Genomic DNA, 54339 nt, shown 5'->3' on the forward strand with positions numbered 1-54339 from the left:
TTTCTCCACCACGCTGCTCAACGGGCGCGAACAGGTGACGGTGGGCGACAATCGCGGCGTCGAATATGACCAATATCCGTCCGAATTCTTCCAGAACGTCAATGTGTACAAGAGCGCGGACGCGGCGCTGATCGCGGCGGGCATTTCCGGCTCGGTCGACCTGCGCATGCTGCGACCGCTGGACAAGAAGGACCGCGTGATGGCGGTGTCGCTGCGCGGGCAGATGAACGGGATGGACAAGCTCAATCCCGACGGCAAGCGCTACGGCTACCGCGCTTCGGCCACCTATATCGACCAGTTCGCGGACGACACGCTGGGCCTGTCGCTGGGCTTTTCCGCCTCGCAAACGCCCTCCCAGAACGAGCGGTTCAATTCCTGGGGCTATCCTTCCGCTCCTGACGGCACGCTCATCATCGGCGGCGCCAAGCCCTATGTGCAATCGAACCTGCTGAAGCGCTATGGCGCGGTGGGCACGCTGGAATGGCAGCCCAGCGATGATTTCCATTCGACCTTCGACGTGCTGGCGTCGCATTTCGAGGAAGAACAGCGGCTGCGCGGCATCGAATTCCCGCTGGTCTGGGGCACCGATGTCGGCGTCAGCGACGTGACGGTCGAAAACGGCTTCGTCACCGCTGCGACCTTCAGCAATGTCTATGGCGTGCAGCGCAACGACTATAACAAGCGCAAGGCCGACATGATCTCGCTGGGGTGGAACAATGACATCCGCCTGAACGATGCGCTGAAACTCAATGTCGATGCGAGCTGGTCGCGGGCCAAGCGCACCGACTTCCTGCTGGAGACCTATTCGGGCACCGGCTATCTGCGTTCCGGCGTGCCGGACACCGTGCGGGTGGAACGCCAGTCGAACGGATTGTTCCACATCGCCCCGACGCTCGACTATACCGATACCGGCATCATCAGCCTGACCGATCCCAATGGCTGGGGCTATAACGGCACGACCGCGGTGGTGCAGGCGGGTTTCCTCAACCGGCCGAAATTCATCGACGACATGAAGTCGTTCCGCGCGAACCTGGTCGGGGACATTTCAGGCAGTCTCTTCTCCCAATGGGAAATCGGCGGCAATTATAGCCGGCGCAAGAAGACCAGCGCCTATACATCCTATTTCCTCTGTCCGCCGGGCGGCACGGACTGCACCATCGCCGGCGGGACGCCGGGATCGGTGGCGGTGCCGAACGAAGCGCTGCTGGGATCGAACGTCTCGCTCGATTATCTGGGCGTGCCGGCGATGCTGACGCTGAACCCGCTCTATCTGTACGACAATGTGCTGGATGCGGTGTACGATAACCGCCCCGGCTCGCTGGTCCGCGACAATGTGGTGAAGGAAGACGTGTTCACCGGCTATGCGAAGCTCAGCATGGACGGGGAACTGGGCGGCAAGCCGCTGAAGGGCGCGATCGGCGTGCAGGTGATCCATTCGCGGCAGGCATCGACCGGCACGATTTCCAACTTCGCCAACGGCGTGGTGACGATACTGCCGGTGTCGGGCAAGGACAGCTACACCAACGTCCTGCCAAGCGCGCAGATTTCGGTGGAACTGGAGCCGAGCTTCTTCGTGAAGCTGGGCGCGGCGCAGACCATGGTGCGTCCGCGTCTTGACCAGGAGCGGATCAACCAGGAGTTCAAATATAATTTGAGCTATGTCGGGATAGGGTCGTCCGATCCGCAGTTCAGTCCGTTCAAGTCAGAGGGCGGCAACATCTTCCTGCGGCCTTATCAGTCGACCAATATCGACCTGTCGCTGGAGAAATATTTCCGGGGCGGCGGTTATGTATCGGTCTCCGGCTTCTTCAAGAACCTGACCGACTTCGTCGATCCCAACAACAATATCGCTTACGACTTTTCCGCCGTTCTGCCGACATTGCCGGCCGATCAGCGCGACGCCATTCTGGCCGACGGAAGCTATATCGGGCTGGTGAAGTCGCCCGCCAATACCGGCAAGGGCACGATCATGGGCGTCGAGGCGACCGCGTCGCTGCCGTTCAAGCTGTTCAGCCCGGCGCTCGACGGCTTCGGCATCTTCGCCAGCGGGTCCTATACGCATAGCGAGGTCGAATATGGCAGCAATCCGACCGAAAGCGTCACCCTGCCCGGCCTGTCGAAATGGGTCGCCAGCGGCACCGCCTATTTCGAGAAGGCCGGTTTCCAGGCGCGGGTGAGCTATCGTTACCGCTCCTCCTTCCTGGGCGAAGTGGCGGGGCTTTCGGCGGCGCCGACCTTCCGCACGGCGAAGGCGGAAGGGATATTGGATGCACAGATTGGATATGAGTTCCAGTCCGGGCCGCTTCAGGGGCTTTCGATCCTGTTGCAGGGCAAGAACCTGACCGATCAGCCCTTCGTCACCTATCAGAATGACGATCCGCGGCAGGTGATCGACTATCAGCGCTATGGCCGGGATTATTATCTGGGTCTGACCTACAAATTTTAACGTCCCCCCGACTGCCTGACTGCACGCAGGCAGTTCTCCCCCGGACCGCCGCCCCTTTCAGGGGTGGCGGTCCTCCCTTTTTATATTCCCCTCCCGTAGGCGGGAGGGGTTAGGGGTGGGTGCGAGCGGAGCGAGCTTCTTCACTATCGGCTAGGGAGGAACGCCGCTGCGCGGCTTGCCCACCCCCGGCCCCTCCCGCTTGCGGGAGGGGAGAAGTCAGGCGGTCATTCTTGTGACCAGTCTTGGCGCGAGCAGCGTGGGCTCCACCGGCTTGCGGTCGATCTGGCCGATCAGCGCGTCCACCAGCACCTCGCCCGCGCGCAGATAGTCCTGCGCGACGGTGGTCAGCGGCGGGCGCGTCAGGCTGGCGGCGGGGATGTCGTCGAAGCCGATCAGCGCCACATCCTGCGGCACGCGCATGCCCGCTTCGTCCAGCGCCCGCATCGCGCCGATGGCGATCAGGTCCGATCCCGCGAAGATCGCGTCGAATGGCAGGCCGCGCGCGATCAGGCGGCTGGCCGCCTCATGCCCCGACTGTTCGGTCGAAAGGGCGTCGACATGCAGGCCGATGTCGACCGGCAATCCGGCCTCCCGCATGGCCTCGGTCAACCCGGCATAGCGGTCGCGGAATTCCGGATAGCGGCTCGACGCATCGCCCAGGAAGGCGATGGTCCGGCGCCCCCGCTCGATCAGATGCTGTCCCGCTTCGCGCCCGCCCCGCCGGTTGTCGCAGCCGATGGTCATGCCCAGCGCATTGGGGTCGACCGATCCCCAGCGCACGAAATGGGTGCCCTGCGCCACCAGTTGCTCCAGCCGGGCGCGATAGCTTTCATAATCGCCATAGCCCAGCAGGATGATGCCGTCGGCCTTGCGGCTGTCCTCATAATCGACATGCCAGTCGGTCGAAAGCTGCTGGAAGGAGGTCAGCAGGTCGTAGCCCCGCTTGGCGCAGGTTTGCAGGATCGGCCCCAGCATCGAGAGGAAGAAGGGATTGATATAGCTTTCGTCGGGCAGCAGATCTTCGAAGAAGAGCAGCGCCAGCGTGTTGCTCTTGCCCCGGCGGAGGGAGGAAGCGTTCTTGTCGACCGTATAGTTGAGCTGGCGGGCGATGGCCTCGATCCGCTTGCGGGTGGCTTCGCTGACGGTGCGGTCGCCGCGCAGGGCCCGGGACACGGTCGGCTGGGAAACCCCCGCAAGCGTCGCGATGTCGAAGGACGTCGGTTTTTCGTTCACGGCCATCGCGCGATCCTACGCCCTGCCCCGGATATTGGAAAGATAAGCTTTTGAATACGTATGTCGGCTGCTTGGCCCGGCGGGTGCGAACCGATTAAGACCCCCTATGAAAGCCGCTGCAATCAAGCCAGAAGGCAAAGGGAGGAACGCCATGCGTGGAAGGAAGGCGATGCTGTTTGCCGCGCTGGCTGCCCTGGCCATCCCTGCCCTGTCGCCGGCAGCCCAGCCGTCCGATTTCCGGGCGCGGTTGCCGGAGGATGAAGTCATCTATTTCCTGCTGCCCGACCGGTTCGACAATGGCGACCCGGCCAACGACAAGGGCGGGTTGAAGGGCGACCGGCTCGTCACCGGCCATGATCCCGCCTCCAAGGGTTTCTATCATGGCGGCGACCTGAAAGGGCTGATCCGGCGGCTCGACTATATTCAGGGGCTGGGCGCGACCGCCATCTGGGTCGGGCCGATCTTCCGCAACAAGCCGGTGCAGGGGCCGAAGGGGCAGGAAAGCGCAGGCTATCACGGTTACTGGATCACCGACTTCACCCATGTCGATCCGCATTTCGGCACCGACGCCGATTTCGCGGCGCTGGTGGAGGCCGCGCATCGCCGGGGGATGAAGGTCTATATGGACATCATCGCCAATCATACGGCGGACGTGATCCGTTACCGGGAATGCCCAAGCACAAATGCGGACACACCATGCCCCTATCGTTCGCGGGCCGACTATCCCTATCAGCGGCAGGGCGGCGTCGGGGGCAAGCCGATCAACGCGGGCTTCACGGGCGATCAGGATCATGGCGAAGCGAATTTCGCCAGGCTGACCGACCCGTCCTATGCCTATACGCCTTATGTGCCCAAGGGCGAGGAACGGGTCAAAAACCCGGCTTGGCTCAACGATCCGATTTACTATCATAATCGCGGGGAAACGACCTATTCGGGCGAGAGCGCGACCATGGGGGACTTTGCGGGGCTGGACGACCTGATGACGGAGAATCCGCGGGTGATCGCGGGCATGATCGATATTTTCGGCGGCTGGATCGACCGTTTCGGCGTGGATGGCTTCCGGGTGGACACCGCGCGCCATGTCGATCCGCATTTCTGGCAGCAGTTCGTTCCCGCGATGCAGGCCCGCGCCAAGGCGAAAGGCATCCCCAATTTCCATATTTTCGGGGAAGTCTATGTCGAGACGGTCGATGCCGGGCCGCTCGCCTGGCATACGAAGGAGGGCGGCTTTCCGGCGGTGCTGGACTTCGCCTTCCGGCAGGCGGCGCTGGAGACGGTCGCGGGCAGCGGCGCGACGGCGATCTGGGAGCGGATGCTGGCCGGGGACGTGCTCTATCGCGATGGCGAGGCGACAGCGCGAACCTTGCCGACCTTCGTCAGCAATCATGATGCCGGGCGCTTCGCCACCTTCGTGCGCAAGGCTTTCCCGCAGGCGAGCGATGAGGAAGTGCTGCGCCGGGTGATGCTGGCCAACGCCATGCTGCTGACGATGCGCGGCGTGCCGACCGTCTATTATGGCGACGAGCAGGGCTTTGTCGGGGACGGCGGCGATCAGGATGCGCGGGAGGATATGTTCGGCAGCCGGGTCGCGAGCTATAACGACAACCGCCTGCTGGGGACCGACGCCACCACGGCCACGCCGCGCTTCGACACCGGCCATCCGCTTTATCGGGAGATCGCCGCGCTGGCCCGTCTGCGCACCGCCCATCCGGCGTTGCGGCGCGGCCGGGAGGTCATCCGGGCGCGGGGCGACGAGCCGGGCCTCTTCGCCCTCTCCCGCTTCGATCCGGAGAGCGGCGCGGAAACATTGATCGCCTTCAACACGTCCACCGCGCCGATCAGGGCGCAGGTCGAGGTCGATGCGCGGTCCGACCAGTTCACCACATTGGCCGGAGCCGAATGCGCCGCAAGCGCCTCCGCCCCCGGCAGCACCGCCGTCTCCCTCCCCCCTCTCAGCTACAGCGTCTGCGCTGTCCGGAGTGCCGTACCCCAATGACCGACACGACCCTCCCCTGGTGGCGCGGCGCCGCCATCTACCAGATTTATCCGCGCAGCTTTGCCGACTCCAATGGCGACGGCATCGGCGACCTCAAAGGCATCACCGCCCATCTGCCCTATGTGGCGTCGCTGGGGGTGGATGCGATCTGGCTGTCGCCCTTCTTCAAGAGCCCGATGCGCGATTTCGGCTATGACGTGTCGGATTATTGCGACGTCGATCCGATCTTCGGCACGCTGGAGGATTTCGACGCGCTGGCGGCGCGGGCGCATGAGCTGGGGCTGCGCATCATCGTCGATCAGGTCTGGGCGCATACGTCGGAGGAGCATCGCTGGTTCGTCGAAAGCCGCTCCAGCCGCGACAATCCCAAGGCGGACTGGTATGTCTGGGCCGATCCCAAGCCGGACGGTTCCCCACCCAACAACTGGCAGTCGGTGTTCGGCGGCCCGGCCTGGACCTGGGATGCGCGGCGCGGCCAATATTATATGCACCAGTTTCTGGCGCAGCAGCCGCAACTGCACCTGCATCATCCGCAGGTGCAGGAGAGCGTCTTCGACATCATCCGTTTCTGGCTGGACCGGGGGGTGGACGGGTTCCGCATCGATGCCATCAACCATTCGATGCACGATCCGGAGTTGCGCGACAATCCGCCCGCGCCGGAGGATGGCAAGGTGCGGACCCGGCCGTTCGACTTCCAGATCAAGAAGTACAGCCAGAGCCATCCGGACATTCCGCTGTTCCTGGAAAAAGTCCGGCAAGTATTCGATGAATATCGGGATCGCTTCACCGTGGCCGAAGTCGGCGGAGCGGACAGCGACATAGAGATGAAGGCCTTCACGCAGGGCGATGGCAGGCTGAATACGGCTTATGGATTCGACTTTCTCTATGCGCCGGAACTGACCGCCGAATTCCTCAAGACGGCGCTCGTCAAATGGCCCTGCGAAACCCATACGGGCTGGCCGAGCTGGGCGTTCGAAAATCATGATGCGCCGCGTGCGGTGTCGCGATGGGCCAAGGGGGTGGACCCGGACGCCTATTGCCGGATGAAGATGCTGCTGCTCGCCTGCCTGCGCGGCAATATCTTCCTCTATTATGGCGAGGAACTGGGACTGCCGCAGGTCGACATCGCGTTCGAGGATCTGCGGGACCCCGAGGCCATCGCCAACTGGCCGCTGACGCTTTCCCGCGACGGCGCGCGAACGCCGATGCCGTGGCGGGCGGATGCCCCCTATCTGGGATTTTCGGAGGCCAAGCCCTGGCTGCCGGTCGGGGAAGCGCATCGCGCGCTCGCCGTGGATGTGCAGGAGGCGGATGCGGATTCGCTGCTGCACTGGACGCGGCGGGTGCTGGCGCTGCGCAACAGGTCGCCCGCGCTGCGCGTGGGGGCGATCGATTTCCTGGAGACGCCGGAGGAATTGCTGGCGTTCGAGCGGGAGCATGAGGGCGAGCGGTTGCTGTGCGTGTTCAACCTTGGGGATGAGCCTGTGACATGGACGCCGGCGGGTCATTGGCAGCCGTTGCTGTCGACCGGCGGAGTCGAAGGATGGCATTTCCCCGCAGCTTCCGGCCTTGTCGCGCGCGTTTAAAGGCATCGTACAATGTTCCTGCGTAGGCAGGAATCCAGTCCCACCACCTGAACTGGGCTCCTGCCTCCGCGGCAGCACGTCGCGCTTTGATCTCGTCAGGGCAGACTCAAAAGGAATTATCATGAAGAAACTGACCGCGCTCACCCTGCCGCTTTTCGCGCTTTCGCTGGCCCCGGTGGCTGCCCGCGCCGATGTGGTGGCGAAGGCAGCTTCCCCCGATGGCCGCATCACGCTGACCGTCAGCCTCGATAATGAAGGCCGCCCCAGCTACGCCGTGCAGCGCGACGGCAAGGCGCTGATCGCGGACAGCCGCCTGGGCTTCATGTTCACCGACGCGCCGAAGATCGAGCGCAACCTGACGCTGGCCGACAGCCAGACCGGCAAGAGCGACACGACATGGACCCAGCCCTGGGGCGAATGGTCCAGCATCCGCGACCATCACAATGAGATCCGCCTCGCCTTTCGCGAGAAAAGCGACCTTCAGCGCGAGATGGACGTGACCTTCCGCCTGTTCGACGATGGCGTGGCCTTCCGCTACACGCTGCCCGATCAGGCAAACCTGCATCACGCCAATATCGCGGAGGAACTGACCCAGTTCGCCTTTGCGGAGGGCGGGACCGCCTGGTGGAAGCCCGCCTTCGAATGGAACCGGGAGGAATATCTCTACAACAGGACGCCGCTCGATGCGGTCGGCACCGCGCAGACGGTGATGACGGTGAAGCTTGCCAGCGGCACGCATGTCGCGCTGCATGAGGCGGCTTTGGTGGACTATGCGGGGATGAACCTGGCGCGGGCGCAGGGCAATATATTCCGCGCCGCGCTGACGCCGGGTTCCGGGGCGCCCAAGGTTTCGCGGGACGCCGGTTTCTCGACGCCGTGGCGCACCATCGCCATCGCGGACGATGCGGCGGGGCTGTACATGAACCATATGATCCTGAACCTCAATGAGCCGAACAGGCTGGGCGACGTGTCGGGCTGGATCAGGCCGGGCAAGTTCGTCGGCGTGTGGTGGAACATGATCAAGGGAGACTGGACGTGGGCGCGCGGGCCGAAGCATGGCGCGACCACCGCCAATGTCCGCCGCACTATCGACTTCGCCGCCGCCAACGGCATCCCCGCCGTGCTGGTCGAGGGATGGAATGTCGGCTGGGACGGCAACTGGTTCGGCAATGGCAACGGCATGAACTTCTCCCAGCCCACCGAGGATTTCGATGCCGATGGGCTGGCCGCCTATGCCAGGTCGAAGGGCGTGACGCTGATCGGCCATCATGAGACGGGCGGCTCCGCCAGCCATTATGACGGGCAGCTCGACAGCGCGTTCAAATGGGCCGCCGACCATGGCGAGCGGGTGGTGAAGACCGGCTATGTCACCGACGCCGGGCAAATCGAGCGGGTCGATCCCGATGGCTCCCAGCATCGCGAATGGCATGAGGGGCAGTGGATGGTGAACCACTATCTCCGCGTGGTGCAGGCGGCCGCGAAATATAAGGTCAGCATCGATAGTCACGAGCCGGTGAAGGATACGGGTTTGCGGCGCACTTATCCCAATTGGGTGGCGCGCGAAGGCGGGCGCGGCATGGAATATAATGCCTGGGTCGGCGGCAAGAATCCGCCTGAGCATGAAGCCAATCTCGTCTTCACCCAGATGCTGGGTGGGCCGATGGACTTCACGCCGGGCGTGCTCAGCCTCTCCGGGTCGGAGGGGAGTGCGATCCAGTCGACCATCGCCAAGCAGTTGGCGCTTTATGTCGTGCTGTACTCGCCCTTCGTGATGGCCGCGGATACGCCCGAAAATTACGCGAAATATCCGGGGCCGTTCCAGTTCATCAAGGATGTGCCGACCGACTGGTCCGACACCCGCGTGCTGAATGGCGAGGTGGGCGACTATGTGACCATCGCGCGCAAGGCCAAGGGCAGCAATGACTGGTATCTGGGCGCGGTCGGGGATGAAGAGGCGCGCTCCAGTCAGGTGAAGCTCGACTTTCTGGAGGCCGGGCGGTCCTATGTGGCGGAGATTTATCGGGATGGGCCGGGGGCGGACTATCGCACCGAGGCGCGTCATGCGATCGTGATCGTGAAGAAGGCGGTGAAGAAGGGGGATGTGTTGAGCATCAATCTCGCGCCGGGCGGGGGGGAAGCGATCCGCTTCGTGGCGGGTGGGGGCAAGGGCAGGCGCTCAATACGATAAGATACCCCACGCCGTTCGCCCTGAGCCTGAACGGGGATAGGAATAAGTATGAAGCAAAGGTTGGGGACGCATGGATCAGGCGCAAGATAATCTGGAACCGCAGTCCCGCCCTCGCCAGGGCTTTTGGGGCCTGTGGAACATCAGCTTCGGCTTTTTCGGCATCCAGATCGGCTTTGCGCTGCAGAACGCCAATATGAGCCGCATCTTCCAGTCGTTGGGCGAGAGTCTGGACGATCTGGCGCTGCTGTGGATCGCAGCGCCGCTGACGGGGCTGCTCGTCCAGCCGATCATCGGCCATTATAGCGACCGGACATGGTGCCGTTTTGGGCGGCGGCGGCCTTATTTCTTTGCGGGCGCGCTGTTCGCGGCGCTGGCGTTGGTCGGCATGCCCAATGCGCCCGGCCTGCTCGCTGCGGCGATGATGCTGTGGGTGCTGGACGCCTCGCTCAATGTTTCGATGGAGCCCTTCCGGGCCTTTGTCGGGGACATGCTGGCGAAGGAACAGCATATGGCGGGCTACGCGCTCCAGACCGCCTTTATCGGTGCGGGCGCGGTGATCGGCTCGTCCACGCCTTGGCTGCTGGACAAGCTGGGGGTCGCCAATGTCGCCAGCGGGTCCGGCATTCCCGACACGGTGCGGATCAGCTTCTATATCGGCGGCGCGGCCCTGTTCCTGGCGGTGTTGTGGACCGTGCTCACCACCCGCGAATATTCGCCCGAGCAAATGACGCGCTTCGAACCGTCGGAGGGCAAGCCCGTCGCTGAGAGGGACGCTGTCCCGGCCATCCCGCCCGGCGGCACGCTCTGGATCGTCGCCGGGCTGGCCGTCGTCGCGATCGTCCGCATCCGGTCGCTGGAGAAGGAACTGTACCTGCTCGGCGCGCTGCTGGCCGGCTATGGCGCGGCGCGGATGCTGGCGCGCCGGCTGCACCGGGGCGGTCGCACCGACAATCTCCTCACCCATGTGGTCGGCAATTTCGCGACCATGCCCGTCATGATGAAGCGCCTTGCGCTCGTCCAGTTCTTCACCTGGTCCGCGCTGTTCATCATGTGGATCTACACCACGCCGGTCGTCGCCCAATATGTCTTCGGGTCCGCCGATCCCACCAGCGCCGCCTATAATGCGGGCGGCAACTGGGTCGGCATCCTCTTCGCCACCTATAATGGCGTCGCCGCCCTGGCCGCACCCTTCCTGCTGCAACCGCTCGCCCGCCGGATCGGCCAGGCGCAGACCCATGCCCTGGCGCTGATGCTGGGCGCGTTGGGCTTCCTTTCCTTCCTGTTCCTGCGCGACGCCCGCATGCTGCTGCTGTCGGAAGTCGCCATCGGCATCGCCTGGGCATCCACGCTCGCCATGCCCTATGCGATGCTCGCCTCCAGCGTGCCGCAGGCGAAGCTCGGCATCTATATGGGGCTGTTCAACGCCTTCGTGGTCATCCCGCAACTGCTGGTGGCCACCGTCATGGGCACGATCATGCGGCATTTTTTCCCGACGGAGCCGATCTGGACCATGGCCTTTGCAGCGGGCGTCATGCTGCTCGCCTCAATGGCCGCCCTGCGCTGCCGCCAGGCGCGAAGCTGAGGAAAACCGGTGATCGCAAAAGCGCTTCATGGAAAAGTCGACAGGCTCAGCAAAGGCAGTCGACACCCGATTCCTCTTCGTCGGAAATCATGGCGTCCGCCACCTTCTTATATCTGCCTATTATTCGCCTGCATTCTTCCTGCGACTTGAAATATCCGAAATCATCGTCACCCGGGACCCTGTCCTGCTTCGGTTTTTTCACCATTAACCATGGCGTAAACGCAGACGATGTTTCACAATCAGATGCCTGCCTGAGATCGGTCCATTTCTTTCTGACAATCCCGCCCCCGAATATGGGGCCGGGAACATCCATCTTTGTCATTTCCAATCCTGTATATTGGGAATGATGGCGACGATTTCACATATTCAACAGGTCAGGGTAATCCTGAATCGGGCAAGAACCGGATGATTTCGGAGAATTTCTTGACGCCGAACTTCTTCATGATGCTGGCGCGGTGCATTTCCACCGTTCTGATGCTGATCTGCAGCGCGTCCGCCACATCCCTGTTGCTGCCGCTGGAACTCAGCGCGCGCACGACATCCAGCTCCCTTTTGGTGAGGCTGCCGAAATAGGCTGCGGCGGCTTCCCGCCGGCGCTGTATCTCGATGTTCCGTTCCAGCATGGGCCAGGCATTGGCGAGCACCTTGAGCAGCAGGCCGTCGGCAAAGGGCTTTTCCAGAAAGTCGATGGCGCCCCGCTTTATGACGTCGACCGCCGTCGGAATATCGCGCGACGCCGTCATGACGATCAGGGGGATGTCCACCCGCCGCGCGGACAGTTCCTGCTGAACCGCCGGCCCGGCCATGTCGGCCAGATGCAGTTCCATCACCGCAATGCCGGGCGCTAGAAAATCAAGCGCCTCGATAAAGTCGGAACCGCAGGAAAAGGGGACGGGCCCGAACCCTTCCCGGCGCAGGATTCGCACCAGTTCCTGGCGCATCCTGCTGTCGTGGTCCACGATATAGACTGGACATCCTGGGTTCATAGCCAATTGCCTAGACCATCATTCCCGCGCCAACGCGCGAAGCCGCCAATGGTTTCGGCTCCGATCCTTTCTTTTTTATCGCGTCAGTTCGCAGCCGTCCGGCGGGGTTCGAAGAAGACCCCGATCATCCCGCCGCTCGACCACTGCACCCGCCCCATCCGTACATCCAGGCCGCGGGTTTTCACAAGCAGCCGCGTACCTTCGCCCAGACCGCCCACTTCGATCATCATCCCTTCGGCCGACAGGTTGCGGATCGTCCCGATCAACACGGGCGTGGAAGTCACCAGCGTTGCGGAGAAATCGACCGCCAGTCGGCGGCTGCGCGGCTCGTAGGTTTGGGGCGCGGGGTTCGCATCAGGCTCCTCGCCCGGAATCCAGGGCAATGTCTCTTCAAGCAGAAGACCGCATTTGGGCCCGTTGATCCAGCGGACCTCCGCCGTGCGGAAGCTGGCGTCGTCGAAGCTCACATGCACCTGCTGGTGCAAGCCCAGCGACAGGGCGCACCGTCCGCTCAGTCCCGCATGGGACACATTTTCGACAGACAGGTTCGCTTCCTCGACGACCGGATAGAGCAATGCCGTCTTGAAGACGGTCTGCCGGGGGTGCCGGCGTTTCTCCATCATCGCGCTCCGGTCGTCGGACGGCTTTTCTAGCGGCTCGGTCATACGGGTTCCCACAGATTCGCGGAATCCCATAAATGATTGGACTTGCACGCCGATTAGCGGGGAAATAGGTATTTTTACGATATCGCCCGGAGCGGTTGCATTAACCTTCATCTCCTAGACAGCCGGGGGCCGTTTTCTCCGCTGAGGCCGGCCTGGAACCGGCGGGGCGCATTTTCAGTCCCATCATGCGCCTCGCCTTTACTTTCCTCAGACAAATGGCATCATCGTCGCATGCTTGCTCGATGGTCCTATATTAGCACCAGCCAGTTGGATGCAACCCAAGCCGAAAAACACATGGAAGAGATCGTCCAGGTCTCCATTCCGCGCAACCGCTCGCTGGAAGTGACGGGCGCGCTGCTGTTCACGGGCAACCGCTTCGCCCAATATCTGGAAGGCGCGCCGGCCGCCATCGAAAACCTCAAGGCGAGCATCCTGCGCGACCGGCGCCACAGGGAGGTTCAGACGATCGCATCGGGCGAAGCGCCGCATCGCCATTTCGTCACCTGGTCCCTCGCCTATGCCGGCCCTTCCCATTTCGTTTCCGACATCATCGAACGCGCCTTGAACGATGCGCTGGAAAAGGGCGACGAAGGGTTCGAAGCGCTGGTTCAGATGATGTCGGAATTTTCGATCCGCGGCCGGGGTTGAGCTTTCGTCCCGCCATGGCGCGGCGACCCCGATATGTCATCCGCCCGGAAAGCAGGCGATTATTAACTCAGATCAATATCCGCCGGGGAACAGGAAGACCTGCCGCTGGTTGCTCTGCCATGCCACTCGCCCTATCCTCGCCGATCGTCCGGGCGTCGGCCGGTCCACTGCCATTGTCACGCAGTATGCATGGCCTTGTCCCTTCCCCGCCCCACCGATATGGGCAAGGGCAGACCATCGGTGTGAATGACAGACGCCCCGGTCGGGCGGAACGTCCAGCGCACGACCGGTTCGGAAAGAAAGGGAGAGCCCGATGTCAGAGCCTGTGGTCCGTGCCCGCCAGAACCATGCCGATCGCCCCCAATATGTCCGTGCGGGAATAGGGCTTGATCACCCGCCTGCAGCTTTCATAGGCCGACGGCAGGCTTTGTTCGTCATAGCCCGTGACGATGATCACCGGCACGGAACGCGCGACCAGTTCGTCGATCAGGGGATAGCTCATCTCCCCCTGAAGATTGACGTCGAGCATGACGATGTCAGGCAAGTGCTCCGCAATGGCCTTGAGCGCGCCGAACAGGCTGCCATGCGGGCCCATCACCGAAAACCCCTCTTCGGCCAGCAAGGCGCCAAGGTCGCTCGCGAGAAAATAATCATCCTCCACCACCAGCACGCGAACCGCGCCGGGGGTCACCCCTTCCATCATTCATCTCTCCTCTCCCGCCAGCCGTCGCACGGGAATGGGCGGCAGAAAATAACATAGGTGGAAACGCGCCATGTCATCGCTCGATATCCCGCAGGTTGCGATGAAGGATAGCATCACTGCCCAGAAACTGGCGGCGCACTGGCCGCTCGGCCGGCGCGACCGGGACGTGATCAACGGCCTGGCCGGTCGGGCGCTTCAACCGCTTCGCACCGGCACGGACCTGTTCACCCAGGGCGACCGGCTGACCTCCATCTTCTTCCTGCTGGAGGGATGGGCGGCCCGGTACAAGATGCTGGAGGACGGCCGCCGCCAGATCGTCAGCCTGCTGCTGCCGGGCGATCTGTGCGATCCCTTCTGCTTCCTGCTCCATCGCGCCGACCATGGCGTCACCGCGCTCACGCCGGTCAGGGTTGCCGAAGTCGGACGCAGCCAGTTCGAGGAGATCGCGCTGGCCCATCCCGAAATCACCAAGGCGATGTGGATCAACGCCCTGATCACCGCGTCCATCCAGCGGGAGTGGTGCGTCAATCTGGGCCGCCGCACCGCGCTGGAACGGTTCAGCCATCTCTTCTGCGAACTCTATCACCGGCTGCTGAAAGTGGGCCTGGTCAGCGGCAACGGCTTCCACTTTCCCGTCACGCAGCTCGAACTGGCGGACGCAACGGGATTGACGATGGTGCACACCAACAGAATATTGCAGGAAATGCGTCGCCAAAGGCTGATAGAATTGCACCGGCGCCATCTTTTCGTGCCGGATCTCGCAGCGCTGGAGCGCGTCTGCGCCTTCGATCCTTCCTATCTGCATCCGGCGGCGCAAGAGGCATCGTGACGACACCATCCCCGACCGACGGCTGGCGCGACTTCCTCGCCCTCTTCGATGCCTCTCCCCTGCCCCAGATCCAGGTCGGGCCCAACGACAATATATTGCGCGCCAATGCGGCATTGACGGAATTGCTGGGCATTCGGCCGGACCGGCTGATCGGCGGGCGGCTGGTCGTGCCGGCATCGGGCGAGTCGGCGGCACGGCTGAGCTGGGACGACGGCAAATGCGAGGCGCGGCTGTTCGCCGCCGTACTGGTGACGACGCCCGACTATCGCGTCTGCGTCGTGCAGTTCGGCAATGTCGACGCCCTGGAGGCGGCGGCGCGGCAATATCTGCTGCGCGACGTGCAGCATCGGCTGCGCAACCTGATCGCCTCCGTCCGCTCCATCTTCCGGCGGACAGCCGCGACCAGCGATTCCGTCGACCATCTCACCAGCCATTTCCTGGGACGGCTGGACGCCATCGCCCGGATCGAATCCAATCTCGCCCTGGCGGAACGCCATGGACTTGAACTGCACGACCTGATCATGGACGAGCTGGCGGCGTTCGCCGTCCGTGCGGGGGAACAGGCCTTTCTGGAGGGGCCGGATGTCCGGCTGCGCACCTCGGCCGCGACGACATTGGCCCTCGCCTTTCATGAACTGGGCAATAATTCCATCAAATATGGCGCGCTCGGGTCGGACGGCGGCCGGGTCTGGGTCCGATGGTGGAGCGACCGCGAACCGGCCGGCCCGGTGCTGCGCATCCTTTGGGAGGAAAAGGGCGGCGACAGCCCGACAGCCGCCCGCCGGTCCGGCTTCGGCACGGAGATGCTGACCAAGACGATCCCGTTCGAACTGGACGGTTCGGGCACCATCGACTGGACGCCCGGCGCGTTCAAGGTGCACATCAGCCTGCCCATGACCAAGAGGCTGCTGCACCCCAGCGACTAGAGCCAATCGACATTCAGCCCTGACGGCCTGCAAATGACGCTTTTCCGTGCTTCCGGTGCTCACCTACTTTGAGTAGGCCGCGCTCCGGGTCACGGAAAACCGCCATTTTACCTTCGGTGGCCTCCGGCTCGGCTCGTCATCTTCTGAATGTCGATTGGCTCTGGAGCATCCACGCGCCGCATGGCGCCGCTTCAGCGCTTTTCGTTCGGCGTCAGGCCCTCATGGTCGTCGGCCCTGTTCTCGCCCGTCTGCTGGTCTTCCTTCAGCACGTCATGATGCCAGAAATTGCGCCCGATGAAGACGACGGCGATCACCAGCAGGACGATTCCCACCACCCAGATCGCCGCCAGCCCGAGACGCCGATCGCTGGGACGTTCCGGTTCGTGCATGTCGGCGGTTCCTCTGGTTTCATGGTCTTGAGGGGAAGCATATGGCCATGCCTCCCAGCACACAGAACGGCGGCGGACGTTCCCCCGTTCCTGGCCGGCCCATAACCTGGATCATGGCCGGCGCGCTTCTTCGCCCTTCCGCCGGCTAACCCTGTTCTTCCTCCAACTCGACATGCCGGTCCATCCGGCCGAGCCAGGCCTGGGGGCGGAAATCGGACAGTTCGGTCAGGCGGCGCCAGTTGGGGATGGTGATCCGCCGCCGGTCGCGTTCGATCACCCCCGCCTTTTCCAGCGCCTTCAGCGTCCGGTTGACATGCACGGTGGTCATGCCGGTGGCGTCGGCCAGCTCCACCTGGGACAGGGGCAGGATCAGCCGGCACCCGTCCGATCCCCCTTCCGGATAGCTGCGCATCACCAGCTCGCAAAGCAGATAGGCTATCCTTCCCCTGGCGTCCCGCCGGCCCATATTGCTGATCCAGGCGCGGAAGACCGATGTTTCGGCCGTCATCTCCGCCCACAGCGCATCGGCGATGTTCGCCCGCTCGCGCATCAGCGCCAGCACGTCCTCCAGCGGAATGGCGGCGACGCGCAGATCGGTCAGCGCCTGGACGAAATCCTCCGATGGAAAGAGCTGCACCGGCGGCAGCGTCAATATGTCGCCCCGGCCATGTATTCCCACGATATGGCGGCCGCCATTGGACGATATGCGGTGGCGATGGGCAAAGCCCGACAGCAGGATCAGGCAGGATTGCGGCCGGTCGCCCTCCCGGATGATATAGTCCCCCGGTTCGCAATGACGCAGGCTGTGCGGCAGGGATAGCAGAGCGGCGCCGTCTTCCTTCGAGAGAGCCGTGCGCCCGCCAAGGCGCGCCAGCAGCGGCAACAGGATCGGTGATGGCATTTTCATGAGCGGGATGGGATGCCGTCTTCGTCTCCGCCACGGCCGCGATGCTCGCCGCTGGCCGTCCGGCTGTCCATGGCGGAATGCCGGCCTGCCGCATGCAGGACCGGGCCGTCGCGACGCGGCGCTCTCCCCCCGGCGGGAAGAACGACGGAGCAGTGCGGCATGGGACTCATTATAAGGGTGGAGGAATTCATCCCGGATCGTGTCATGACTCGTCGTCTTGGTGGCGCTGCTCATTCTCCTTCGGTCGACCGGCCGGCGCCGGCGTTCGAACGAAGAAGGATTCACCTTGCTCCAGCCGCCCGCCGACGCTCGCTAACATATGCTAATGCAGGTGCAATTTTTGCCGTTGGGCCTCATTTTCCGGGGCTGGACGGTTGCAGAAGTTGCGCGACATCAAGAAGTTCGCGCCCGTCCGATCAGGCCGCCATGTCCTGGCCGGTCAGGGCGGCCACTTCGCGCAGGGCCTGAAGCTCCGGTATGCGCAGCCATTTGGATTGCAGTTCGACCAGACCGCGCGCCCGCATGGATTGCAGCGTGCGATTCACATGGACCGGGGTCAGCCCGGTCATGTCCGCGATCTCCATCTGCGTCAGCGGCATGGCGCATTGCTGGCCATAGGCAAGGCCCGCCTGCCGCATGCGTTCGAACAATTCCAGCAGCAGATGCGCCACCCGTTCGAGCGCCGTCTTGCGGCCCAGGGTGACAAGCCAGTTGGCCTGCCGTTCGATCATGCCGGACAGCGCCTGCCAGAAGCCGTTATGCCCGTCGAAACCGGCGTGCGAGGGTATGCGACAGGGCAGCCGGAGCGCCCTGACGTTGGTGATCGCCACCACGGGCTGGGACGCCACCCCGCCCAGCGCCCATTGCGGATCGCAATAATCGCCCGGCAGATAAAGCGCCGTAATCTGGCGGCGGCCATCCGACAGCAGCCGGTATCGGCACGCCCACCCTTCCTGAACATAAAGCATGGCGTCGGGTTTTTCATTTTCCCGGGCCAGAAACTGATGCATTCGGAAATGAACCTGGTTTTCGCCTTCGGCAACCTGGCTTAACATGGACTACTCCCTGTTAAGCCCCCCTGGACCAATATCGATTGAACCTGCCCCCACCATAGCGTTTCTGGTTCATGCTGGATTCACCTATGTTTCCTCGCAGCAAATAATTGGGATGGAGCGAGAAAAAGAGCCGATGAACGCGGCACGCCCTCCGGCGGCCTCCGGAAAATTGCCGTTTGTCTAGGGTGTGTGGGGATTCAGTTCAGGGTGGAGCGAAAATGGTGGCTTTCGAGAACCAGCGCGCAGCGTACTCAAAGTACGTGAGCACTGGAAGCGCAGAAAGCCGCCATTTGCAGCCCGCCATGGGCTGAATCTCTACACAGCCTAATGCAGGTTATCGCGCGGGCGTGGGGCCGTGGAACCTCCTAACCCCGAAAACCGCTGGCTTTGCAGGAGGAACGACCATGTCCAAAATGCTCTTGCTGATGCCGCTGATCGCCGTGGCGATGCCCGCCGCCGCGGCGGAATCGCCCACTGCCTATCTGGGGAAAGCGGGCGCGGGCGACCTGTACGAACAGACATCCAGCAAGATCGTGCTGGAAACGACCAGGGATGCCAGGGTCAAGAGCTTCGCCACCATGATGGTGAGGGATCACGGCAAGAGCACCGCCATGCTGAAAAGCGCGGCTGCGGCATCGGGCGTCAAGGCGCCGCCGCCCAGTCTGACGCCCGATCAGCAGGCGAAGGTCAGGGCGCTGAAGCAGGCGAAGGGCGCCGCCCGCGACACCCTCTACTGGCAGCAGCAGAAGGCGGCTCACAGCCAGGCGCTGCAACTGCATCAGGATTATGCCGCCCACGGTTCCGACCGGTCGCTCAAGGACGCGGCGGCGAAGATCGTGCCTGTGGTGAAACATCATCTCGACCTTCTGAACGCAGACCGATGACGGACGTCCATAGCCTCGCCGCCCCTGCCGCTCCCCCGGACCTGAAGCATGTCTCGCTGGATCGGGAAAGCGATGCGCGCTACTGGCAGCAGCGTTTCAGCACATCGCGTGCCCGGCTGGAGCAGGCGGTCGAGCAGGTCGGCCATAATGTCAGCGCCATAGCGGAGTTCCTCCGCCACAGCGGCTGACGGCGGGCGTGGCGGCCAGACCCTTGTTGCACCCGGATAAAAGATCGACCAGGGCCGCGCCTTTCCGGGAACTAGCCCGTCGGCGCGCCTGTTCTCTCCTCAACGAAAGGAGAGTTTTCGATGCACAAGGAAGAGGAAGACGGCCGCATCGTCACCCATGTCTCACGGCAGGAGGCGCGAAGCGGCGCTTCCACCCATGTCACCCGCTATGTTCTGGGCATCAGCCTGTTACTGGTCGTGATCGCCTTCGCCATCCTTCTGGCGGGCGGCTTCTTCAGCACTGCCGAAACGGGCGCCGACGGATCGCACATGGCCAGCCCGGCCGAAGCGAACGGAGGCTGAGTCCCGGCATGATGGGCCAGACCGACCTTGCGGCACAGACGGTGTTGATCGTCGAGGACGACTATTATCTCGCCTTCGATACGGCGGAAGCGCTGCGAGGCGCGGGAGCCGGGATCATGGGGCCTTTCCCGACCGAGGAGAAGGCGATGGCGGCGATCCGCCAGGAACGCCCCACCGCCGCCGTGCTGGACATCAACCTGGGAAACGGTCCCTCCTTCGACCTTGCGCGGTTGCTGAAGGAACGGGGCGTGCCGTTCCTGTTCCTGACCGGCTATGACGAGGAGATCATACCGCCCGATCTCGGCGATACATTGCGGCTGCAAAAGCCGGTCGCGCCCCGGGAGATCGTCGCATCGCTCGCCAAGCGCCGCCAGGGCAGCGCCTGACGCCCGGATTCATTCGGCCGCGATGCCCGCGCCTCCCACGAAGGAGGCGCCGCTCAACGCGGGACTGCATGCAAAGCCCGGCATGCGATCGTAAAGCTCCTTCTCGAAAAAGGCGCAGGTGATCGCCAGCCCCTCGCTCAAGGGAACGTGCGGTTCCCAGCCGAGCAACTGGCGCGCCCTGCGGATGTCCGGCCTGCGCCGGCGCGGATCGTCGACCGGCAGCGGCTGGAACACGACCTGGGACCGCGTGCCGGTGGCGGCCACGACCTGATCCAGCAGTTGCAGGATGGTATATTCCTCAGGATTCCCCAGGTTGACCGGCGCCATGTCGGACAAGGGCGCCTCCATCAACCGGATCAGCCCGTCCACCATGTCCGACACGAAGCAGAAGCTGCGCGTCTGCGATCCGTCGCCATAGATGGTGATGGCATCGCCCGACAAAGCCTGGCAGACGAGGTTGGAGATCACCCGGCCATCGTCGGGATGCATGTTCGGGCCATAGGTGTTGAAGATCCGCGCCACCCGCACATCGGCGCGGCCCAGCCGGGCGAAGTCGAAGGCCATGGCCTCCGCCGCGCGCTTCCCCTCGTCATAGCAGGCGCGGGGGCCGGTGCAGTTCACCCAGCCACGATAGTCCTCGCGCTGGGGATGCGCCTCCGGATCGCCATAGACCTCGCTGGTGGAGGTGAGCAGGAAGCGCGCGCCGACCTGCTCCGCCAGCCGCAGCAGGCGATCGGTTCCGACCACGCTGGTCAGCATCGTATGTTCGGGATCGGCCTGATATTGCGGGGGAGAAGCGGCGCAGGCGAGATTGTAGATGCGGCTGATGTCGCGCCGGCGCGTGACCGCATCGGGCAGGGGATCGACGATGTCGCCGCGCACGAAGGTGAAGGCGCGATGCCCCTCCAGCATCCGCAGGTTGACCTCCCGCGAGGTCTGGAGGTTGTCGAGGCAGATCACCTCATGCCCCCGGTCCAGCAGCGCCCGGCACAGATGCGACCCGATGAAGCCGGCTCCTCCGGCCACCAGGGCTGTTTCACGCTTTCCGTTCATCGACCCTCCGTCCTTTTCTGTCCTGTCGTTCTTCATTCGGCCGCCGCCATGTCCCGCGTGCGCATCCGGGCGGCCTCTTGCAGCCAGTTTTCCAGCTCGGCGGCGCGGCTGCCCGATATATGCCGGTCCAGGATGCGGCGGCGTGCGGCCTCGCCCACATCGGCGCGATCCTCATGGAGGGCGACGATCACCTGCTCCGGATTCCAGGCGAAGATGATTTCGCGATTGGGCTCCAGCAGTTCATTGAGCCCCGGCCAGACATCGGAGATGATCGGCGTGCCGCAGGCCGCCGCCTCGAACAGCCGGACGGAGGGGGACCAGCCCGCCTCGATCATGTCGGCGCGCGTGACGTTCAGCGTGTAGCGCGAGGCGGAATAGAAAGCGGCGTGGTCGCGCGGGGCGAGATGCTCGATCCGCTCGACATTTGCGGGCCAGTCCATGTCGTCCGGATATTGCGGCCCGGCGACGACGAAACGCCTGTCGGGCAGCAGCCGCGCCGGTTCGATCAGCAGCTTCTCCAAGGTGGGCTGGCGATCCGGGCTGTAGGTGCCGAGATAGGAGAGATCCCATTTCTTCGGCACGTCCATCGGCCGATAGGCCGACGCATCCACCGAACAATAGAGCGCCCGCGCCATGGGGGAACGATAATGCCGCTCCAGCAGGTCGAGCGTCGGGCCGCCGGTGAAGGAGCAATAGCAGCCATAGCCCGCGATCAGTTCCGCCGACAGATAGTCGCACCGCCCTTCGCGCAGCGCCGCCAGCGTGACGGGCGTATCGATGTCGTAGAAGGCGGTGACCCCGCGCGCCGTGCGCTGCACATAATGGCCGACCGCGATGCCGTCGGGCACATAGGAGCCGACCATGACCGCGTCCGCCGTCTCGATCTCCTGCCGCCAATCTTCCAGCGCTTCCACGCTGTCGTAGAATTCCAGCCGGCAGAAGGCGGGATCGATGAGGTCGCGCTGGCTGGCATACCAGGGCACGTCCCGCTCCAGGAAGAGTATCTCATGCCCGCGCCCGGCAAAGGCCGAGAGCAGGGCGCGGAAGGTCGTGGCATGACCATTGCCCCAGGATGAAGACAGGCTGAGGCCGAGGACGACGAGTTTCATGCTCCCTCCATCTGATGCTGCCTGGCGGCGCGCCGCCCGGACCGGTCACGCAGGATTTCGTCGACCTGGCGCCCGCGCAGTTCATAGCTGTGTTCGGCCCGGACACGGGCGAGCGCCGCCTGTCCGATCGCCCGCGCCCGCTCCGGCGTCAGCGCCGCCAGATGATCCGCCACATCCTGCCCGTCGCGGGCGACCAGCACCTCCTCGTCCGGGGTCAGGAACATCTCTATCCCCTCCCACGCATCGGTGATCAGGCAGGCCCCTGCCCCCGCCGCCTCGAACACGCGGGTCGCGGGGGAAAAGCCGATATGCGCCATGCTGTCGCGGGCGACGTTCAGCACGGCCAGCGGGCTGCAATTGAAGGCGTTGTGCTCGGCGGTGTAGACATGACCGCGATGGCGGACATTGCCGGGCATCGCCTTGCTGTCCCAGCCATTGCCGCCGATCAGGAACTGGCGGCCGGGCGACAGGGCGGCGGGTTTCAGGAAGAATTCCTCCACCCGCGCCTCCCGGTCGGGCAGGCGGTTGCCAAGGAAGGCGAGATCGGCGGTGAAGCGCGGATCGGGCGGCACGGGATGGTGGCTCTGCGGATCGAGCGCATTGTAGACGGGAACGCACTCCACCGCGCCGAAGCCGCGATAGGCGTTCACCACCGGATCGCCGCCGCCATAGGTCAGCACCATGTCCAGTCCGGGCAAGGCGCGGCGCACGGCATGGTCCGGATCGGCGCGCATCTCGTCCAGCGTCGCGGCGGCGTCCACATCCCAGAAGATGCGCAGCGCATGGGGCCCGGCGCGGCGCATGACGCCGTCCAGCAGCTCGTCGTCGAATACGCCCACGCCGCTGGCCTTCACGACGACATCGGCATCGGCGGCCTCGTCCATCACGCCCTTCAGCGCGTCTGGCGTGGCGGGATAGACCACCACGCGCGCCCAGTCGGGCGGGTCGATGTCACGGTGCTGCTGCCGGTCGAAGGCATCCGGTTCATAGAATGCGATGCGATGGCCATGCCGGGCCAGCTGCTCCAATATCCCGCGATAATAGGTGGCCGCGCCGTTCCAGTAGGAGGAAAGCAGGCTGGAGCCGTAAAAGGCGATCTTCATGCTACGCTCCTGATCGGCTGCGCGTCGAGCGACGCCGTGATGTCCATCAGCTGCTGCGCGCGATGGGCGCAGCTATGGCGGCTGCGGATCGTCTCCAATCCGTTGCGGACGAGGCTGGCGCGAAGGTCCGCATCCTCGCTGATGGCGCGCATATGGCCCTTCATCTCGTCGCCGGTCCGGGCGAAGAGGAAATCCTCGCCGGGCCGGAACAACCCTTCGCTGTCGTCCCAAGGGGCGGACAGCAGCGGAATGCCGCAGGCCAGCGCCTCGAACACCCGGATCGTCGGAATGCCGGGCAGAAGCTGCGTATAATAGCGGCGCGGCACGTGGACGGTGGCAAGGTGGCGGGCGAAGATAGCCGGCGCGGCGGCATTGGGCGCCCAGCCATGATAGGCGACGCCGTAGCGTTCCAGCGTCGCCAGCGCCTCCTGAGGATAACGCACGCCATAGATGTCGAGCGGGAGCTTCGCCTGCCGCGCGGGGCGGAAGAGATAATCCTCCAGCTCGGCGGTACGCTCCCCATCGCCCCAGTTGCCGATCCAGACGAGGCCGCTTTTCTCACCGGGCAAGGGACGGAAATGCCTCGTGTCGGCGGCTTCATGCCAGGTCCAGACGCGCTCGCCCCAGCCCCAGCTTCGATAGACCTCCGACAGGGCCTCGCCGAACGCCAGCACGCCGTCATAGCCCGACAGGTCGAACGCCCGGATCGCGTCGGGATCGGACACGGCGCGATGATGGGTGTCGTGGAACAGTAGCGTGAAATCGCTCCGCCCCGCCCGGATCAGGCCGAGCGCCCCGACCAGCGAAGGCTCGTTCCATTCATGGACGATGACGAGTTCCGCGCCGTCGAGCAGGGCCACCAGATCGTCCTTCATGCCATAGCCTTGGGCACGGAGTTCGGGATAGGCCTGACGATAGGCGGCGAGACCCTCCTCCCCATGGTCGGACAGGAGGTTGGCGAGGCTCCAATTGCCCTCCGGCTCCAGCGCCAGCACGTCATGGCCCATGGCGGCGAGTTCGCGCAGCACGCCGCGCAGGAAATGGGCATTGCCGTGATTCCAGCAGGACAGCAGCGAATGGGTGAAATAGAGGATCTTCATGCGGCGACCTTCCGCTGGACGGCGCGATAATGGGCGGCCATGTGCGCGGCCGTGGCGGCGGGGGTATAGGCGCCCGCCCGTGCTTGGGCGCGCTGGCCCATTTCCCCGCGAGCGGCGCCGTCGCCCAGCAATTCCTCTATCGCCAAGGTGAAGCCCCGCGCGTCGTGAGGATGGACGAAGATGGCGGCGCCATCCCATAGCTCCCGAAAAGTGGGAATGTCGGACAGCACCAGCGCGCAACCGGCCAGCGCCGCCTCCAGCACCGCAAGGCCGAAGGGTTCGTAAAGCGCCGCCGAAGCGAAGACCGGCCGGCTGGCCAGATGCCGGGCCAGCGCCATGCTGTCGAGCGGGCCGAGCGGCAGCAGCGAACGCAGACCGATCGCCCCTCCCTGCGGCCCCTCAAGCGGCCCGGCGGCCCTGAACGGCACGGCGATGCGGGCGGCCGCCTCATCCAGCACCCGGACATTCTTGCCCTCGTCCCAGAGACGGCCGGCGGTGAACACATGGTCCTGCATCGCCTGCGGCTTTACCGGAAAGAACCGGCCATTATGGACCGCCATGGGGAGCACGCCATAGTGGCGACGCGCCGCCTGCGCAAAGGCCATGCTGGGCGCGACGATGCGGCTCGCCTGCCGAAGGCCGGCCGCGACCAGCGCGGTGCGCCAGTTGAAATCCTCCGGCATGGGACCGCCGCGTACCGCTTCCCACCAGGTCGCGACGCAACTGTGCAGCAGCGCGATCGCCGGGCAGGGATAACGGCCGGCACTGGCCAGCGCCGGCGTATGCAGTTGCACCGCGTCGGCGCGAAGGTCGCCCGCCATTTCCGCCAGCCGCGCCTCGGCCTGCACGATGGGCGCCGCTTCCGCCGCCAGCCATTCGAGTTCGAGGCCGGTTTCCACCAGATGGCAATTGGCTATGGCCGCCGCCTCCGCCCGCTGCGCCTCGCTCAGCGCAGGCCCCATGACGGCCAGCGTCACCTCATAGCCATGGGGCTGGAGCGCGCGGATGAGGTCGGTCGAATATTGCCAGACGCCGCCCACCGCGTCGGCGGACAGCAGCAGATGCCCGCCGCCCCTCACAGCGCGCTCGCGGTCATCAGCCTGGGCCCGGCGCGCTCCGCCCGTTCCTCCGCCAGCCAGCGGGTCAGGTCGGCCACGCCCTGCCGCCAGGGCTTGCGCGCCTTCAGGTTCAGCGCCATGCGCGCCGCGCCGGTGTCCGCGACGAAATAGCGCTGGTCGCCCGCCCGCCAGGGCGCGAAGTCGGGTACGATGGACTTGCCCAGATGGACGCCGATGAAGGCCAGGATCTGCCGCAGGCTGACGGCATTGTCCGGCCCGCCGCCCAGGTTGAAGGCGCGGCCGCCCACCCGTCCGATCTGCCGCCAGACCGCCAGATAGGCGTCCACCGCATCCTGCACGTCCAATATGTCGCGCACCTGATGGCCGTCGCCATAAAGGGTGATCGGCTGCCCTTCCAGGGCGCTGATCAGGAAATGCGCGACCCAGCCCTGATCCTCCGTCCCCATCTGCCGCTGGCCGTAGATGCAGCTCATGCGCAGCACTGCGGCGGGCAGATCGAAACTGCGGGCATAGTCCAGCACATATTGGTCCGCCGCCCCCTTGGAGCAGCCATAGGGCGTATGGAAATCGAGCGGGCGGCTCTCGTCGATGCCGCTGGCGCGCAGATGCTCCGAGGCCGGCTGATAGGCGCCGTCGATCAACGGGAAGTCCAGGTCCTCCAGCCCGCCATAGACCTTGTTGGTGGAGGCGAAGATCACCGGGGGCGGCGTGGCGCAGCGGCGCGCAGCCTCCAGCACGTTGAGCGTGCCGAGCGCGTTCACCTCGAAATCGGCGCGCGGATCGGTGAAGCTGGTGGTGACGGCGACCTGCGCGGCCATGTGGAAGACCGCCTTCGCGCCGGCGACCGCCCGGTCCACCGCCGCATCGTCCCGCACATCGGCGATGACCGGCGTGATCGCGGCGCCGTGGCGCTGCTCCAGCCAGACAAGGTTGCGCTCGACGCCGGGCCGGGCCAGCGAGTCATAGACGACGACCTGCTCGCCCTCCCCCGCCAGCCGGTCGGCGATGTTGCAGCCGATGAAGCCGGCGCCGCCCGTGACCAGCACGGGCCTTCCGTCGGCGCGCTTCACGCGACCAGCCCCCGCGCTTCCAGCTCCGCCCGCGCCTGATTGACGCGGTCGTCGGCGGTCTGCCGCGCCACCCATTCGGCCAGCACGGCAAGGCCCTGCTGGAAGTCCTGCCGCGCCCTGAAGCCCAGCACCTCTTCCGCCTTGCCGGTGTCGCAGAAGCAATGGCGGATGTCGCCGGTGCGCGCCTTGCCGACGATTTCCGGTTCCCCGTCGTTCCGGCCCATCGCCAGTGCAAGCGATTGCGCCACCTCCGTGACGGAGCGGTCCTGCCCCGAGCCGATGTTGAAGGTGCCGCCCGCCGCCTGCGGCAGTTCCAGCGCATCGGCAAAGGCGCGCGCCACGTCGCCGACATGCACGAAGTCGCGCCGCTGCCCGCCATCCTCGAAGATCATCGGCTTCTGCCCGTTCAGCAGGCGCGACGCGAAGATCGCCAGCACGCCGGTATAGGGATTGGACAGCGCCTGCCCCGGCCCATAGACGTTGAACAGGCGCAGGCAGACGCCCTCCATGCCATAGGGCGCGGTCATGATGTGAGTCGTGCGTTCCTGCACATATTTGTTGAGCGCGTAGATGGAGGCGAGATTGGGCTGCTTCCATTCCGGCGTGGCGATGGGGGTGAGCGGACGGCCCTGCCGGTCGACCGGGTCCCAGACCTTCTGATTGTCGCGGATCGACCCGCGCTCCGCGTCCTGGACGATCCGGCCGTCCTCGTCGCGGTACAGCCCCTCGCCATAGATGCTCATCGAGGAGGCCGTCACCACACGCCGCACCGGACGGTCGATCAGCCGTTCGAAGAGGACGGCGGTGCCGACGTCGTTGACCGAGGTATAGCGCTCCACTTCATACATGGACTGGCCCACGCCGACTTCCGCGGCGAGGTGGATGACGGCGTCGACGCCTTGCAAGGCGCGATCCACCGCATGGCCGTTGCGCACATCGGCGCGGATCAGCTCAACCTCCGGATCGAGATCGGCCGGCCGCTCGATGTCTCCATGAACCTGCTCGATCATGCTGTCCAGCACGCGAACGGCATGGCCGCGCTCCAGCAACTCCCGGCAAACCGTCCGGCCAATAAAACCGGCGCCACCCGTGACAAGAATCTTTTCCACGGCCGCTCCCCTTCATTGATGATGATTTGCCAAGGATTGGCCGCGGGAATGTGATATTCCCCGCAACCGTGGCAACGGGATCATGAACATCTTCTTCTACCGTCAGGTTCCGGAAATATTTCAGAAAACCGTTGAATCTATACTCAATATAAACTCATGAAAATAACTCATGTTATACGACAAAAACACAGGTTATTCATGATGTTTCCATTTACCTGTTTGAGAATTACGGCTATGGAACTTTCCTTCTCTTAATCCTGTTAAGCAGCATCTATGTTGATGCTGTCCTCCTCTCGCGAACCGCCCCGCACCTGCTTTCACCTGATCCGTCATGGGATGCATGGCGAATATGGCCGCCTGCTGAGCGGACGGGCGGGCGCGTCGCCCCTCACTGCGCGGGGCCGCATGCAGGCAGCCGGCGTCGCGGCATGGCGCGGCCTGCACGACATAGACGCCGTCCATGCCAGCCCGCGCCGGCGCACGGTGGAAACCGCCTCCATCATTGCCCGGTCCCTGGGGCTGGAGGTCGCCATCGTCCCTGATCTGGACGAGGTCGATTTCGGTTCCTGGAACGGACAGTCCTTTCCGGAACTGGAGGAAAATCCGCGCTGGCGCGATTGGAACCGCAACCGCTCCACCAGCGCGACGCCGGGCGGAGAGACGATGGGCGGCGCGGTCGCCCGAACCGTCCGGCATCTGGAAACAGTCGCGCGGGAAAAGGCGGGCGCGACCATCCTCTGCGTCACCCATTGCGACATCATCCGCGGGACGATCGCGCATTATCTCGGCCTCAGCCTCGACAATCTGCTGAGGTTCGAAGTCGATCCCGGTTCGATCAGCACGATCCTGCTGGGACCAGGCGGCGGTAGCGTGACCCGATTGAACGAGGTACCCGCATGAAGACAGTGAATCTCGCCGCAGACCGCAAGACCGACGCATTGCGCCGCCAGATCGAAGAATTGGGCCCATGGTTCCACAATCTTCGCATCGGCGGCATGGAAACCGCGCCGGATCATTTCCTGGGCGATTATCCGGCTTTCAAATTCGCGCGCTTTGCGGATGCCGTTCCCGAAGACCTTTCCGGAAAATCCGTACTCGACATCGGCTGCAACGCCGGTTTCTATTCGCTCGAGATGAAACGCCGGGGCGCAGCCGAAGTCCTGGGCATCGATTCCGACGACCGGTATCTGGCCCAGGCCCGTTTCGCCGCCGAAGCGCTGGGCCATGACGGCATCGAGTTCCGCAACCTGTCCGTCTATGACGTCGGAAAGCTCGGTCGCCGCTTCGACCTCGTGATCTTCATGGGCGTGCTCTACCATCTGCGGCACCCCCTGCTCGCGCTCGACCTGATCCGCGAGCATGTGGCGGGCGACATGATGCTGTTCCAGACGATGCAGCAGGGTTCGTCCGACGTGCTGCTGGTGCCGGAGGATCATCCCTTCCACGTCCCCGGCACCAGCCGCCCGCCCGGCTTCTTCGACAATCCGGCCTATCCGCGCCTGCACTTCATCGAACGGAAATTCGCGCATGACTGGACCAACTGGTGGGCCCCGAACAAGGCCGGCGCGCAGGCGCTGCTGCGCGCCGCCGGCTTCACCATAGAGGCCGAGCCGGAGGAGGAAGTCTATCTCTGCCGCGCCGCCCCGATCCCGTTCGGGGAGCTGATGGGCAGGCCGGCCGTCTATCCAGCCCAAGGGCCAGAGGAGGGAACCGACGCATGATCGAAGCCGCGATGATCTGGAACGAACCCAATAACAAGTCGCATTGGGACCCGGAGGTCGACCCCGACTGGTCGCTCTATGCCGACATGGTGATCCGCGCGGGCGCCGCCATCGCCGACGCCAATCCCGCCGTGACCCGCGTGCTGGGCGGCATGTCGCCCATCGATCCGCATTGGGTGAACCGGATGCGCGACCATGGCGCGCTGGACGCGGTGGATGTCGTGGCGGTGCACGGCTTCCCGCTCGACTGGAACCTCTGGCCGCTCAATGACTGGCCCTCCCGGATCGCGGAGATCGAGGCGGTGGTGCCCGACAAGCCGGTCTGGGTGACGGAAGTCGGCGTCGGCTCCTTCGGCGCGGAGGAAGTGCAGGTCTTCGGCCTCAACCGCACCGCCGAACTGCTGATCGGGCGGGTGCCGCGCATCTATTGGTACAGCCTCTACGACCTGCCGCAGGAATGGGGCGCAACCACGCGCCATCGGGAAGCGGAAGGATCGAGCTATTACCGCCATTTCTACATGGGGCTGATCCGCGCCGACGGCACGCCCAAGCCCGCACTGGAGGACTATGCCAGGGTCGCTGGCGAGATGGGGCTGATGCAATGGTTCCATTTCGAGGACCCGCGCCTGAACGATGCCGTCGACTGGATGAAGCGGCTGGGCGTCAGGCAGTTGCGCACCGGCCTGAGCTGGGCCGACAGCTTCCGCCCCAATGCGGTCGACTGGTTCGACCGGCAGATGGAGGCGCTCAGCGATTTCGACGTCACCGTCACCTTCTGCTTCACGCCCGAACATCTGGGCATCGCCCCCCATCACAGCAGCGCGGTCCACGATCCGCAGGCCTTCGCGGATTTCTGCGCCTGGATGGTCGACCGCTACGCGCCGGCATCGGCCGCCCTGCCGGTCGCCCGCACCGCCTGACGGAGACGCATCATGCAACCTATCAACATCGGCATCGTCGGCGTCGGCAATTGCGCCAGTTCGCTGGTGCAGGGCCTGTCCCACTATCGCGCCGAGAGCAACGACCATAGCGGCCTGATGCATTGGGAACTGGGCGGCTATCGCCCCTGCGACATCCGACTGACGGCGGCCTGGGACATCGACCGGCGAAAGGTCGGCCGCGACATTGCCGAAGCGATCTTCGCCCGGCCCAATTGCACCCAGGCCTTCTGCGGCGACGTCCGCCCCAGCGGGGTGAAGGTGGAGATGGGCCGCCTGCTCGACGGCTGCGCCGATCATATGGCGGACCATCCCGACGATCGCACCTTCCTGCCTGCCGACGACGCCGAACCCGACCGCGCGCAGGTGGTCGAACGGCTGCGCGAGGCGAAGGTGGACGTGCTGCTCAACTATCTGCCGGTGGGATCGCAGCAGGCGACGGAATTCTACGCGCAATGCGCGCTGGAGGCGGGCGTCGCCTTCGTCAACAACATTCCGGTCTTCATCGCCAGCGACCCCGCCTGGGCGGACCGGTTCGAGCGGGCCGGCGTGCCGATCATCGGGGACGACATCAAGGCGCAACTGGGCGCGACCATCGTCCATCGGGTTCTCACCGACCTGTTCGCCAAGCGGGGCGTGAAGTTGGACCGCACCTACCAGCTCAACACCGGCGGCAATACCGATTTCCTCAATATGTCGAACCGTTCGCGGCTGAAGTCGAAGAAGATTTCGAAGACCGAAGCCGTGCAGTCGGTCGCGGAAACCCGGCTGGAGGATGAGAATATCCATATCGGCCCGTCCGATTATGTCGCCTGGCAGAATGACAACAAGGTCTGTTTCCTGCGCATGGAAGGCCAACTCTTCGGCGGCGTGCCGATGAACCTGGAACTGCGCCTGTCGGTGGAGGACAGCCCCAATTCGGCGGGCGTCGCCATCGACATGATCCGTTGCGCCAAGATCGCGCTGGATCGCGGTCTGGGCGGCCCCATCCATCCGGCGGCAGCCTATTTCTGCAAGCATCCGCCGATGCAGATGACCGATGACCGGGCGCATGAAGCGCTGGAGGCCTTTATCCGTGGGGAGGGCGCAATCGCGCTGGCGGCGGAATGAGCGAATTGCTGATGCCGGAGCGCGAACCGGCCGAAAAGGCGGCGACCATGCGCGCGGCGGTTGTCACCGGCCCCGGCGCGGTGCGGATCGACCGGGTTCCGATGCCGCGGCCCGGCCCCGGTCAGGTCCGCATAAGGCTGGAGGGATGCGGCGTCTGCGCCTCCAACCTCACCCCCTGGGCGGGACCGGAATGGCAAAGCTTCCCGCTGGAGCCGGGCGCGCTCGGCCATGAGGGCTGGGGCATTGTCGATGCCATCGGGGAGGACGTGACCTCTGTAACGGTGGGGGACCGCGTGGCGGCGCTTTCCTATGCCAGCTATGCCGACCATGATTTGGCGGACGAAAGCGCCATCGTGCGGCTGCCGTCCGAACTGGACGGGCTGCCCTTCCCCGGCGAGCCCCTGGGGTGCGCGTTCAACATCTTCCGCCGCGCCGACATCCAGCCCGGCCAGACCATCGCGATCATCGGCATCGGCTTTCTGGGGGCGCTGCTCACCCGGCTGGCGACGGAGGCCGGAGCCCGCGTCGTCGCCATTTCGCGGCGCCCCTCCTCGCTCGCCCTCGCCCGCGATCATGGCGCGGCGGAGACGATCGCGATGGACGATCATCAGGCGATCATCCACCGGGTCAGCGCGCTCACCCAAGGACGCTTCTGCGAACGGACGATAGAGGCGGTGGGCAAGCAATGGCCGCTCGACCTGGCGGGCGAACTCACCGCCGAGCGCGGCAAGCTGATCGTCGCGGGCTATCATCAGGACGGGCCGCGCCAGGTGAACATGTGGCTGTGGAACTGGCGCGGCATCGACGTCATCAACGCCCATGAGCGCGATCCCGCGGCCTATGCAGAGGGAATGAGGGAAGCGGTGGCGGCGGTCGCTTCCGGCCGCATCGATCCCGCGCCGCTCCTCACCCACCGCTATCCGCTCGACCGGCTGGGCGAGGCGCTGGACGCCACGCGCGACAAGCCGGACGGTTTCGTAAAGGCGATCATCGTCCCATGAATGCCGCTATCGCCCCTGCACCCACCCTCCTCACCCGCCCGCGCATCGGCTTTCTGGGCGTGGGCTGGATCGGCCGCAACCGGATGGAGGCCATGCTGGCGACCGGCGGGATCGAGGCGGCCGCCATTGCCGACGCCCTGCCCGGCAACGGTGCGGAGGCGGCCCTGCTCGCTCCCGACGCGGTGCGGCTGGAGTCGCTCGACGCGCTGCTGGAACAGCCGCTCGACGGCATGGTCATCGCCACTCCCAGCGCACTCCACGCAGAACAGTCGATCCGCGCGCTGGAGCGGGGCGTGCCGGTCTTCTGCCAGAAGCCGCTGGGCCGCACCGGGGCGGAGGTCCGGGCCGTGATCGACGCCGCCCGCGCGGCCGACCGGCTGCTGGGCGTCGACCTGTCCTATCGCGGCACCGCAGGCATGCGCGCCCTGCGGGATCATGTCCGCGCCGGCCAACTGGGCCATGTCCATGCCGTCGACCTCATCTTCCACAATGCCTATGGCCCGGACAAGCCGTGGTTCCACGATCCCGCATTGTCGGGCGGCGGCTGCATGATGGACCTTGGCGTGCATCTGGTCGACCTGGCGCTCTGGGTGCTCGACTTCCCCGAGGTGGAGCGGATCGAGGCCGCCCTCTTCGCGAAAGGACGTCCGCTGGAGGATCGCGGCCGGCAGGTCGAGGATCTGGGCATGGCGACGCTGCATCTGGCGGACGGGCGCATGGTCCGGATCGCCTGCTCCTGGAACCTCCATGCGGGGCAGGATGCGGTGATCGCCGCCGATTTCTACGGCGACAGGGCGGGAGCCGCATTCCGCAACATCGGCGGCTCCTTCTACGACTTCCGGGCAGAGCTGTTCCGCGGCACGGCGCGGGAAACGCTGTCGGAGCCCGGCGATCCATGGGGCGGCCGAATGGCGGCGGAATGGGCCGAAAAGCTGGCGCGCTCCCCTCGCTTCGATCCGGGATGCGAAGAACTGGCGCATGTGGCCGACATCATGGACGGCATCTACGCCGCCGCAACGGTATAAGGAAAGGACTTCATCATGAGCACATCGGACACGACCACCGACCATGACACCATCCGCAAATGGGTGGAGGATCGCGGCGGCCGCCCCGCAGTCGTCAAGGCGACGGAAGACAATGGCAAGGGCGGCGGCCTGCTGCGCATCGACTTTCGCGAGAAGGATGAGGCGCTGGACGAAATCGAGTGGGATGAATTCTTCCGCATCTTCGATGAGAACAATCTCGCCTTCCTCTATCAGGACAAGACGAAGGACGGGAAGGAAAGCCGGTTCAGCAAATTCGTGGAACGCGACAAGGGGTAAGCCGGCAGCAGGCGCCCGCCGACCATTGCGGCCAAGGGTCACGCAAAACGGTCGAACAGCTTCCCCAGCCAGCCGCGCGAATAAGCGAGGCCATGGTAGAGCTTCAGCATGGCCCGCGCCCAGACCAGGAACAGGCCGGGCCTGCCCAGAGCCTCGGCCAGCCGGAACACCGTGCCGCTGCCCCTGCTGATCGCGTGGCGCAGCCGATAGATCATCCTGCGCCGCCACGGCAGGCCCGCGCTGCCCGGCCGCACGCGCTTGCGCGGCCGGACGCCCGCCTTGCGCCAGCAAAGCCGATAGGCCAGTCCTTCCCGCCGCTGGCGAAAGCCCGCCGCCTGCGTTTCCCGCACGAAACCGGCGTCGACGGGTTGCAAGGCCAGCCTTCCCGCATCGATGCCTTCGCGCAGCATTGCATGCAGCGCGGGCGACCGCACCACCACGACATTGGTGCCGCGCCCGTCGGAGGAATAGGGTTCCACCCAGGCATCGCCAAAGGCGATGTCGGCGGTCTCCGCCACCACATCGTCGCAAAAGTCGCAGGCGCTGTTCTGGAAGAATCCCGACCCCCAGTCACCATCCACCAGATGCCACCAGTCCCGCATACGCTGTTCGCCGGCACGATCGGTCAGCCGCGCCCTGTACCAGTTGGCCGGCCGCTCCGGGTCCTTGACGCGATAGTCGATCTGCCGGACAGCGGCGGGGTCGAAACCCATCTGCCGGGCGAAGCTGGACGCCATATGGCGGCTTTTCATATGCCCGCACACCAGGCCCAGCGTGAAGACAATACGTTCCCGCAGCAGCGGATCGGCGGCGCGGGCGAGATGCACCGCCTTGATGAAGCAGGGAATGCCGACGACGGCATAGCGGCCCGGCACCTCCCGGATCTCGCGCAGCACCTCGGCCATGTCGACGGGATAGTAGCGCGACTGCGCGCCCTCCCACAAAGCAGGAAGATCGCGCGCTATGCGATAGCGGAACAGACGCCCCTCGGTCGCGGGATCGGCCCGCGTCACATGCGCCACGCCATCCACCATCCCCCGGCGCAGCAGTTCACCCGCGACCCAGCTCACCATGCCGCCCGAACTGCCCCTTTCGCGATAGCCGGCTTCGGCGGCGTGGCCGACATAGGCAGCGTCGAACCGGCCGATATACTCGTCCTGCGCCGCCGCTGCCGGAAAGCGCTGTCGGGCGATCTCATCCTCATTCATGGCGTGCGGGGAAAAAGGACAGCATGCCGAAAAGCCCTCGCTCCGCCGCCGATACCAATCCGGATCGCCGGCCGGGTTGCGCTGGCCGTCCCTGTTCCACTCCAGCCGGGCCTGCTCGGGCCGGGCCTGCGCGACGCAGCCGCCGCAGCCGATGCAGAGGCCCGACGAAACCATGTCGCGGGGGCTGACCGCCGCCGCGCTCATGACGGCATCGCCAGCGCCCGCCGCAGGAAATCGCCCGACTGCGCCCGCAATCGATCGATGCGCTGCTGCACGGCCGATGCCGGCGGTTCGTCGAGGCTCCGGGCGACGACCCGATCATCATCCTCCGTCAGGATCATATGCCCTTGCGCGCCCAGCTCCCAGAGGAGATCGCGCACCTTGTTCATGCGGTAGGCGGAGGGCGCCGTGACGAAAGGACGCCCATTCAGCAGGGCGAAGACGCAGCCATGGAAGAAATTGGTGACGACGGCGTCGGCGCCCGCCATCAGCTCGGCGAATTCCAGCGGTCCGGCCTCCAGCCATTGCTCGTCCGCCCAGTCGTTGCGATAGCCTATGCTGCGGATCGGGAGCCCGCGCGCCCTTGCCCAGTTGCGGACGGAAAGACAGAACCACTCCGGGAAATTATGACCGTAAAGCGCCACATAGCCTTCGCCCGACGCGCCCCTGCGCACCGCCGGTCCGGGGAATTGCAGGCAAGGGTCCAGCACGATGTCGGGGTCATGACCCAGCGCGGTTCTGATCATCCGGCGGCTGTTCTGGTCGCGCACGGAAATGGAGGCGAAGTTGCCGATCTGGCTTGCCCAATGGTCGGACAGTCCCTCCGACGCATTCTGATTGCCGAAACTGGCCGCATAGGAGATCAGCGTCCCGCGAACCCCCTTGCCGTAAAAGGCCGAACATCCGCCATACCAGGGGTGGCGCAGGTTCCACACCTCGTCGCTGCCGACGATGACGGCGTCATAATCGCCCATCTCTTCCGGCCGGTCGATGGGAAAGCGGCGCGACAGAGGCAACCGCTCGAACGCCTCGCGAAATTTCCGGGTCTTGCGGGCATAGGCCGGAAAATCGCTGCGCGGCGTCCGCTGCGGCAGGGTGGGACTGAGCGCGCATCGAAGCTCCGCCCGGGTGACGCGCGGCGACTCATGGTCCAGCAATTCGGCCTCGACGCCCATGCGCCGCAACCCTTCGACCAGACAGCGCGCCTGCCAATAGGAACCGTAGTTGATGCAACGGTGGAATGTCAGGACGCCCAGCCGCCGCATCTCAGTCCGCTGCGCAGGCGGCATAGCTTTTTTCCTCCACCAGTTCGGAATCCAGCAGGCGGTTGATCTCCCGCTTGATCGCGGCGCGCCGGTCGTTCATCCTGTAGACCGACCGGGCAAGGTCGATGAAGGACGCGCCGAACCGCGCTGCCGCCTCTTCCCCCCGGATCGCGTCCTCGATTTCCCACAGCGCCTCGTTCACCCGCTTCAGGCTTTCGACCAAACCGCCCACGGCCCCGTCGCGCAGGGCCTGTTCGCCAATGGCGCTCAGCAACCGATATTCCCTGCCCACATTGTCCCGCGCGGCGGGCGTGGCGATCCGCTCCTGCTTGATCTGCAGGATCGTCATCTTGTCCAGCAGCTCCCCCCAGGACACCGGTACGGAAGGGGTCGGCATATATCCCATGTTCAGCTACCTTTCCGCTGCGAGCGCCGGACAGGCGGCAAGGTCGCGCGCCAGTTCGGCCAATGGCGTTTCCCAGTCGCCGGCGCTGGGCTGGGCATAGATCCGCATCGACGGATACCAGGGCGTGCCGCGCGCGCCGACCGGCCAGCGCCAGTCGGGATCGGACTTCAGCAACAGCCAGGTCGGCTTGCCCATGGCGCCGGCCAGATGGGCGATCATCGTGTCGACGGTGATGACCAGATCCGTCGCGCCGACCAGGGCCGCCGTCGCCTTCATGTCGAAGGGGCAGCCGTCCGGATTGAGCACGGGCAGCATCGTCGCCTCCGGCATCAGGCTGATGCAGGGCGCCATGGCGCAGATCGGCGCCAGCAGGTGCGGCGGAATGGACCGCGCAGGGTCCCACGGTCCCGCGCCATGGCAAAGCCCGACGCAACCATGCGGCAGCACGCCGCTTTCCGCCGCGAGATAGGGCATCGCCGCATCGGCGGGCGTCAGCCGAAGCGCGAAGTCCAGTTCCGTGATCTCCAGATCGCATTCCGACTGCGGCAGCGGATGGGCGTCGATAAAGGGGACGAAGCGGATGCCGCCGCCCGGTCCGGCGATGAGGTCGATCAGCCGCGGCTGCATCTCCACCGTCAGCGAGGCCGTGCGCGCCGCCAGCATCGGCAGGAAGCGCGCGAACTGGATGCTGTCGCCCAGGCCATGATAGCAGCGCACCAGACAGTGCCTGCCTTCATAAGGCCGCCCGTCCCATACCCAGCGCTGATGATAGGGCAGCGTCGGATCGTCCCGGCGGGCGGGATCGCGCCGCTGGAGTTCCCGTTCCGAAATCGCCCAGGCGGCGGCATGGTCCCCCGCGCGCATCGCAGCCGCCCAATCTGCCATGTGATCCGCCATGCCGTCCCCAATTCCCGCCCGGTGGAGCGCGTTCCGGACCGCCGGCGCGACCCGGACGATCCGCTAACCTATGTGATCGAAATTCCGGCATCGGCGCGTCGTGGAAACCGGCCCGCTATCATGGGTTAACGGCCATGCACCTCCCGCCGTGCCTGCCGTGTTGAACCACGGCTTTGCCCGTTCGAGGTGGAAATTGACTGCCCAATCCCGTGAACCGCTGAAAACCCTCAGGCCGGTGGACAGGCCGCGCCGGGGCGTCATGAAGATGCTCGCCGCCGGCATCGTGACCGGCGCCGCCGACGACGATCCTTCCGCGATCGGCACCTATGCCAGCGCGGGCGCGCGCTACGGCCTTGCCTTCCTGTGGATCGCGCCGGTCCTGCTGCCGATGATGTATGTCGTCGTCTATCTGTCCGCGAAGATCGGGCAGGTCTATGGCAAGGGCCTGTTCGCCTGCATCCGCGATCAGTTCCCGCGCTGGCTGCTGCTGCCGCTGGTGACGCTCGCCTTCGCCGGCAACATCATAGAGGCGGCGGCGGACCTGGGCGGCATCGGCGCGGCGCTCAACCTGCTGGTGCCGATCCCGGTGCCGCTGATCGTGGTGGGCGCGGCGGCGATCATCTTCGCCCTGCAATATTTCGGTTCCTACATGCTCATCCGGCGCGTGTTCCGCTGGCTGGCGCTCATCCTCTTCGCCTATGTGGCGGCGGCGGTCATGGCCCGCCCCGATCCCATCGCGGTGCTGCGAGCCACCTTCATCCCCGCGCTCAGGATCGATGCGCAATCGCTGTCGCTGATCGTCGCCTGCATAGGCACCTCGCTTTCCGCCTATATCTATACCTGGCAATCCAATCAGGAGGTGGAGGAGCAGATCGCCCTGGGCCGCCGCCGGCTCTGGCAGCGCAAGGGCGCGACCGCGTCGGAGATGAAGCGGACGAGCCGCGACGTGCTGACCGGCATGATCTTTTCCAACCTCATCCTCTATTTCATCCTGCTCGCGACCGGGATCACCCTGCACGCCGCCGGACGGACGGAGATCGAGACCGCCGCCGACGCCGCCGCCGCGCTGGAACCCATCGCCGGTCAGGCCGCGAAATTCCTGTTCGCCGCCGGCGTGGTCGGGGTGGGCTTCCTGGCGGTGCCGGTGATGACCACGGGCGCGGCCTATGACGTGGTGCAGGGGCTGGGCCGCGCGGGCAGCCTGCATGACGCGCCGCAGGACAACAGGCTGTTCTATGCCATCATCGCGGCGGTGACGGCGCTGGCGGTGGCGATGAACTTCCTGGGCTTCAACCCGATGAAGGCGCTGGTCTGGTCGGGCATCGTCCAGGGCTTTTCCGTGCCGCCGCTGCTGCTGCTCATGATGCTGCTCACCAACCGCCCGGCCGTGGTCGGCGCGCGCACCAACGGCCGCTGGACCAACCTGCTGGGCTGGACGACGACCGGCGTCACCTTCCTCTGCGCCCTGTCGCTGGCGGCGAGCTGGCTGCTATGAGCCTATTCCCGACGCATTTCCAGATAGCCGCTGTCGAAGCTCGCGATGCGGACGAGGCCGTCCCAGTCCAGCACGCGGATGGTCCGCCCGGTCCAGGACAGGACACCCTGCTGCCTCAGCCAGCGAACGACGCGGTTCATGTGCACCGGCGTGATGCCGAGCGCGTCGGCAATATGCGCCTGCGTCGCCTTGAATTCGAAGGCCGTGCGCGAACCCTGGCCCGCGCATTCCAGCCGCAACGCCATTTCGCACAGCAGATGCGCGGTGCGCGCCGCCGCATCCCGCCTGCCAAGGCTGACCACCCATTGGGCGATGATCGAAGCGTCGACCACGCAGTCGCGCCAGAAGGCCTCCGCCACGCGGGGATGGGCGCGCGAGACCCGCAGCAGTTCCTCATGCGGGATCTTCAGGTAGGTCAGCGGCGCGGAAAGGGCCTGAACCGCCCATTCCACGCGCGGCAGCATGGCGGAATGCAGGTCGCACATGTCGCCGGGAATATACATCGCCGTGATCTGCCGCATGCCGTTGGGCAACTGCCCGAACCGCCCCGCAAGGCCTTCCGCCACCAGGCAGGAATAGGTCACCAGATGACCGGGAGGGACGATGTCGACATTGGGCGACACCTGCGCCAAATGGAAGCGCATGGACAGGATCGCCTGCCGTTCCTCCTCCGTCAGCGGGGAACGGATCAGAAGCCGGTTCAGGAAATATTGCAGGGCGGGATGCGGCATCAGCCGACGCTCCCCACAAGAGGGCGCAACCGCCGCAGGGCGATGATGCGCGAGGGGGGCGGCCTGCAGAATCGCCGCAGGTCAGCCACCGAACGTCACGACATCGCGAAAATAGATCGTTTCCAGCTTTCGGCCCTGATCGTCCTGCAAGACCAGATGATGATCGAGATTGACAGGCCGGCCGTGGATGACATGTTCCGCGATGATTTCGCGCCCGCTGCGGATCGCTTCGGCCCGCGCCTCCGCCACGTCAGCAAATTGCTGGCCGGCTTCGTCGATCACATTGTCGTCGTTGAACAGGTGAATGTGGAATATCGGCATGGGTGATAAAATCCGTGTTCGAAACATTGTTCCGGTGTCAGGCCACGTGATCCCCACGACGACTTCGGCGGAGGTCAGCCCCCTTTGTCGTCGCCATCCAGACCACGCGCCAATTCATCGAGCCACACCGTCGCGGTCCCGTCCGACGGCGCCCGCCAGTCGCCTCTGGGCGACAGCGCGCCGCCGGAGGAGATTTTCGGGCCATTGGGCAGCGCGGACCGCTTGAACTGGCTGATCGTGAAGAAGCGGTAGAGGAAATTTTCCAGCCAGTGCCGGATCGTCGGCAGATCATAGGCGCGTTTGGCGCTCTCCGGATAATCCGTCGGCCATGCGCCGCTTCCGGCGTCGCGCCAGGCGTGCCATGCCAGAAAGGCCACTTTCGACGGCGGCAGGCCCAGGCGCACGATATGATGCAGGAAGAAATCGTTGAGCGCATAGGGGCCGACCCGATCCTCCGTGCTCTGCAAGGCGCCGTCCTCCCCCGCCGGCACCAGTTCGGGCGAGATTTCGGTATGCAATATCGCGTCCAATATCCGCGCAGTCGCCGCATCGAACTGGCCGGTCGCGATGCACCAGCGGATCAGGAACTGGATCAATGTCTTGGGAATGGCGCTGTTGACCGCATAATGGCTCATCTGGTCGCCTACGCCATAGGTGCACCAGCCCAGCGCCAGTTCGCTGAGGTCGCCCGTCCCCACGACGAAGCCGCCATGCCTGTTGGCCAGCCGGAACAGATAGTCGGTGCGCAGCCCCGCCTGCACATTTTCGAAGGTCACGTCATAGACCGGCTCCCCCCGCGCGAAGGGATGCCCCATGTCGCCCAGCATCTGGCGGGCGGCGGGGCGGATGTCGATCTCCTCCCCCTTCACCCCCAATGCGTTCATCAGCGCCCAGGCATGGCCCTTGGTCAACTCGCCCGTGGCGAAGCCCGGCATGGTGTAGCCCAATATGGCCGAGCGCGGCAGGCCCAGCCGGTCGCAGGCCTTGGCGGCGACGATCAGGGCATGGGTGGAATCGAGGCCGCCCGACACGCCGATGACGAAATGCCGGCCCGCGGTCGCCCGAAAGCGCGTGACCAGCCCCTCGACCTGGATATTGAAAGCCTCGTAGCAATCCGCCGCAAGCTGCCCCGGATCGGCGGGGACGAAGGGAAAGCGCCGGGGCGACCGGTGCAGGCCGACATCCTTGCCGCCGCGCAGAAAGGGAAAACGCACGGTACGGAAGCGGGTTTCCGGATGCCCGGCCGCGGCCGCATTGTCGTTGAAGGTGCCGTTGCGCATCCGCTCCAGCCGCAGCCTCTGCACATCGACATCCGCGTAGAGCAGTTCCGCCGCATCCCCGAACCGCTCCGATTCCGCCAGCAGTTCGCCCAGCTCATGCACCATGGCCTGCCCGTCCCAGGCCATGTCCGTGGTGCTCTCGCCCGTGCCCGCCGCCGAATAGGCATAGGCCGCCTGACAGCGCACCGACTGGGAGGCGGATAGCAGATGCCGGTCGCGCGCCTTGCCGATGGTGATGTTGGAGGCCGAAAGATTGCACAGGATCAGCGCGCCCGCCATCGCCCCCATGGTGGAGGGCGGCAGCGGCGCCCAGAAATCCTCGCAGATCTCGACATGGAAGATGAAGTCGGGATAGCTGTCCGCCGCGAACAGCAGGTCCGTGCCGAACGGCGCGACATGGCCGCCGACGTCGATTTCCAGCCCGGAAAGACCGGCTCCGGACGCGAACCAGCGCTTTTCATAATATTCGCGGTAGTTGGGCAGATAGCTTTTCGGCACCACTCCCAGCAGCCGCCCGTCCGCAATGACCAGCGCGCAATTGTAGAGCCGCCCGCCGCGCCGAAGCGGCGCACCGATCAGCAACACCGGCCAGCCGGCGCTCGCCTCGATCAGCGCCGCCGCCTCCCGTTCCACCCTGTCGAGCAGCGCTTCCTGCAGGTGCAGGTCGTCGATCGCATAGGATGACAGGCATAGCTCGGGAAACAGCAGGAGGTCGGCCGCGCCGCCCGCCGCCTGCCGCGCAAGCGCCCGGATCGCCTGTGCATTGGCTCCGACATCGCCAACGCTGCCCTTGGGCGTCGCCGCCGCGACACGGACAAGGCCGTGGCTATGGATCGACGCGAACCTTTCAACCTCGCTCAAGGGCATGCCTCATCATCTCGAGCGCGACCCGGATGGACCTGATCCGCACGGGTCCTCGCCCTATGTCCCCGAAATGCTCTTCCCGATGCTCGGTCGGCCCGCCTAGTGCGGCGCAGGCGAAATGGACCAGGCCCGCTTCTTCCCCGGGCGGGGCCGCACCGGCATAGCCGGTTATGGCAAGCGCGATGTCCGCATGGGACCGTTCGATCGCGCCATCGGCCATCGCCATGGCGACCTCCCGGCTGACCGCACCGCAGGCCGCGATCCGCTCGCTGCGGATGCCCAGCAATTCGCATTTGGCATCCTCGCTATAGACGACGAAGCCGCGTTCGAAGGCATGGCTCGCGCCCTCCACATCGGTCAGCAGCGACGCCAGCAGCCCGCCCGTGCAGCTTTCCGCCGTCGCCAGCGTCAGTTCGGCGGAACAACAGTCCTTCAGCAAGGTGGCGGCGGCATTCTCAATATCTTCGGGAATGATAGGCGACAGGGTTTCCGCCGTATCGCCCTTCCCATCCGATGCGCTCATGGCGGGCCATCCTCATTCTAATGCACGATCCGGCGCAGGGCATCGATCAACTGGCGGGACAAGGCCCATTTGGGCACGAGCGGAGCGCCGGGATGAGCGTTGACGGCAGGATGCGCAAAGGCGCCGGTGCAGAACAGATAAGGGATGTCATATCGGTCCAGATCGTCGGCGAGCAGACCGACATCCCCATCCCTCACCCGCACGTCGAGCACCGCGCCCGCCGGGAAGTCCGCCGCGACCGCCGCCATGCCGTCCGCCAGGCTGGCATATGGACCGTCCACCTCATAATCCGCGTCTTCCAGCAGGTCCGCGATGATGCCCGCTATCGCCGGATCGTCCTCCACCAGCAAAATTTTGGGATTTGCCGCCATGGCGCCTCATCCCAATCCGAAATGCGCGCGATAGCGCTCGAAACAGCGCTCCCCGCATTGAAGGCGGATCAGCGCGCCTTCCGCCATCGCCGTCGCCCGCCGTGGGTCTTCGGCGACGAGCGGCACTATGGCTTCATCGTTCCAGTCGCGGCTGTGCTTGACGTCCAGCACGGCATGCAGATCGAAATAGCGCCTTTCGCTGCCGCTGAGCCCGATGCGGCGCAGGCCCTGGGCAGTATGGGCGGAACGGCCGGGGGCGGTCAGTTCGATCACGCCCAGCGCGCCGACGCTGTGCCAGGCATAACAGCGCGACGTCGCCATCGCCGTCATCGCATTGGCGAGGGCCAGGCTCTGCCAGACCGTGCTCTCGACCCCGATGTCGAGGTGAAGTATGTCGACCAGCTGGCCCAGCATCGGGCCGTGCATGCCCTTGGCATTGCCGCGGCCCATCTCGTCCCAATAGTTGCGCGCCAGTTCCAGCTTGGCGCGCGGCGGCAGCTTCACCTGAGTCAGGGCGACCAGATCGTCGAAACCCGCTTCCCCCGCCGCTTCCTGCGAAAGGAACCATCGAATCTCGTCCCGGCTCGCCTCCTGCGCCAGCCAGGGGAAAAGCGCGTCCTTCTGGCCGGGTCCGCTTTCCTTCAGTCCTTCGAACCAGGCGATGAACCCGTCCGGGTCGGTCGGCGCCTGCGCCGCTTCCTCGCGAACTTCCGCCCGCAGCTCCTCGATAAAGCCATGCTCCAGACGAAGCATCCGCCGATCGCGGTCGAATCTCTCCGCGGTCATGTCCGAAGGAAATGCTGGCGAAAGCCGTTCACGATTCCAGTAGGTAAGCTCCTCCTGAAACGGCTGCTGCAGAAATTGTGACCCGTGATATTCCCATTGTGTCGCCACGATAAAACCTCTCATTCATCATGGCTAAAAATCCCGGGACAGGCGAGCGTTCCTGAAAATCTTACTGATCCGGATCAACTCTGCAGGAAACGACCATGATGACTGCCGGACGGGTGCCGACAATCATCCTGGTGAAACGATCAGGGAACCCGTCGGCCCGCCACAAGCTGATAGACGAGGACGACCAACGCCAATACCAGCAGCAGGTGGATCAGTCCCCCGCCCACCGGCACGATGAATGCGCCCAATGCCCAGAGGACGAGGAGGATGATAAGGATGGTCCACAACATGATCGGCCTCGCTGTCGCTAAGTCAGGCTGGATAAGTCGCGCCGCCTGCGATTGTTCCGACGCGATCCATTCCCGTGCATGAAACATGGCGGCTCCGCTCAAGAAGCCGCCATGTCCGGGGTCCGGCGTCTGCCGTCAGCGCTGGGTGACGGTCGTGGTCGTCTTCTCCACCACGGAAGCGCGGGCCGGGCTCGTCGTGCGCTGCACCACCTTGCGCTTGACCGGAGCGGCCTTGCGCGTCGCAGTGGGGGTGGTCTTCACGGTTTCCGTGGTGACCGTGGTGGTCGCGGGCGCGGGCACCGCTGCGGCGGCGCGGGCGGCGCGGGCGTCTGCTGCCGCGGAAGCCGCTGCGCGCTCGGCGGCTTCGGCGCGCGCATTGGCCGCCGCGGCATCCTGTTGCGCGGCCACGGCCGTCGATGCATGCACCTGGGCGTCGGCATCGGCGCGCAGGCGGCTTTCACCGATTGCGGTGTCCGCAAATTGCTGCGCTTCCACCGCCGTCCGGATGGCGGCCTGTTCCTTGCCGCTCTTGAGATGCTCCTGCGCCAGACGCAGGGACGCCTGGGCCTTCGCCAACACCGCCGGATCGAAGTCGCCGGCCTTCAACTTGCCCGCAGCGTCGATTTTCCCCTGGGCCTGCGCAATCGCCGCAAGCGCGCGTTCTTCATCGCCCGCCAGCGCGGGCGTGCTTGCCAGGAACAGGGCCGATGCAGCAGCGAAAGCACGCATGGAAAAGCTGATCTCACGCATATACTCTCCTGTATTCGTTTCTTGAGGCCACGAGAACGAATCATGTGGCGACTGTGTTCCACTTGGATGATGCGGATGCCGACTGTCGCATCCTCCGCCAAGGTCTGGGCCTGATCTTCGATGCCGATATATTTCTCTTCCGGATGGGAACAGGATTGCACCGGAATATAAGGCGACCGCCCTAACATGAATTATATGGCTTGCCCCGGCATCGGGGAACCTGCCCGCGAGAGCCGCCGTTCTTCCGCCGAGGAGGCCGTCTGCACATGACACCGAAGAGCTGGAGCCTTGGACTCGGTCTTTTCTCCATCGGTCTGGGACTGGCGGAAGTCGCACGACCACGCGCCATTGCGAGGCGGCTGGGACAGGACCATGCCGCCGCCCGTGCGACGATAAGGCTGTTCGGAGCGCGCGAGCTGCTGGCCGGCGCAGGCATCCTTGCGGCGCCGGCGCATTCCACGCGGGTCTGGAACCGCGTGGCGGGCGATGCCCTCGATCTTGCGGCGCTCGCCCTGGCCAGCCGGCGCCGCCCGCTCTGGGGGCCGATGGCCTTCGTCATGGGCGCCACGGTGGCGGACATCATCGTGGCGCGCGCGCTGGACCGAAAGACCGGGAAGATGTTGCCGCTGTCTCCCGGCAAGCCGCGCATACCCCCCGATCCGCCTGCCGACGACCAAGGGTCCCCCACCACCATAGAGCCGGACGACATGGCGTTTCACCATGCGCCGCCGGTGCCCACGCGACAGGTGCGATGACCGGGGCGGGGAGATGACCTCCGCCCCCCTCAATCCGCCGCCCTGTCGCGGCGCCCGCGGCAGCGACCTGCCGGCCTATGTCGGCAACGGCATGATCGGCCTTCGGGTGCGGGAAATCCCCCTGCTGGCGGGTTCCGCGATCCTGAACGGCGTCGTCGGTCCCGATCCGGACAAGGGGATCGAAGCGGCGGTGCCCATTCCCTATCCGCTCGCCGCCGACATCGCGATTGGGGAGGCATGGCTGTCGGACCAGCCCTGGGCCGCCGAAGACCTTCTGCAGAGCTATGACTTCGGCACAGGGGAACTGTTCAGCCAGTTTCTCTTCCGCATCGGGGACGTGGCGCTGACCGTGGAGGTCACGACTTTCGCCAGCCGCAGCGACTGCTCGCTGGTCCTGCAGGAAAGCCGCATCACCGCCGGGCAGGCCTGCTCGATCCGGCTGCGCACGCTGGTCGATTCCCGCCCGGCGCAGGGACGCATGGCCGAAAGGCGCACCGGCGGCCCCTCCGCCGGCGGGGGCGAAGGGTCGCTGCTCTGGGTGCCCGAGGGCGATCTCAGCCATTGCGGCATTGCCTTCCACAGCCGCTGCTCGCTGACGGACGACAGCATGATCGCGCCGAAATTCGGCTCCGGCCCTCTGGTCGCCGAATATCGCGTCGACCTGAGGGCCGGCCAGCCGGTGGAACTGCATCAGATCGCCGCCCTCATCCCCTCCATCGTGCATCACCGGCCAAGGGAGGAGGCGGTCAGACGCGCCAGCCTAGGCGCGCGGCGCGGGCTGGCGCGTCTGCGCGCCCTCAATCGGGAAAGCTGGGCGGAAATCTGGAAGGGCCGCATCGTTGCGCAAGGCGCGGAACCCCGGCATCAGCAACTGATCGACGCCGGCTTCTACTATCTCAACGCCTCGGCCCACCGCTCTTCACCCGCCGCGACATCCATGTTCGGCCTCGCCCATTGGCCGGGCTATCATTATTATTACGGCCATGTGATGTGGGACATCGACGCCTTTTGCGTGCCTCCCCTTCTGCTCCTGCAACCTGGCGCCGCCCGCAGCCTGATCGACTTCCGGGCGCGCCATGTCGAGGCTGCCCGGCGCTATGCCCGGCTGGATGGGAAGCCGGGCATGCGCTTCCCGTGGCAGGCCGCGCCCCTGAGCGGGGAGGAGGCCGCTCCGGACGATGGCCCGGCAGCAGCCTTCGCCGCCCACCTGTCCCTCCACGTCGCCCGCGCCTTTTCCCTGGACGCCGATTGCACGGGCGATCTGCGCTACCTGCGGGACCGGGGTTGGCCGATCATCGCCGGCGTTGCCGACTGGCTGACCGGGAGGCTGCGACGCACCCAGCGCGGCGCAGAGCTGCCCTGCGCCACCGGCCCCGCCGAAGTGCCGGATCCGCCGGACAATGACAGCTTCACCCTGATGACGGCCGCCGACCTGCTGAAGCGCGCGATCCGGATCGGCGCCGGCATCGGCGCCGACATCCCGGCGGCCTGGCAGGACATGCTGGACGCGCTCTACCTGCCGCGCCGGAGCGACGGGGTCATCCCCGCGCATGAAGACTTCCGCATCGACGAGGACAAGGGCGCCACGCCCAGTCCGCTGGCGGGCCTGTTCCCGATGGACTATCCCGCAGGCGAAAGGGAGCGGCAGGCGACGCTGGACTTCTTCCTGTCCCGCTGGCGCGATTATGTGGGATCGCCCATGCTGGCCGCCTTCTATCCCGCCTGGGCGGCCATGGCGGGCGACCGGAAGCTGGCGCTCGACCTGTTCGAGGAGGGCTATGCCGCCTATGATGCGGGACGGTTCCACCAATGCCTGGAATATCGCGTCGACCATCCGGACTCGGCCGTGCCCGCCGGCCCCTTCCTCGCCAATATCGGCGGCATGCTGATGACGATGCTGTTGGGACTGCCCGGCCTCCGCATCAGCGGCGACAGTCCGGAGGCATGGCCCCACCGCCCCGTGACGCTGCCATCTGGCTGGTCCTCCATCGCCGTCGATCGCCTCTGGGTGCGGGGAAGGCCGATGCGGCTGATCGCGGAACAGGGCAAGGATCGCGCTCAGATCCTGCCGGCATAGCCCGGCCGCCGCAGCAGGCGCCCGCCCCGCAGCCGCAACCGGCCGAGAAATCCTTCCCGCCGCAGCGTATAGGCTCCGCCCGCCGCCACCAGGGCAATGCCCAGCAGCGAAACGCCGTCCGGCAGGGCGCCGAAGGCCAGATAGCCGACCAGCGTGGCGAACAGCACCTGCGCATAGGAGAAGGGCGCCAGGAACGACGCCTCGCACCGCCGGTAGGCCAGGATCAGCAGCAATTGCGCGGCGGCATAGAGCAGGCCCATCAGCGCCGCGGCCGCCACCTCCCCCCGGTCCATGGCCGTGAACCACAAGGGGCTGCCCGAAGTCAGGACCAGCAGTCCCAGACCCGACGACCAGAACAATGTGATCGACAGCGGATCACGGTCCCCGATCCGGCGTGTCACGACGATGCCCAGCGCGCCGCATAGCGCGGAACCCAATGGCAGGAGGGCGGAGGGCGCGAAGGCGCCCGCCCCCGGCCGGACGACGATCAGCACGCCGGCCAGACCCAGCAACATGGCGGTCCAGCGCCTTCGCCGCACGACCTCGCCCAGCAGGGGGACGGACAGCATCGTCACGAAGGCGGGCGTCGCGAAAGATATGGCCGTCGCCTCCGCGACCGGCAACCGCCCCAGGCCCAGCAGGAAGAGGCTGGCGGAAAGCAACAGGCACAAGGCGCGCAGCGATTGCAACCCCGGTTGGCGACTGCGCCACGGCACGCTGCCCGCCCGCACGGCCAGCATGGCGGCAAGCATGAAGAAAAGCAGATAGCGCAGCCAGGCGACCTGAAATCCGGGAAGCGTCTTGCCCAGCCCCTTGGCAAAGACGTCCGAAATGGAAAACAGGAACACCGCGCACAGGATCATCCCGATCGGCCGCCAGGGCGAAGCGGGCCTTTCCGCCGCCGCCTCCACCTGCGGCGGCACGCCGTCAGGGCCGGGCCATCCTACGATGGGCTCGCCGCTGCGCATCAGGTCCAGTTGGCGCTGTCGGCCGCGTCGATGCTCAATGTTCCGCCGCTGACGAAGCGCGCCTCGTCGCTCAGCAGGAAAAGCGCGCCGGCCGCAATGTCCTCCGGCTTGACCCAGGCATAGCCCATCGGCGTCGCATCCCTGCGCGCCTCCAGATAATCGTCGCGCGTCGGATTTTCCTTGTCGGGGACCACCTGACGGAAGCGTTGCTCGCTGGACATCATCGGCGTGTCGACAGGCCCCGGCAGGATCGCGTTCACGGTGATGCCGGCCTTCGCCACCTCCAGCGCGGCGACCTTGGCAAGGCCGATCAGCCCCCATTTGGACGCCACATAGGGGGCGGCGTTGGGCTCGGCATGGCGCGCATCGCCCGAAGCGACGACGATCACGCGCCCGCGCCCGGCTTGGCGCATGCTGCGCAGCGCAGGCGAGAGGATGTTGAACACCCCCAGCAGATTGTTGCGGACCACCGTCTCGAATATCTCCGGGGTAAGGTCGACGATCTCGCCCTCGATCGTCAGGGCGGCATTGGCGATCAGGAAATCCAGCCCGCCGAAGTGCCGCTCGGCCAGCGCCACCAGTTCGCGCGCCAAGGCCGGATCGCCTGCATCGCCGACCTTCCAGACCACCTCCGCACCCAGCGTTTCGCAGATGCGCTGGGTCTCCGTCAGGTCGGCGCGGGATGTCCGGGGATAGGGCGTGCCTTCGGGCAAGCCCTCGCAAATGTCGCAGATCACCAGCCTGCACCCTTCCCGCGCCAGCGCCACGGCGAAGGCCCGCCCGATGCCGCGTCCCGCCCCGGTGATCAGGGCGGATCGCCCGGTGAAGCGGGGGGTGGACGTGACCGGCGGCGCGGCGGGCGGATCGGCGGGGTGGGGCATGACGGCGCTCTCCGGCTCGGGAAGACGACCCATATCGCTTCGGCGTGGCAGGCTGTTCCGGAATGCCGCCCCGAAACGCGCATGGCGATGACCTGGGTTAGCATCTCTCCCGCCCCCCGGATTCCTTCCGGCCCGACCGCATGAGACAAAAGGCGCAAAGGCCAACTTATGTTAGTGATCCCAATCCCTTGCCGGGCGTTTCATCTTCCACGTGGAAGATGATGCAGGGAAGCGGCCTTCATGAAACGATATGCCTATGGATGGATCACGGCGATATTCTTCCTGGTTTCCATCGTCGGTCACTGGGCGTTCGGATGGCTCGCCTATGTGGACGACGCGCGACAACATGGGCAGGCCGCCGAATTCGCGCAATATGCCGTGGAAATGGGCCGCGACACTTTCGAGAACTGGCAATCGGAATTTCTGCAACTGATCTGGCAGGTCGTCGGCCTTGCCTATTTCCTCTATGTCGGCTCCCCCGCGTCGAAGGAGAATGATGATCGGATGGAGGCCAAGATCGACGCGCTGCTGAAACTGCAAGGCGGGGAGAAGGCGGATGCGCTGATCGCGGAACTGGACGATCGCTACCTCCGAACCCATGGCCACGCAAAGCCGCACGGCCATTTCACAGGCTGAAGGCCACCCGCCTCACCCGCATCACAGGCACTCCAGGGCGGAGAGCTTAACCTGCTTTAGTGCATGGAGGCCGGGCGCCATTATAAGCGGCCAGTCAACGCCATCGCCCCTGAATGGGGGCACGCAAGGAAGCAGGATTGTCGGATATACCAGCTACAGCCAGGGCGGCAGGCGGTTCGGACGGAAAATCAGAGATCGATGCCGGCGCCTGGCTGGCCGCCATCGTTGAAAATTCCGACGACGCCATTCTGAGCAAGACGCTGGACGGCATCATCACGACATGGAACGGGGGCGCCAGCCGCCTGTTCGGCTATTCCGCCGAGGAAGCGATCGGCAGGCCGGTGACGATCGTCATTCCCGAAGACCGCCTGCATGAGGAAGATCATATCCTCGCGCGCCTGAGGGCGGGAGAGCGGATCGATCATTTCGAGACGGTTCGCCGGCGCAAGGACGGCACGCTCATCGCAATATCGCTGACGGTTTCCCCCGTCCGCAACGCGGCTGGGCAGATATTGGGGGCATCCAAGATCGCGCGCGACATCACGGCGCAGAAACGCGCAGCCGCGCAACAGACCCTGCTGCTCAAGGAGATGCGCCACCGCGTCAAGAACCTCTTCGCGCTGGCCACCGGGCTGGTGGCGCTGAGTGCGCGCGGAGCGAAGGATGTCGGGGAACTGACGCGCGATCTGACGGCGCGGCTGATGGCGCTCGCCGCCGCGCACCAGCTTACCTTGCCCGATGTGGACAATGAGGGGACGGCGGGAACCGCCACGACCCTGTTCTCGCTGCTGGAGGCCATCGTCGCCCCCCATGAACTGGCGGATGAGCGCAAGCGCATATTCGTGAAGGGCACGGACCTGACCATCGGCGGTGGCGCGTTGACGTCGGTTGCGCTGCTGCTGCACGAATTGGCGACCAATGCCGCCAAATATGGCGCGCTCTCGACGCCGGACGGCCGGTTGGACGTCACCGTCAGCATCCAGGATGACGATGCGCTCATCCAGTGGGTGGAATGCGGCGGCCCCACCCTGGACCGGGCGCCGGATCGCGAAGGCTTCGGAACGGCGCTGGAGCAGGCGTCGCTCAGGGGAACGGGCGGCACCCTCGTCCGGTTGTGGAAGGATGCCGGCCTGACGATAGAGATCCGGTTCAGGCTGAGCCGTCTCAGCCAATAGCGGCGCTCAATACCGCTTGAGCAAGCGTTCGACCGTGGGGGCGGCCGACCCTTCGCGGCCCGATTTGTCCTTGATGTCGCGTTCCAGCGCGTCGCGGATGGCGGCGATCTGCGCATCCGTCAGATGTTCGATGCCGACAAATTCCACGCGCGCCCTGTCCAGGGCCCGGATGATCTCGTCCAGTTTCGCCTGCATGGCCGCGCCGTCGCGGTTCTGGCTGTTCTGGATCAGGAAGACGGCGAGGAAGGTCAGCACCGTCGTGGCGGTGTTCACGATCAACTGCCAGGTATCGGAGAAATGGAGAAAGGGCCCTGACACAGCCCAGAGGAGGATCAGCAAGGTGGATATGATGAAGGCCTGGGGCTGTCCCATGAGGCGTGCACTGCTGGTGGCGATGTTGGTGAAAATTCGATCCATTATTTTGCGCCTGCGACAATATGGCCCCCATTGCAAAGAATAGGTGCGAACCGAACCGCCGACATTAACTTATGATAGTGCCCGTAAGCCGTCGATTTTCCGGGCAGGAGCGGCGCAATGCTTCGACAGTCGCGGGAAGATTGCCGGGATACAGTCGCAAGGCGGATGCGTTGAACGCGAAGGAAGCAAGGCGGCACGGAGCGCAGGCATGAAACTGGACTGGCACGGCGAAGACGGCGGAGCAGGCGCCACCATCATCCGCGATTTTTTCGTGGAAGGGGAAAGCGACAGGCTGACCGACGTGCTGCTTTGCGCGCCTTCCCATCTGGAGCCGGTTCCCTGCTGTTCGGTGACGCGCGAAAGCCTGCGCAAGGGACTGGCGGTTTCGGTCGACAAGGCCGAACGGCAACATCGCGCCCTGCGCGGGGCATTGGCCGATCATCAGGTGCGGTGCCATCTTTTGCCGGCGCATGCCGATCTGCCGGACCTCTGCTTCACCCGCGATACGGGCGTGGCGACGCCCTGGGGCCTTGTCGCGTTGAATCCCGCCATGCCGCACCGCGCGCGGGAAGCGGACCATGTGGCGCAGGCCTTGTCCCGCCTGGGCGCCCGCCCCGTCCGGCGCATCCGCGAAGGCAGGATCGAGGGCGGCGACATCTGCCTGGCGCGGCGCGGGCTGCTGATCCTGGGCATATCCGGCGAGCGGACGGACGAGGCGGGCGCCCATGCCTTTGCGGAGCCCTTTGCCGCCAATGGCTGGGACATTCTCCGCTACCCCTTCGATCCGCATTTCCTCCATTTAGACACGCAATTCTGCATGCTCGACGCCCATCATGCACTGGCCTGCGTCGACGTTCTCGACGATGCCTTCCTCGCAGCCGTCGAGGCGCGCGGCATCACGCTGCTGCCCGTTTCCTACAAGGAGGCGCGTGGCCTGGGCTGCAATATCCTCTCCATCGACAGCCGGACGATCCTGATGGGCGCAGGGCATGACGACGTCGCCGCCCGGATCAGCGCGGCGGGATTTCAAGGCGTCGCGCTGGACGTGTCGCAATTCGCCGCCTGTGGAGGCGGCATCCATTGCATGACCATGCCCCTTCGGCGGACGGCCTGCTAGGCGGGCGCGATAAGCCCCAGACGGTCTTTCCCGAAGTCGTTCATCTGGGTTAGCGCCAGCGCATGAAAGGGGCCGGCGTCCGGAACGCCGCAAGCGCCGCTCCGTTGATCCTTCGATCATATCAGGAGGCAGGAATGGCGCAAAAAGGTGCAGGCGGAAATCCGGGCGCGGTCACAAAGAAGGGCGGCGATGGCGCTCATGGAAGCACCGGCACGGGCCGCGGCGGCGGCAATAACGCGCGCGGCAGCGGCAGCGCCAGTTCCGGCAAGAAGAAGGAAGACGGGAAAACGGCCAGCGGAAAGGGCGACCGCTAGAGCCAACCGACATTCAGCCCTGACGGCCTGCAAATGAATGCTTTTGCGTTTCCGGCGCCGGGGGTACAGCGGCGCCGGTCGGAATCCAGTTCGCGCCGGTAGAAACAGGCGATTGCCCTCGGCATTCCGGCCGTGCCATCCGGGCATTTCCGCAGGTCATTGCCCGGCCGGAACCGGCCTGGCGGTCGGACCGAAGCTGGCGTCCAGCGCCTCCGCCTCCCTGCGATGCGCCGCGATCACCGGGACCATCTCCCCGGCCATCTTCTTCAACGCGGGATAATCGCCCCGCCGGGCATAGCTGCTCTGCAGGTTGAAGGCCTCCAGATGCGCCGCCGCCTGCTGGCCGACATAGACGCTGTCGAATTCCCGGTCGCCCGAACCGTTGAGGGCCCCCAGCATCGCCCGGCGGCGCGCATCGATATTCTGCGGGATGGCGATGTTGACCGGATTGTCCGCAACGAAGCGCCTGAGCCGCTCGCTGCTCTTCTGGTGGTCGGAGACCATCTTCCGCGCAAAGGCCTTCACCTCGGGCGCGCGGGCACGCACCATGGCGATCTTGCCCGCCTCTATCTCATACATGTCGCCGATCGCGGCCTGCGGAATGTAGAAGGTGGTGGTCACCGCCTCGTCAGGGCGGGAGACGCCCTCGGGCTTCGGCCCTTCATAATGCTTGGCCACCGTGGCGCTGCCATTGGCCGGTCCCCGTTCGGACGCGCCATCGGTCTGGTTGCAGGCGGAAAGGGCCAGCATGGCGAGGCAGGCGGGCAGTCCCGGCCGGAACGAACGGCCGCCGGTCATGGCTGCGTTCCATTGCCGGCCGCGCCCGGAGCGCCGATGCCGGGCATGGCGTTCGCGCCACCCATGTCGCCAGCGGCATTGATCGCCTCCTGCTGGTTCGTTCCGCCGGGCACCCTGCCATTCTCATTCTGCGCGGCGGGGCTGCAGGCGCAAAGCAGGGCGGAGGACGCCATCAGGATCAGGGCGGTCGATATGGGGCGGGGCATGCTGGGACAGAGCATGAGGTTCTCCTTCTGCGGGGCTGCTGCGGCG

58 protein-coding genes (1 of these 58 only partly in view) are annotated in these 54339 nt (G+C 65.4%); 26 read left to right on the forward strand and 32 right to left on the reverse strand.

Translation table 11 applies throughout. The features are described 5' to 3' along the window. Positions 1-2446 carry the 3' portion of a TonB-dependent receptor gene (locus H5V43_RS08365; protein ID WP_397586986.1) on the forward strand. 332 nt of this gene lie to the left of the window's left edge, so only the last 2446 of its 2778 coding nucleotides appear in the window; its start codon lies beyond the left edge, outside the window; its stop codon occupies positions 2444-2446. 216 nt (positions 2447-2662) lie between these two features. Here the strand turns inward: H5V43_RS08365 and H5V43_RS08370 are convergent, their stop codons facing one another. After that, positions 2663-3685, reverse strand: a complete 1023-nt coding sequence (locus tag H5V43_RS08370; RefSeq protein ID WP_025547785.1) for a LacI family DNA-binding transcriptional regulator — start codon at positions 3683-3685, stop codon at positions 2663-2665. A 145-nt stretch (positions 3686-3830) separates the two neighbouring features. Here H5V43_RS08370 and H5V43_RS08375 point away from each other — a divergent pair, with 145 nt between their 5' ends. The 4 genes from H5V43_RS08375 to H5V43_RS08390 all read left to right on the forward strand — a co-directional run bounded on the left by H5V43_RS08375 (position 3831) and on the right by H5V43_RS08390 (position 11031). Further along, positions 3831-5675 carry an alpha-amylase family glycosyl hydrolase gene (locus tag H5V43_RS08375; protein ID WP_025547784.1) on the forward strand — a complete coding sequence of 615 codons (1845 nt, stop codon included), beginning with the start codon at positions 3831-3833 and terminating at the stop codon, positions 5673-5675. After that, positions 5672-7261 carry an alpha-amylase family glycosyl hydrolase gene (locus tag H5V43_RS08380; RefSeq protein ID WP_025547782.1) on the forward strand — a complete coding sequence of 530 codons (1590 nt, stop codon included), beginning with the start codon at positions 5672-5674 and terminating at the stop codon, positions 7259-7261. The genes H5V43_RS08375 and H5V43_RS08380 overlap by 4 nt, the downstream gene beginning before the upstream one ends. Positions 7262-7382: 121 nt before the next feature. Next, a complete protein-coding gene (locus tag H5V43_RS08385) occupies positions 7383-9449 on the forward strand; it encodes a glycoside hydrolase family 97 protein (protein ID WP_025547780.1) in 2067 nt (688 codons plus the stop codon). Between the two features lie 70 nt (positions 9450-9519). Then, a complete protein-coding gene (locus tag H5V43_RS08390) occupies positions 9520-11031 on the forward strand; it encodes an MFS transporter (protein WP_193666640.1) in 1512 nt (503 codons plus the stop codon). Positions 11032-11077: 46 nt separating this feature from the next. Here H5V43_RS08390 and H5V43_RS08395 read toward each other — a convergent pair whose 3' ends face one another. The 3 genes from H5V43_RS08395 to H5V43_RS08405 all read right to left on the reverse strand — a co-directional run bounded on the left by H5V43_RS08395 (position 11078) and on the right by H5V43_RS08405 (position 12682). Continuing rightward, positions 11078-11353, reverse strand: coding sequence for an HD domain-containing protein (locus H5V43_RS08395; RefSeq protein WP_062017419.1), 276 nt, complete (start codon positions 11351-11353; stop codon positions 11078-11080). Between the two features lie 52 nt (positions 11354-11405). Beyond that, positions 11406-12017, reverse strand: a complete 612-nt coding sequence (locus tag H5V43_RS08400; RefSeq protein ID WP_025547776.1) for a response regulator transcription factor — start codon at positions 12015-12017, stop codon at positions 11406-11408. An 83-nt stretch (positions 12018-12100) separates the two neighbouring features. Continuing rightward, a complete protein-coding gene (locus tag H5V43_RS08405; protein ID WP_025547775.1) occupies positions 12101-12682 on the reverse strand; it encodes a PilZ domain-containing protein in 582 nt (193 codons plus the stop codon). Positions 12683-12913: 231 nt separating this feature from the next. Here H5V43_RS08405 and H5V43_RS08410 point away from each other — a divergent pair, with 231 nt between their 5' ends. After that, complete coding sequence (locus tag H5V43_RS08410; protein WP_025547774.1) at positions 12914-13330, forward strand: BLUF domain-containing protein; 417 nt, start codon at positions 12914-12916, stop codon at positions 13328-13330. 316 nt (positions 13331-13646) lie between these two features. Here the strand turns inward: H5V43_RS08410 and H5V43_RS08415 are convergent, their stop codons facing one another. Next, the gene (locus tag H5V43_RS08415) at positions 13647-14033 is read right to left on the reverse strand and encodes a response regulator (protein ID WP_037481721.1); all 387 of its coding nucleotides are present in this window, start codon (positions 14031-14033) and stop codon (positions 13647-13649) included. A gap of 70 nt (positions 14034-14103) precedes the next feature. On the opposite strand from H5V43_RS08415, the gene H5V43_RS08420 reads away from it, so the two are divergent. Continuing rightward, positions 14104-14862, forward strand: coding sequence for a Crp/Fnr family transcriptional regulator (locus H5V43_RS08420; protein ID WP_025547772.1), 759 nt, complete (start codon positions 14104-14106; stop codon positions 14860-14862). Continuing rightward, positions 14859-15788 (forward strand): HWE histidine kinase domain-containing protein, encoded by a 930-nt coding sequence (locus tag H5V43_RS08425; protein ID WP_025547771.1) that lies wholly within the window; start codon positions 14859-14861, stop codon positions 15786-15788. Before H5V43_RS08420 ends, H5V43_RS08425 begins: the two co-directional genes overlap by 4 nt. 191 nt (positions 15789-15979) lie before the next feature. Here the strand turns inward: H5V43_RS08425 and H5V43_RS08430 are convergent, their stop codons facing one another. From H5V43_RS08430 to H5V43_RS08440, 3 genes are all read right to left on the reverse strand, one after another. Next, positions 15980-16177: a hypothetical protein gene (locus H5V43_RS08430; RefSeq protein ID WP_099185653.1), complete on the reverse strand. Its 198-nt coding sequence runs from the start codon at positions 16175-16177 to the stop codon at positions 15980-15982. Between the two features lie 145 nt (positions 16178-16322). After that, positions 16323-17078, reverse strand: a complete 756-nt coding sequence (locus tag H5V43_RS08435; protein ID WP_037481737.1) for a Crp/Fnr family transcriptional regulator — start codon at positions 17076-17078, stop codon at positions 16323-16325. A 422-nt stretch (positions 17079-17500) separates the two neighbouring features. Next, entirely contained in the window at positions 17501-18139 is a 639-nt protein-coding gene (locus H5V43_RS08440) for a Crp/Fnr family transcriptional regulator (protein ID WP_025547767.1), read from the reverse strand. A gap of 404 nt (positions 18140-18543) precedes the next feature. Here H5V43_RS08440 and H5V43_RS08445 point away from each other — a divergent pair, with 404 nt between their 5' ends. From H5V43_RS08445 to H5V43_RS08460, 4 genes are all read left to right on the forward strand, one after another. After that, positions 18544-19023, forward strand: coding sequence for a DUF4142 domain-containing protein (locus H5V43_RS08445; protein ID WP_244968604.1), 480 nt, complete (start codon positions 18544-18546; stop codon positions 19021-19023). Next, entirely contained in the window at positions 19020-19211 is a 192-nt protein-coding gene (locus H5V43_RS08450; RefSeq protein ID WP_025551729.1) for a DUF3606 domain-containing protein, read from the forward strand. The genes H5V43_RS08445 and H5V43_RS08450 overlap by 4 nt, the downstream gene beginning before the upstream one ends. Before the next feature lie 120 nt (positions 19212-19331). Then, positions 19332-19553, forward strand: coding sequence for a hypothetical protein (locus H5V43_RS08455; RefSeq protein WP_025551728.1), 222 nt, complete (start codon positions 19332-19334; stop codon positions 19551-19553). A gap of 8 nt (positions 19554-19561) precedes the next feature. After that, positions 19562-19939, forward strand: coding sequence for a response regulator (locus H5V43_RS08460; RefSeq protein WP_244968605.1), 378 nt, complete (start codon positions 19562-19564; stop codon positions 19937-19939). 9 nt (positions 19940-19948) lie between these two features. On the opposite strand, the gene H5V43_RS08465 is transcribed toward H5V43_RS08460, so the two are convergent. From H5V43_RS08465 to H5V43_RS08495, 7 genes are read right to left on the reverse strand one after another with little or no spacing between them, the layout of a single operon-like run. Beyond that, positions 19949-20992: an NAD-dependent epimerase/dehydratase family protein gene (locus H5V43_RS08465; protein ID WP_025551725.1), complete on the reverse strand. Its 1044-nt coding sequence runs from the start codon at positions 20990-20992 to the stop codon at positions 19949-19951. Positions 20993-21024: 32 nt separating this feature from the next. Continuing rightward, entirely contained in the window at positions 21025-22101 is a 1077-nt protein-coding gene (locus H5V43_RS08470; protein ID WP_025551723.1) for a CgeB family protein, read from the reverse strand. Then, the gene (locus H5V43_RS08475) at positions 22098-23204 is read right to left on the reverse strand and encodes a CgeB family protein (RefSeq protein ID WP_099185651.1); all 1107 of its coding nucleotides are present in this window, start codon (positions 23202-23204) and stop codon (positions 22098-22100) included. The genes H5V43_RS08470 and H5V43_RS08475 overlap by 4 nt, the downstream gene beginning before the upstream one ends. Beyond that, positions 23201-24304 carry a CgeB family protein gene (locus tag H5V43_RS08480; RefSeq protein ID WP_025551722.1) on the reverse strand — a complete coding sequence of 368 codons (1104 nt, stop codon included), beginning with the start codon at positions 24302-24304 and terminating at the stop codon, positions 23201-23203. The genes H5V43_RS08475 and H5V43_RS08480 overlap by 4 nt, the downstream gene beginning before the upstream one ends. Continuing rightward, on the reverse strand, positions 24301-25383 hold the full coding sequence (locus tag H5V43_RS08485; RefSeq protein ID WP_099185650.1) for a glycosyltransferase family 4 protein: 1083 nt from the start codon (positions 25381-25383) through the stop codon (positions 24301-24303). The genes H5V43_RS08480 and H5V43_RS08485 overlap by 4 nt, the downstream gene beginning before the upstream one ends. Continuing rightward, complete coding sequence (locus H5V43_RS08490) at positions 25380-26453, reverse strand: SDR family NAD(P)-dependent oxidoreductase (protein WP_025551720.1); 1074 nt, start codon at positions 26451-26453, stop codon at positions 25380-25382. Before H5V43_RS08490 ends, H5V43_RS08485 begins: the two co-directional genes overlap by 4 nt. Continuing rightward, positions 26450-27562, reverse strand: a complete 1113-nt coding sequence (locus tag H5V43_RS08495; RefSeq protein WP_025551718.1) for an NAD-dependent epimerase/dehydratase family protein — start codon at positions 27560-27562, stop codon at positions 26450-26452. Before H5V43_RS08495 ends, H5V43_RS08490 begins: the two co-directional genes overlap by 4 nt. A 273-nt stretch (positions 27563-27835) precedes the next feature. On the opposite strand from H5V43_RS08495, the gene H5V43_RS08500 reads away from it, so the two are divergent. From H5V43_RS08500 to H5V43_RS08530, 7 genes are read left to right on the forward strand one after another with little or no spacing between them, the layout of a single operon-like run. Beyond that, complete coding sequence (locus tag H5V43_RS08500; protein ID WP_025551716.1) at positions 27836-28462, forward strand: histidine phosphatase family protein; 627 nt, start codon at positions 27836-27838, stop codon at positions 28460-28462. Further along, positions 28459-29283 carry a TIGR04290 family methyltransferase gene (locus H5V43_RS08505; RefSeq protein ID WP_025551715.1) on the forward strand — a complete coding sequence of 275 codons (825 nt, stop codon included), beginning with the start codon at positions 28459-28461 and terminating at the stop codon, positions 29281-29283. Before H5V43_RS08500 ends, H5V43_RS08505 begins: the two co-directional genes overlap by 4 nt. Continuing rightward, complete coding sequence (locus H5V43_RS08510; RefSeq protein WP_025551714.1) at positions 29280-30203, forward strand: glycoside hydrolase 5 family protein; 924 nt, start codon at positions 29280-29282, stop codon at positions 30201-30203. Before H5V43_RS08505 ends, H5V43_RS08510 begins: the two co-directional genes overlap by 4 nt. A gap of 12 nt (positions 30204-30215) precedes the next feature. Then, positions 30216-31331 (forward strand): inositol-3-phosphate synthase, encoded by a 1116-nt coding sequence (locus H5V43_RS08515; protein WP_099185649.1) that lies wholly within the window; start codon positions 30216-30218, stop codon positions 31329-31331. Next, on the forward strand, positions 31328-32332 hold the full coding sequence (locus tag H5V43_RS08520; RefSeq protein ID WP_037483267.1) for an MDR/zinc-dependent alcohol dehydrogenase-like family protein: 1005 nt from the start codon (positions 31328-31330) through the stop codon (positions 32330-32332). The genes H5V43_RS08515 and H5V43_RS08520 overlap by 4 nt, the downstream gene beginning before the upstream one ends. Next, positions 32329-33357: a Gfo/Idh/MocA family protein gene (locus tag H5V43_RS08525; RefSeq protein WP_025550103.1), complete on the forward strand. Its 1029-nt coding sequence runs from the start codon at positions 32329-32331 to the stop codon at positions 33355-33357. The genes H5V43_RS08520 and H5V43_RS08525 overlap by 4 nt, the downstream gene beginning before the upstream one ends. Before the next feature lie 15 nt (positions 33358-33372). Next, a complete protein-coding gene (locus H5V43_RS08530) occupies positions 33373-33654 on the forward strand; it encodes a hypothetical protein (protein ID WP_025550104.1) in 282 nt (93 codons plus the stop codon). 38 nt (positions 33655-33692) lie between these two features. On the opposite strand, the gene H5V43_RS08535 is transcribed toward H5V43_RS08530, so the two are convergent. Genes H5V43_RS08535 through H5V43_RS08550 form a run of 4 tightly spaced genes read right to left on the reverse strand, consistent with a single transcriptional unit; the run spans position 33693 to position 37418 of the window. Continuing rightward, on the reverse strand, positions 33693-35066 hold the full coding sequence (locus H5V43_RS08535) for a Coenzyme F420 hydrogenase/dehydrogenase, beta subunit C-terminal domain (RefSeq protein WP_025550105.1): 1374 nt from the start codon (positions 35064-35066) through the stop codon (positions 33693-33695). After that, positions 35063-36151, reverse strand: a complete 1089-nt coding sequence (locus tag H5V43_RS08540) for a polysaccharide pyruvyl transferase family protein (RefSeq protein WP_037483270.1) — start codon at positions 36149-36151, stop codon at positions 35063-35065. Before H5V43_RS08540 ends, H5V43_RS08535 begins: the two co-directional genes overlap by 4 nt. Next, positions 36129-36524, reverse strand: a complete 396-nt coding sequence (locus H5V43_RS08545) for a DUF6165 family protein (RefSeq protein ID WP_025550107.1) — start codon at positions 36522-36524, stop codon at positions 36129-36131. The genes H5V43_RS08540 and H5V43_RS08545 overlap by 23 nt, the downstream gene beginning before the upstream one ends. 15 nt (positions 36525-36539) lie before the next feature. Beyond that, positions 36540-37418: a glycosyltransferase family 9 protein gene (locus H5V43_RS08550; protein ID WP_226869856.1), complete on the reverse strand. Its 879-nt coding sequence runs from the start codon at positions 37416-37418 to the stop codon at positions 36540-36542. A 271-nt stretch (positions 37419-37689) separates the two neighbouring features. Between H5V43_RS08550 and H5V43_RS08555 the strand changes: the two genes are divergently transcribed. After that, positions 37690-38925 carry an NRAMP family divalent metal transporter gene (locus H5V43_RS08555; RefSeq protein WP_037483277.1) on the forward strand — a complete coding sequence of 412 codons (1236 nt, stop codon included), beginning with the start codon at positions 37690-37692 and terminating at the stop codon, positions 38923-38925. Positions 38926-38927: 2 nt separating this feature from the next. On the opposite strand, the gene H5V43_RS08560 is transcribed toward H5V43_RS08555, so the two are convergent. The 8 genes from H5V43_RS08560 to H5V43_RS08595 all read right to left on the reverse strand — a co-directional run bounded on the left by H5V43_RS08560 (position 38928) and on the right by H5V43_RS08595 (position 44949). After that, positions 38928-39656: a Crp/Fnr family transcriptional regulator gene (locus H5V43_RS08560; protein ID WP_048576829.1), complete on the reverse strand. Its 729-nt coding sequence runs from the start codon at positions 39654-39656 to the stop codon at positions 38928-38930. Positions 39657-39737: 81 nt separating this feature from the next. Beyond that, positions 39738-39977: a DUF6894 family protein gene (locus H5V43_RS08565; RefSeq protein WP_025550110.1), complete on the reverse strand. Its 240-nt coding sequence runs from the start codon at positions 39975-39977 to the stop codon at positions 39738-39740. A 74-nt stretch (positions 39978-40051) separates the two neighbouring features. Next, positions 40052-42118 carry an NAD(+) synthase gene (locus tag H5V43_RS08570; RefSeq protein ID WP_099185648.1) on the reverse strand — a complete coding sequence of 689 codons (2067 nt, stop codon included), beginning with the start codon at positions 42116-42118 and terminating at the stop codon, positions 40052-40054. Beyond that, a complete protein-coding gene (locus H5V43_RS08575; RefSeq protein WP_025550111.1) occupies positions 42105-42644 on the reverse strand; it encodes a CinA family protein in 540 nt (179 codons plus the stop codon). The genes H5V43_RS08570 and H5V43_RS08575 overlap by 14 nt, the downstream gene beginning before the upstream one ends. A gap of 17 nt (positions 42645-42661) precedes the next feature. Further along, a complete protein-coding gene (locus H5V43_RS08580) occupies positions 42662-43015 on the reverse strand; it encodes a response regulator (protein WP_025550112.1) in 354 nt (117 codons plus the stop codon). Positions 43016-43021: 6 nt separating this feature from the next. Beyond that, positions 43022-43924 (reverse strand): iron-containing redox enzyme family protein, encoded by a 903-nt coding sequence (locus H5V43_RS08585; RefSeq protein WP_044662676.1) that lies wholly within the window; start codon positions 43922-43924, stop codon positions 43022-43024. A 125-nt stretch (positions 43925-44049) separates the two neighbouring features. Next, entirely contained in the window at positions 44050-44199 is a 150-nt protein-coding gene (locus H5V43_RS08590; RefSeq protein ID WP_128830790.1) for a lmo0937 family membrane protein, read from the reverse strand. Between the two features lie 135 nt (positions 44200-44334). Beyond that, complete coding sequence (locus H5V43_RS08595) at positions 44335-44949, reverse strand: hypothetical protein (protein WP_044662678.1); 615 nt, start codon at positions 44947-44949, stop codon at positions 44335-44337. Between the two features lie 266 nt (positions 44950-45215). On the opposite strand from H5V43_RS08595, the gene H5V43_RS08600 reads away from it, so the two are divergent. After that, entirely contained in the window at positions 45216-45704 is a 489-nt protein-coding gene (locus H5V43_RS08600) for a hypothetical protein (protein ID WP_025550114.1), read from the forward strand. A 13-nt stretch (positions 45705-45717) separates the two neighbouring features. Continuing rightward, entirely contained in the window at positions 45718-47781 is a 2064-nt protein-coding gene (locus H5V43_RS08605; protein ID WP_099185647.1) for a glycoside hydrolase family 65 protein, read from the forward strand. Here H5V43_RS08605 and H5V43_RS08610 read toward each other — a convergent pair. Together H5V43_RS08610 and H5V43_RS08615 are read right to left on the reverse strand one after the other, a co-directional pair. Next, positions 47763-48749 carry a DMT family transporter gene (locus tag H5V43_RS08610; RefSeq protein ID WP_025550119.1) on the reverse strand — a complete coding sequence of 329 codons (987 nt, stop codon included), beginning with the start codon at positions 48747-48749 and terminating at the stop codon, positions 47763-47765. The genes H5V43_RS08605 and H5V43_RS08610 overlap by 19 nt on opposite strands. Beyond that, positions 48749-49630 carry an SDR family oxidoreductase gene (locus H5V43_RS08615; protein ID WP_025550120.1) on the reverse strand — a complete coding sequence of 294 codons (882 nt, stop codon included), beginning with the start codon at positions 49628-49630 and terminating at the stop codon, positions 48749-48751. The genes H5V43_RS08610 and H5V43_RS08615 overlap by 1 nt, the downstream gene beginning before the upstream one ends. A gap of 240 nt (positions 49631-49870) precedes the next feature. Here H5V43_RS08615 and H5V43_RS08620 point away from each other — a divergent pair, with 240 nt between their 5' ends. Then, positions 49871-50266 carry a DUF6766 family protein gene (locus H5V43_RS08620; protein ID WP_025550121.1) on the forward strand — a complete coding sequence of 132 codons (396 nt, stop codon included), beginning with the start codon at positions 49871-49873 and terminating at the stop codon, positions 50264-50266. A 137-nt stretch (positions 50267-50403) separates the two neighbouring features. Then, complete coding sequence (locus H5V43_RS08625; protein ID WP_025550122.1) at positions 50404-51441, forward strand: PAS domain S-box protein; 1038 nt, start codon at positions 50404-50406, stop codon at positions 51439-51441. A gap of 6 nt (positions 51442-51447) precedes the next feature. On the opposite strand, the gene H5V43_RS08630 is transcribed toward H5V43_RS08625, so the two are convergent. Next, the gene (locus tag H5V43_RS08630) at positions 51448-51858 is read right to left on the reverse strand and encodes a low affinity iron permease family protein (RefSeq protein ID WP_025550123.1); all 411 of its coding nucleotides are present in this window, start codon (positions 51856-51858) and stop codon (positions 51448-51450) included. Between the two features lie 208 nt (positions 51859-52066). On the opposite strand from H5V43_RS08630, the gene H5V43_RS08635 reads away from it, so the two are divergent. Both H5V43_RS08635 and H5V43_RS08640 read left to right on the forward strand, forming a co-directional pair. Continuing rightward, positions 52067-52975 carry a dimethylarginine dimethylaminohydrolase family protein gene (locus H5V43_RS08635; protein WP_099185646.1) on the forward strand — a complete coding sequence of 303 codons (909 nt, stop codon included), beginning with the start codon at positions 52067-52069 and terminating at the stop codon, positions 52973-52975. Between the two features lie 134 nt (positions 52976-53109). Then, positions 53110-53289 (forward strand): hypothetical protein, encoded by a 180-nt coding sequence (locus H5V43_RS08640; RefSeq protein ID WP_025550126.1) that lies wholly within the window; start codon positions 53110-53112, stop codon positions 53287-53289. A 156-nt stretch (positions 53290-53445) separates the two neighbouring features. Here H5V43_RS08640 and H5V43_RS08645 read toward each other — a convergent pair whose 3' ends face one another. Both H5V43_RS08645 and H5V43_RS08650 read right to left on the reverse strand, forming a co-directional pair. Beyond that, positions 53446-54087 carry a DUF4142 domain-containing protein gene (locus H5V43_RS08645; RefSeq protein WP_025550127.1) on the reverse strand — a complete coding sequence of 214 codons (642 nt, stop codon included), beginning with the start codon at positions 54085-54087 and terminating at the stop codon, positions 53446-53448. Then, positions 54084-54308 carry a hypothetical protein gene (locus H5V43_RS08650; protein ID WP_025550128.1) on the reverse strand — a complete coding sequence of 75 codons (225 nt, stop codon included), beginning with the start codon at positions 54306-54308 and terminating at the stop codon, positions 54084-54086. Before H5V43_RS08650 ends, H5V43_RS08645 begins: the two co-directional genes overlap by 4 nt. Between the last annotated feature and the right edge of the window lie 31 nt (positions 54309-54339).

The sequence above is a fragment of the Sphingobium fuliginis genome (assembly GCF_015074805.1).
Classification (GTDB): domain Bacteria; phylum Pseudomonadota; class Alphaproteobacteria; order Sphingomonadales; family Sphingomonadaceae; genus Sphingobium; species Sphingobium fuliginis.

Bases quoted from the DNA above. Each gene is read 5' to 3' on its own strand.
- H5V43_RS08410 (WP_025547774.1), top strand. From the start codon at position 12,914: ATGCTTGCTCGATGGTCCTATATTAGCACCAGCCAGTTGGATGCAACC.
- H5V43_RS08430 (WP_099185653.1), bottom strand. From the start codon at position 16,177: ATGCACGAACCGGAACGTCCCAGCGATCGGCGTCTCGGGCTGGCGGCG.
- H5V43_RS08540 (WP_037483270.1), bottom strand. From the start codon at position 36,151: ATGCCGCCTGCGCAGCGGACTGAGATGCGGCGGCTGGGCGTCCTGACA.
- H5V43_RS08400 (WP_025547776.1), bottom strand. From the start codon at position 12,017: ATGAACCCAGGATGTCCAGTCTATATCGTGGACCACGACAGCAGGATG.
- H5V43_RS08510 (WP_025551714.1), top strand. From the start codon at position 29,280: ATGATCGAAGCCGCGATGATCTGGAACGAACCCAATAACAAGTCGCAT.
- H5V43_RS08535 (WP_025550105.1), bottom strand. From the start codon at position 35,066: ATGAGCGCGGCGGCGGTCAGCCCCCGCGACATGGTTTCGTCGGGCCTC.
- H5V43_RS08635 (WP_099185646.1), top strand. From the start codon at position 52,067: ATGAAACTGGACTGGCACGGCGAAGACGGCGGAGCAGGCGCCACCATC.
- H5V43_RS08545 (WP_025550107.1), bottom strand. From the start codon at position 36,524: ATGCCGACCCCTTCCGTACCGGTGTCCTGGGGGGAGCTGCTGGACAAG.
- H5V43_RS08530 (WP_025550104.1), top strand. From the start codon at position 33,373: ATGAGCACATCGGACACGACCACCGACCATGACACCATCCGCAAATGG.
- H5V43_RS08405 (WP_025547775.1), bottom strand. From the start codon at position 12,682: ATGACCGAGCCGCTAGAAAAGCCGTCCGACGACCGGAGCGCGATGATG.
- H5V43_RS08515 (WP_099185649.1), top strand. From the start codon at position 30,216: ATGCAACCTATCAACATCGGCATCGTCGGCGTCGGCAATTGCGCCAGT.
- H5V43_RS08560 (WP_048576829.1), bottom strand. From the start codon at position 39,656: ATGCCGCATCCCGCCCTGCAATATTTCCTGAACCGGCTTCTGATCCGT.
- H5V43_RS08620 (WP_025550121.1), top strand. From the start codon at position 49,871: ATGAAACGATATGCCTATGGATGGATCACGGCGATATTCTTCCTGGTT.
- H5V43_RS08420 (WP_025547772.1), top strand. From the start codon at position 14,104: ATGTCATCGCTCGATATCCCGCAGGTTGCGATGAAGGATAGCATCACT.
- H5V43_RS08395 (WP_062017419.1), bottom strand. From the start codon at position 11,353: ATGACAAAGATGGATGTTCCCGGCCCCATATTCGGGGGCGGGATTGTC.
- H5V43_RS08615 (WP_025550120.1), bottom strand. From the start codon at position 49,630: ATGCCCCACCCCGCCGATCCGCCCGCCGCGCCGCCGGTCACGTCCACC.
- H5V43_RS08550 (WP_226869856.1), bottom strand. From the start codon at position 37,418: ATGGCAGATTGGGCGGCTGCGATGCGCGCGGGGGACCATGCCGCCGCC.
- H5V43_RS08475 (WP_099185651.1), bottom strand. From the start codon at position 23,204: ATGAAGATCGCCTTTTACGGCTCCAGCCTGCTTTCCTCCTACTGGAAC.
- H5V43_RS08435 (WP_037481737.1), bottom strand. From the start codon at position 17,078: ATGCCATCACCGATCCTGTTGCCGCTGCTGGCGCGCCTTGGCGGGCGC.
- H5V43_RS08440 (WP_025547767.1), bottom strand. From the start codon at position 18,139: ATGTTAAGCCAGGTTGCCGAAGGCGAAAACCAGGTTCATTTCCGAATG.
- H5V43_RS08375 (WP_025547784.1), top strand. From the start codon at position 3,831: ATGCGTGGAAGGAAGGCGATGCTGTTTGCCGCGCTGGCTGCCCTGGCC.
- H5V43_RS08450 (WP_025551729.1), top strand. From the start codon at position 19,020: ATGACGGACGTCCATAGCCTCGCCGCCCCTGCCGCTCCCCCGGACCTG.
- H5V43_RS08470 (WP_025551723.1), bottom strand. From the start codon at position 22,101: ATGAAACTCGTCGTCCTCGGCCTCAGCCTGTCTTCATCCTGGGGCAAT.
- H5V43_RS08590 (WP_128830790.1), bottom strand. From the start codon at position 44,199: ATGTTGTGGACCATCCTTATCATCCTCCTCGTCCTCTGGGCATTGGGC.
- H5V43_RS08480 (WP_025551722.1), bottom strand. From the start codon at position 24,304: ATGAAGATCCTCTATTTCACCCATTCGCTGCTGTCCTGCTGGAATCAC.
- H5V43_RS08640 (WP_025550126.1), top strand. From the start codon at position 53,110: ATGGCGCAAAAAGGTGCAGGCGGAAATCCGGGCGCGGTCACAAAGAAG.
- H5V43_RS08460 (WP_244968605.1), top strand. From the start codon at position 19,562: ATGATGGGCCAGACCGACCTTGCGGCACAGACGGTGTTGATCGTCGAG.
- H5V43_RS08505 (WP_025551715.1), top strand. From the start codon at position 28,459: ATGAAGACAGTGAATCTCGCCGCAGACCGCAAGACCGACGCATTGCGC.
- H5V43_RS08580 (WP_025550112.1), bottom strand. From the start codon at position 43,015: ATGGCGGCAAATCCCAAAATTTTGCTGGTGGAGGACGATCCGGCGATA.
- H5V43_RS08465 (WP_025551725.1), bottom strand. From the start codon at position 20,992: ATGAACGGAAAGCGTGAAACAGCCCTGGTGGCCGGAGGAGCCGGCTTC.
- H5V43_RS08520 (WP_037483267.1), top strand. From the start codon at position 31,328: ATGAGCGAATTGCTGATGCCGGAGCGCGAACCGGCCGAAAAGGCGGCG.
- H5V43_RS08525 (WP_025550103.1), top strand. From the start codon at position 32,329: ATGAATGCCGCTATCGCCCCTGCACCCACCCTCCTCACCCGCCCGCGC.
- H5V43_RS08445 (WP_244968604.1), top strand. From the start codon at position 18,544: ATGTCCAAAATGCTCTTGCTGATGCCGCTGATCGCCGTGGCGATGCCC.
- H5V43_RS08650 (WP_025550128.1), bottom strand. From the start codon at position 54,308: ATGCTCTGTCCCAGCATGCCCCGCCCCATATCGACCGCCCTGATCCTG.
- H5V43_RS08610 (WP_025550119.1), bottom strand. From the start codon at position 48,749: ATGCGCAGCGGCGAGCCCATCGTAGGATGGCCCGGCCCTGACGGCGTG.
- H5V43_RS08415 (WP_037481721.1), bottom strand. From the start codon at position 14,033: ATGATGGAAGGGGTGACCCCCGGCGCGGTTCGCGTGCTGGTGGTGGAG.
- H5V43_RS08600 (WP_025550114.1), top strand. From the start codon at position 45,216: ATGACACCGAAGAGCTGGAGCCTTGGACTCGGTCTTTTCTCCATCGGT.
- H5V43_RS08575 (WP_025550111.1), bottom strand. From the start codon at position 42,644: ATGAGCGCATCGGATGGGAAGGGCGATACGGCGGAAACCCTGTCGCCT.
- H5V43_RS08385 (WP_025547780.1), top strand. From the start codon at position 7,383: ATGAAGAAACTGACCGCGCTCACCCTGCCGCTTTTCGCGCTTTCGCTG.
- H5V43_RS08390 (WP_193666640.1), top strand. From the start codon at position 9,520: ATGGATCAGGCGCAAGATAATCTGGAACCGCAGTCCCGCCCTCGCCAG.
- H5V43_RS08565 (WP_025550110.1), bottom strand. From the start codon at position 39,977: ATGCCGATATTCCACATTCACCTGTTCAACGACGACAATGTGATCGAC.
- H5V43_RS08555 (WP_037483277.1), top strand. From the start codon at position 37,690: ATGAAGATGCTCGCCGCCGGCATCGTGACCGGCGCCGCCGACGACGAT.
- H5V43_RS08595 (WP_044662678.1), bottom strand. From the start codon at position 44,949: ATGCGTGAGATCAGCTTTTCCATGCGTGCTTTCGCTGCTGCATCGGCC.
- H5V43_RS08455 (WP_025551728.1), top strand. From the start codon at position 19,332: ATGCACAAGGAAGAGGAAGACGGCCGCATCGTCACCCATGTCTCACGG.
- H5V43_RS08605 (WP_099185647.1), top strand. From the start codon at position 45,718: ATGACCTCCGCCCCCCTCAATCCGCCGCCCTGTCGCGGCGCCCGCGGC.
- H5V43_RS08585 (WP_044662676.1), bottom strand. From the start codon at position 43,924: ATGAGAGGTTTTATCGTGGCGACACAATGGGAATATCACGGGTCACAA.
- H5V43_RS08500 (WP_025551716.1), top strand. From the start codon at position 27,836: ATGTTGATGCTGTCCTCCTCTCGCGAACCGCCCCGCACCTGCTTTCAC.
- H5V43_RS08380 (WP_025547782.1), top strand. From the start codon at position 5,672: ATGACCGACACGACCCTCCCCTGGTGGCGCGGCGCCGCCATCTACCAG.
- H5V43_RS08645 (WP_025550127.1), bottom strand. From the start codon at position 54,087: ATGACCGGCGGCCGTTCGTTCCGGCCGGGACTGCCCGCCTGCCTCGCC.
- H5V43_RS08370 (WP_025547785.1), bottom strand. From the start codon at position 3,685: ATGGCCGTGAACGAAAAACCGACGTCCTTCGACATCGCGACGCTTGCG.
- H5V43_RS08630 (WP_025550123.1), bottom strand. From the start codon at position 51,858: ATGGATCGAATTTTCACCAACATCGCCACCAGCAGTGCACGCCTCATG.